Origin of the sequence: Microvirga arabica (assembly GCF_016811235.1) — a bacterium.
GTDB classification, from domain to species: domain Bacteria; phylum Pseudomonadota; class Alphaproteobacteria; order Rhizobiales; family Beijerinckiaceae; genus Microvirga; species Microvirga arabica.
In genome coordinates this window covers 1-43,363 of record NZ_JAFBID010000054.1, presented here as the reverse complement: position 1 = coordinate 43,363, position 43,363 = coordinate 1, and the positions used below count along the sequence as shown (strand labels likewise).

General features: G+C 64.0%; 43 protein-coding genes and 1 pseudogene. 20 read left to right on the top strand and 24 right to left on the bottom strand.

The features are described from left to right. Position 1: 1 nt before the first annotated feature. Positions 2–241: a NepR family anti-sigma factor gene (locus JQC81_RS33960; protein WP_312887568.1), complete on the bottom strand. Its 240-nt coding sequence runs from the start codon at positions 239–241 to the stop codon at positions 2–4. A 267-nt stretch (positions 242–508) separates the two neighbouring features. Between JQC81_RS33960 and JQC81_RS22150 the strand changes: the two genes are divergently transcribed. From JQC81_RS22150 to JQC81_RS22140, 3 genes are read left to right on the top strand one after another with little or no spacing between them, the layout of a single operon-like run. Beyond that, positions 509–859: a HigA family addiction module antitoxin gene (locus JQC81_RS22150; protein WP_203273982.1), complete on the top strand. Its 351-nt coding sequence runs from the start codon at positions 509–511 to the stop codon at positions 857–859. Further along, positions 849–2,351 (top strand): ATPase domain-containing protein, encoded by a 1,503-nt coding sequence (locus JQC81_RS22145; RefSeq protein WP_203273981.1) that lies wholly within the window; start codon positions 849–851, stop codon positions 2,349–2,351. Before JQC81_RS22150 ends, JQC81_RS22145 begins: the two co-directional genes overlap by 11 nt. Further along, positions 2,348–3,436 carry a sensor histidine kinase gene (locus JQC81_RS22140; RefSeq protein ID WP_203273979.1) on the top strand — a complete coding sequence of 363 codons (1,089 nt, stop codon included), beginning with the start codon at positions 2,348–2,350 and terminating at the stop codon, positions 3,434–3,436. The genes JQC81_RS22145 and JQC81_RS22140 overlap by 4 nt, the downstream gene beginning before the upstream one ends. Before the next feature lie 16 nt (positions 3,437–3,452). Here JQC81_RS22140 and JQC81_RS22135 read toward each other — a convergent pair whose 3' ends face one another. Beyond that, on the bottom strand, positions 3,453–3,680 hold the full coding sequence (locus JQC81_RS22135; RefSeq protein ID WP_203273977.1) for a DUF6894 family protein: 228 nt from the start codon (positions 3,678–3,680) through the stop codon (positions 3,453–3,455). Between the two features lie 203 nt (positions 3,681–3,883). Between JQC81_RS22135 and JQC81_RS22130 the strand changes: the two genes are divergently transcribed. Then, on the top strand, positions 3,884–4,117 hold the full coding sequence (locus JQC81_RS22130; RefSeq protein WP_203273975.1) for a hypothetical protein: 234 nt from the start codon (positions 3,884–3,886) through the stop codon (positions 4,115–4,117). Positions 4,118–4,128: 11 nt separating this feature from the next. Here the strand turns inward: JQC81_RS22130 and JQC81_RS22125 are convergent, their stop codons facing one another. Then, positions 4,129–4,419 (bottom strand): hypothetical protein, encoded by a 291-nt coding sequence (locus JQC81_RS22125; RefSeq protein ID WP_246520589.1) that lies wholly within the window; start codon positions 4,417–4,419, stop codon positions 4,129–4,131. Between the two features lie 319 nt (positions 4,420–4,738). Here JQC81_RS22125 and JQC81_RS22120 point away from each other — a divergent pair, with 319 nt between their 5' ends. The 4 genes from JQC81_RS22120 to JQC81_RS22105 all read left to right on the top strand — a co-directional run bounded on the left by JQC81_RS22120 (position 4,739) and on the right by JQC81_RS22105 (position 11,345). Beyond that, the gene (locus JQC81_RS22120) at positions 4,739–4,876 is read left to right on the top strand and encodes a hypothetical protein (protein ID WP_203273971.1); all 138 of its coding nucleotides are present in this window, start codon (positions 4,739–4,741) and stop codon (positions 4,874–4,876) included. Between the two features lie 127 nt (positions 4,877–5,003). Next, entirely contained in the window at positions 5,004–5,252 is a 249-nt protein-coding gene (locus tag JQC81_RS22115; protein ID WP_203273969.1) for a DUF6894 family protein, read from the top strand. Between the two features lie 267 nt (positions 5,253–5,519). Further along, entirely contained in the window at positions 5,520–8,906 is a 3,387-nt protein-coding gene (locus JQC81_RS22110; RefSeq protein WP_203273967.1) for an ATP-binding response regulator, read from the top strand. Between the two features lie 165 nt (positions 8,907–9,071). Then, positions 9,072–11,345 carry a bifunctional diguanylate cyclase/phosphodiesterase gene (locus JQC81_RS22105; protein WP_203273965.1) on the top strand — a complete coding sequence of 758 codons (2,274 nt, stop codon included), beginning with the start codon at positions 9,072–9,074 and terminating at the stop codon, positions 11,343–11,345. 13 nt (positions 11,346–11,358) lie between these two features. Here JQC81_RS22105 and JQC81_RS22100 read toward each other — a convergent pair whose 3' ends face one another. From JQC81_RS22100 to JQC81_RS22075, 6 genes are all read right to left on the bottom strand, one after another. Continuing rightward, on the bottom strand, positions 11,359–12,078 hold the full coding sequence (locus JQC81_RS22100; protein WP_203273963.1) for a lysophospholipid acyltransferase family protein: 720 nt from the start codon (positions 12,076–12,078) through the stop codon (positions 11,359–11,361). A gap of 142 nt (positions 12,079–12,220) precedes the next feature. Then, positions 12,221–12,520: a 30S ribosomal protein S21 gene (gene rpsU, locus JQC81_RS22095; protein ID WP_203273961.1), complete on the bottom strand. Its 300-nt coding sequence runs from the start codon at positions 12,518–12,520 to the stop codon at positions 12,221–12,223. 89 nt (positions 12,521–12,609) lie between these two features. Continuing rightward, complete coding sequence (locus JQC81_RS22090) at positions 12,610–12,804, bottom strand: hypothetical protein (protein WP_203273959.1); 195 nt, start codon at positions 12,802–12,804, stop codon at positions 12,610–12,612. Positions 12,805–12,820: 16 nt separating this feature from the next. Next, entirely contained in the window at positions 12,821–13,189 is a 369-nt protein-coding gene (locus JQC81_RS22085; RefSeq protein WP_312887567.1) for a DUF6481 family protein, read from the bottom strand. A gap of 45 nt (positions 13,190–13,234) precedes the next feature. After that, positions 13,235–13,435, bottom strand: a complete 201-nt coding sequence (locus tag JQC81_RS22080) for a hypothetical protein (protein WP_203273955.1) — start codon at positions 13,433–13,435, stop codon at positions 13,235–13,237. A gap of 107 nt (positions 13,436–13,542) precedes the next feature. Beyond that, a complete protein-coding gene (locus JQC81_RS22075) occupies positions 13,543–13,752 on the bottom strand; it encodes a cold-shock protein (RefSeq protein ID WP_036357668.1) in 210 nt (69 codons plus the stop codon). A gap of 563 nt (positions 13,753–14,315) precedes the next feature. Between JQC81_RS22075 and JQC81_RS22070 the strand changes: the two genes are divergently transcribed. The 3 genes from JQC81_RS22070 to JQC81_RS22060 all read left to right on the top strand — a co-directional run bounded on the left by JQC81_RS22070 (position 14,316) and on the right by JQC81_RS22060 (position 17,565). Beyond that, complete coding sequence (locus tag JQC81_RS22070) at positions 14,316–14,462, top strand: hypothetical protein (protein WP_203273953.1); 147 nt, start codon at positions 14,316–14,318, stop codon at positions 14,460–14,462. A gap of 220 nt (positions 14,463–14,682) precedes the next feature. After that, the gene (trkA, locus tag JQC81_RS22065; RefSeq protein WP_203273951.1) at positions 14,683–16,068 is read left to right on the top strand and encodes a Trk system potassium transporter TrkA; all 1,386 of its coding nucleotides are present in this window, start codon (positions 14,683–14,685) and stop codon (positions 16,066–16,068) included. Positions 16,069–16,074: 6 nt separating this feature from the next. Continuing rightward, entirely contained in the window at positions 16,075–17,565 is a 1,491-nt protein-coding gene (locus JQC81_RS22060; RefSeq protein ID WP_203273949.1) for a TrkH family potassium uptake protein, read from the top strand. 27 nt (positions 17,566–17,592) lie between these two features. Here the strand turns inward: JQC81_RS22060 and JQC81_RS22055 are convergent, their stop codons facing one another. Continuing rightward, positions 17,593–17,829, bottom strand: a complete 237-nt coding sequence (locus tag JQC81_RS22055) for a hypothetical protein (protein ID WP_203273947.1) — start codon at positions 17,827–17,829, stop codon at positions 17,593–17,595. Positions 17,830–17,996: 167 nt separating this feature from the next. Between JQC81_RS22055 and JQC81_RS22050 the strand changes: the two genes are divergently transcribed. Continuing rightward, on the top strand, positions 17,997–18,752 hold the full coding sequence (locus tag JQC81_RS22050; protein WP_203273945.1) for a sulfite exporter TauE/SafE family protein: 756 nt from the start codon (positions 17,997–17,999) through the stop codon (positions 18,750–18,752). Positions 18,753–18,762: 10 nt separating this feature from the next. Here JQC81_RS22050 and pepT read toward each other — a convergent pair whose 3' ends face one another. Continuing rightward, positions 18,763–19,998: a peptidase T gene (gene pepT / locus JQC81_RS22045; RefSeq protein ID WP_203273943.1), complete on the bottom strand. Its 1,236-nt coding sequence runs from the start codon at positions 19,996–19,998 to the stop codon at positions 18,763–18,765. 141 nt (positions 19,999–20,139) lie between these two features. Next, positions 20,140–21,822 carry a methyl-accepting chemotaxis protein gene (locus JQC81_RS22040; protein WP_312887566.1) on the bottom strand — a complete coding sequence of 561 codons (1,683 nt, stop codon included), beginning with the start codon at positions 21,820–21,822 and terminating at the stop codon, positions 20,140–20,142. 280 nt (positions 21,823–22,102) lie between these two features. On the opposite strand from JQC81_RS22040, the gene kce reads away from it, so the two are divergent. Further along, positions 22,103–23,035, top strand: coding sequence for a 3,5-dioxohexanoate:acetyl-CoA acetone transferase (gene kce / locus JQC81_RS22035; RefSeq protein WP_203273941.1), 933 nt, complete (start codon positions 22,103–22,105; stop codon positions 23,033–23,035). Positions 23,036–23,070: 35 nt separating this feature from the next. Here kce and JQC81_RS22030 read toward each other — a convergent pair whose 3' ends face one another. After that, positions 23,071–23,463, bottom strand: a complete 393-nt coding sequence (locus JQC81_RS22030; protein ID WP_203273939.1) for a GFA family protein — start codon at positions 23,461–23,463, stop codon at positions 23,071–23,073. 140 nt (positions 23,464–23,603) lie between these two features. On the opposite strand from JQC81_RS22030, the gene JQC81_RS22025 reads away from it, so the two are divergent. From JQC81_RS22025 to JQC81_RS22015, 3 genes are all read left to right on the top strand, one after another. Continuing rightward, positions 23,604–24,803, top strand: a complete 1,200-nt coding sequence (locus tag JQC81_RS22025) for an ABC transporter substrate-binding protein (RefSeq protein ID WP_203273937.1) — start codon at positions 23,604–23,606, stop codon at positions 24,801–24,803. Positions 24,804–24,878: 75 nt separating this feature from the next. Next, positions 24,879–25,655, top strand: coding sequence for an SDR family oxidoreductase (locus JQC81_RS22020; RefSeq protein WP_203273935.1), 777 nt, complete (start codon positions 24,879–24,881; stop codon positions 25,653–25,655). Positions 25,656–25,780: 125 nt separating this feature from the next. Beyond that, entirely contained in the window at positions 25,781–26,953 is a 1,173-nt protein-coding gene (locus tag JQC81_RS22015) for an ABC transporter substrate-binding protein (protein WP_203273933.1), read from the top strand. A 63-nt stretch (positions 26,954–27,016) separates the two neighbouring features. Here the strand turns inward: JQC81_RS22015 and JQC81_RS22010 are convergent, their stop codons facing one another. The 9 genes from JQC81_RS22010 to JQC81_RS21970 all read right to left on the bottom strand — a co-directional run bounded on the left by JQC81_RS22010 (position 27,017) and on the right by JQC81_RS21970 (position 37,843). Then, entirely contained in the window at positions 27,017–28,837 is a 1,821-nt protein-coding gene (locus JQC81_RS22010; RefSeq protein WP_203273931.1) for a PAS domain-containing HWE histidine kinase family protein, read from the bottom strand. A gap of 312 nt (positions 28,838–29,149) precedes the next feature. Then, positions 29,150–29,818: a helix-hairpin-helix domain-containing protein gene (locus JQC81_RS22005; RefSeq protein ID WP_203273929.1), complete on the bottom strand. Its 669-nt coding sequence runs from the start codon at positions 29,816–29,818 to the stop codon at positions 29,150–29,152. 366 nt (positions 29,819–30,184) lie between these two features. Then, positions 30,185–31,120, bottom strand: coding sequence for a DUF5996 family protein (locus tag JQC81_RS22000; protein WP_203273928.1), 936 nt, complete (start codon positions 31,118–31,120; stop codon positions 30,185–30,187). 88 nt (positions 31,121–31,208) lie between these two features. Next, positions 31,209–31,487 carry a cell division topological specificity factor MinE gene (minE, locus tag JQC81_RS21995; RefSeq protein ID WP_203273927.1) on the bottom strand — a complete coding sequence of 93 codons (279 nt, stop codon included), beginning with the start codon at positions 31,485–31,487 and terminating at the stop codon, positions 31,209–31,211. Continuing rightward, a complete protein-coding gene (gene minD, locus JQC81_RS21990) occupies positions 31,484–32,293 on the bottom strand; it encodes a septum site-determining protein MinD (RefSeq protein ID WP_203273926.1) in 810 nt (269 codons plus the stop codon). Before minD ends, minE begins: the two co-directional genes overlap by 4 nt. 308 nt (positions 32,294–32,601) lie before the next feature. Continuing rightward, a complete protein-coding gene (locus JQC81_RS21985; protein WP_203273925.1) occupies positions 32,602–34,779 on the bottom strand; it encodes a hypothetical protein in 2,178 nt (725 codons plus the stop codon). Beyond that, positions 34,770–34,979, bottom strand: coding sequence for a hypothetical protein (locus JQC81_RS21980; protein ID WP_203273924.1), 210 nt, complete (start codon positions 34,977–34,979; stop codon positions 34,770–34,772). The genes JQC81_RS21985 and JQC81_RS21980 overlap by 10 nt, the downstream gene beginning before the upstream one ends. A 441-nt stretch (positions 34,980–35,420) precedes the next feature. Beyond that, on the bottom strand, positions 35,421–36,470 hold the full coding sequence (locus tag JQC81_RS21975) for a hemerythrin domain-containing protein (RefSeq protein ID WP_203273923.1): 1,050 nt from the start codon (positions 36,468–36,470) through the stop codon (positions 35,421–35,423). A 161-nt stretch (positions 36,471–36,631) separates the two neighbouring features. Then, positions 36,632–37,843 (bottom strand): calcium-binding protein, encoded by a 1,212-nt coding sequence (locus JQC81_RS21970; protein WP_203273922.1) that lies wholly within the window; start codon positions 37,841–37,843, stop codon positions 36,632–36,634. 268 nt (positions 37,844–38,111) lie between these two features. On the opposite strand from JQC81_RS21970, the gene JQC81_RS21965 reads away from it, so the two are divergent. Continuing rightward, a complete protein-coding gene (locus tag JQC81_RS21965) occupies positions 38,112–39,092 on the top strand; it encodes a threo-3-hydroxy-L-aspartate ammonia-lyase (protein ID WP_203273921.1) in 981 nt (326 codons plus the stop codon). Between the two features lie 196 nt (positions 39,093–39,288). Here JQC81_RS21965 and JQC81_RS21960 read toward each other — a convergent pair whose 3' ends face one another. Then, complete coding sequence (locus JQC81_RS21960) at positions 39,289–39,960, bottom strand: hypothetical protein (protein ID WP_203273920.1); 672 nt, start codon at positions 39,958–39,960, stop codon at positions 39,289–39,291. A 68-nt stretch (positions 39,961–40,028) separates the two neighbouring features. Beyond that, positions 40,029–40,811, bottom strand: a complete 783-nt coding sequence (locus JQC81_RS21955; RefSeq protein ID WP_203273918.1) for a class I SAM-dependent methyltransferase — start codon at positions 40,809–40,811, stop codon at positions 40,029–40,031. A gap of 210 nt (positions 40,812–41,021) precedes the next feature. On the opposite strand from JQC81_RS21955, the gene JQC81_RS21950 reads away from it, so the two are divergent. The 3 genes and pseudogenes from JQC81_RS21950 to JQC81_RS33350 all read left to right on the top strand — a co-directional run. Next, positions 41,022–42,158: an ABC transporter substrate-binding protein gene (locus tag JQC81_RS21950; protein WP_203273917.1), complete on the top strand. Its 1,137-nt coding sequence runs from the start codon at positions 41,022–41,024 to the stop codon at positions 42,156–42,158. Between the two features lie 28 nt (positions 42,159–42,186). Continuing rightward, positions 42,187–43,227: a FecCD family ABC transporter permease gene (locus JQC81_RS21945; protein WP_376772434.1), complete on the top strand. Its 1,041-nt coding sequence runs from the start codon at positions 42,187–42,189 to the stop codon at positions 43,225–43,227. Then, positions 43,221–43,363 (top strand): annotated as a pseudogene (locus JQC81_RS33350) (ABC transporter ATP-binding protein); the annotation flags it as partial. The gene JQC81_RS21945 and the pseudogene JQC81_RS33350, both read left to right, overlap by 7 nt.

Sequence of the window (43,363 nt, the reverse complement as noted above, 5' to 3'; positions counted from 1 at the left end):
CTCACTCGCCATCTTGGCCGCCCTGTTTCCCGTCCAGTTGCGCGAGGAGCTGAACGAAGCGGTCGGGCACCGGCTCGCTCATCAGTTGGGCATAGTAGGCCTGGAGCTGCTCGCCCAGGAAGGTGGCCACATGGGGCGGCAGGCTTGGCTCCGGACCGGGATCGCCCGTGGGGTTCAGAAGGCTCTCAAGGGAGCTCGGCTCGTCCAGATCGGTGCCGTTGTCGTGTTTGTCTTTGGACACGCTTGCTTCTCCAGACAGGGCTAAAATGCTCTGCGCGCTGGTTGCGAGCGGAGGACACCTCCTTGCCTTACATGACCCAAGGAGGACTGCCATTAACCTAAGCTAACCCTATCTCTACAGGAGCGGCGGGAATACTCCCACCGCAACTTCAGGCTCCATCCAAGCCTAGCCGGGCGCCATTGGACTTGCGGCGGATATCGGCCAAGGTCCTTGTCTTTCGCCACCTGTCACCCATAACGCTACAGTCGACATAACAAAGGCAGGACCATGTCCCGCTCCCGAGACGCTCTTCCGGTGGCTCCGCCCCACCCGGGATGGATCCTGCGCGATCGGGTTCTGCCCGGCCTCGGCCTGTCCGTCAGCCAGGCCGCCCGGGAGTTGCGCATCGCCCGCCAGACGCTCCACCGGATCCTAGCCGGCAAGGCGGCAGTCAGCCCGGACATGGCCACCCGCCTCGCCCGCCTCTCGGGCACCACGCCCCGCTTCTGGCTCGATCGGCAGCAGCAGCACGATCTCTGGCACGCGGAGCAGGCCCTCACAGGAATTCTCGGGCTGATCCCGACCCACGCACTTCCGGCCGCCCTGCAGGCCGGGATCGGACTTTATCATGACCGTTGAACCTCAACCCGCTCCGAAAGCGCGGACCGGGGTCGAGGGCCTCGACGACATCCTCGTCGGAGGTTTGTCGCCCGGCCACGTCTACCTGCTGGAGGGCAGCCCCGGCACCGGCAAGACCACCATCGCGCTCCAATTCCTGCTCGACGGCGCCAAGGCCGGAGAGACCGGGCTCTACATCACCATGTCGGAAACCGAGTCGGAGTTGCGCGACGGGGCAGCGTCCCATGGCTGGAACCTCGGCGATCATGTTCATGTCTATGAACTCGTCCCGCCGGAGAGCCTGCTCGACGACGAGCACCAGCAGAGCCTGCTCTACTCGTCCGATCTCGAACTCGGCGAAACCACCAAGGCAGTGTTCGCGGCCATCGACCGGACGAAGCCGGTCCGAATCGTGATCGACAGCCTGTCGGAGATTCGCCTTCTGGCGCAGAGCTCCCTGCGCTACCGCCGTCAGGTCCTGGCCATGAAGCACTACTTCGCGCGCCAGGGCGCAACGGTTCTCCTGCTCGACGATCTCACCACGGACGCCAACGACAAGACCGTCCACAGCCTCGCCCATGGGGTGATCCGCCTGGAGGGGCTGACGCCCAATTACGGCGCCGAGCGCCGCCGCCTGCGGGTGATCAAATATCGCGGCCAGTCGTTCCGGGGCGGGTACCATGATTTCATCATCGCACCGGGAGGCGTTCAGGTGTTTCCGCGCCTCGTCTCCGGCGAGCACAAGACGGGCTTTGCCCGCAATGTGCTCACGAGCGGCATCGGCGAGCTCGACGCGCTCCTCGGCGGCGGGATCGAACAGGGCTCGAGCACACTCGTGATGGGACCGGCCGGCACGGGCAAGTCGCTTCTGACGGTGCAGTTCGCCGTTTCGGCGGCCCAGCGTGGCGAGAAGGCGGCCCTGTTCATCTTCGACGAGGAGCTCGGTCTGCTGATCGACCGGTGCAAGCTGATCGGCATCGACTTGGTGGCTTTGTGCGATTCCGGCAACCTGTTCATCGAGCAGGTCGATGCCGCCGAGCTCTCACCGGGCGAATTCACCGATCGGGTGCGCACCAAGATCCGCCGCCATGGCGTGAAGACGGTGGTGATCGACGGCCTCAACGGCTATCAGGCCGCCATGCCGGAAGAGGAGTTCCTGACCCTGCACATCCACGAGCTGCTGCAGTATCTAAATCGGCAGGGTGTCTCGACCTTCCTGACGGTGGCACAGCACGGCCTCGTGGGCGACATGAAGTCCCCCGTCGACGTCACGTACCTTGCCGACACCGTGGTCCTGCTGCGTTTCTTCGAAGCGTTCGGCCAGGTCAGGCGGGCGATCTCGATCATCAAGAAGCGGTTCGGCTCACACGAGAACACCATCCGCGAGATGCGGATTACCAGCAAGGGCATCGCCCTGGGCGAGCCCCTGAACGGCTTCCAGGGCATTCTGCGCGGCACCCCGGTCTTCACCGACGGCGACCGCGCGCAGCTGCTCAAAGATCCCGCAGTATGAACGACATCCTTCACGCGCATTCGGAACGCGCGATTATCCTGGCGCCCCTTGGACGGGATGCGGCAGTCGCGGCCGATCTTCTGCGCAGCGTCGGAATTACGTCACAGGCCTGCCCCGACATGTCGGCACTCGTGCGCGAGATCGCGCAGGGCGCGGGCTTTGCCATCGTCACCGAGGAGGCGCTGCGCAACGCGGACCTGAAGGATCTCTCCCGCTGGCTGCAGGATCAGCCGCCCTGGTCGGATTTCGCCTTCATTCTTCTGACCCTTCGCGGCGGAGGCATCGAGCGCAATCCGGCCCTGGCGCGTCTCTCCGAGGTTCTCGGCAACGTGGTGTTCCTGGAGCGTCCGTTCCACCCAGGCACCCTGGTAAGCGTCGCGCGATCAGCCCTGCGCGGGCGGCGCCGGCAATACGACGCCCGTGCGCGGCTCGAAGACCTGCATCAGGGCGAAGAGCGCCTGAGAGCCGGTCTCGACAAGGAGAAGCGTGCCGCCGAACATCAGCGACTGCTCATCGACGAGTTGAACCACCGGGTGAAGAACACGCTGGCGACGGTGCAATCCATCTCGACCCAGACCCTGCGCACGGCGGACACGAAAGAGGATGCGCGCGATGCGCTGGAGAGACGGCTTCTCGCCCTTTCCCGGGCGCACGACGTGCTCACCCGTGAGAGCTGGGACGGAGCCGACCTGTTCGAAGTCATCGAGAAGGCTCTCGAGCCTTATCAGATCTCGGGTGAAAAACGACTCTGCATCAAGGGGCCGCATGTGCGCGTGACGCCGCGCATGTCCCTCGCACTGGCCATGGCGATGCATGAGCTGGCAACCAATGCCGTGAAATACGGCGCCCTGGCGAACAAGACAGGCACCATCGAGGTGTCATGGAACGTGACGAACGGAACCGCACCGCCCCGGCTGACCCTGCGCTGGACGGAGGCCGGTGGGCCGCCCGTCATTCCCCCGCGCCGGCGAGGGTTCGGGTCCCGCCTCATCGAGCGCAGCCTGGCCAATGATCTCGATGGCCAGGTGGAGATCGCATTTGCCCCGACGGGTGTCGTCTGTACGGTCGACGCTCCGGTTGCCTAGACCTTCAAAGACTGGATCAGTGCAGGGTCGGGTCCAGCGGGATGGACAGCAGGACATTGCCGGATGGATCGACCACGTCGAGCCGCCAGCCCTGCCACGTTTCGCCGAACTGGATCGCCTCGGCGCGGATGTCCTCGATGGCCTGCAGGGCGAGCTCGTGCGCCTTTTCAAGGTCGAGGATCTCGACGCCTGAATCGTCCGCGATGATCTCGTGACCGTTCACCAGATGAAAGTAGCAGAGCATCAACCATCCATCGCTTGAGCCGGCGCATGCCCGCCCCGAGCCCCGTGCCTTCCGAAATCAGCGGATCGGGATCCGACCGGACAATGTAGCGGGGGCCGGACCTTCGGCCATAGAACGAGATGATGAGAGGCCCCGAGGGAATAAACACGCCGGCCGTCCGTTATTCCTCATTGCCCGTCACGGCAGGATCCGGGAGTGCCACCATGAGCGAGCAGGATCTCTACATCATCCGCCCGTCCGGGGAGGGCTGGACCCTTCACCTCGCGAAAGAGACCCTGGCCCGGTTCGACGAACGGTCGAAGGCCATCGAAGCGGCTGTTGTCGTGGCGGAAGCGTCGGCCCGCCAGGGCAAGGCCGCGGGCGTCATGATGGTGGAGGGTGACGAGCGGATCGTGGTCTGGGACGCCGGACGGGACGCTTATTCGCGGGTCTCGTGAGCGGCGCGGTCTCACGCCTGCGACCCCGTGTCGCCGCTCTCGACCGGCGGCGGCGTGCGGGCCCAGACATCGGCCGCCAGAGCGAGCATCATCGCGACAGCCTCCTGCACGGCTTTGTCGTTCGTGCCGACACGGGCGCTCTCAAGGACCAGGCCAAGGCGCCGCCGGCTCGGCCACGGCAACGCGGCCAAAGTCGTATCGAGATCCAGCCGGGCAACAGCCGACACACCGGCGCGCTGTGCGATCTCATCGACCTTTTCGGTCAAGGCAATCAGGTGGTCGGCAACATGACCGGAAGACAATTCTGACTCGAACAATGCCATGACTTGAAACAAAAACCTGAAGGACCTGCTCCCCAGCCGCCCCGTGAGATTGTCCAACCGCTCGGGCCAGCCTCCGTTCCCCTTGAGACCTGTCGGTCGGGAGGATTGGGGGTACGTTTGATGTCGCATGGTTAAGTGCTGGTGTAGCATTGCTGCCGTCTCGATCCTTGCGAGCTGACATAAGACGCTGCGGCCCGCTCCGTGCGCAGTATCCCGGCCACAACTGAGCAGTATTGTCGCCACAATCGACAACAAGGATCCGGTCATCTGATTCCAGCCGGACGATGGCGAGGGTTTCATGACCCGTAAGAATCGCGTTGTGCTCTATGGCCGTTTCGCCCTTATCCTGATGGCCTTTGCCATGATCGGCGGGGTTGTGGCCGAACCGCTTCTCCGGCCATTGTGGTCGTCGAGGCTGACAGTGGCCCAGAAATAGCCAATGTCTCACGCGCAGAAGCAACACCGGCAGGACGCCTTGCACCAATTGGCAATTCCGGAGACCGCACGGAACCGATCGCAAGCGTCCTGATTGGCCTCAGACCACTCAAGCTCCAGGGACACCCATGCCGCGCTACTTCTTCAACGTGCATATCGGTGGCGATGCGCTGGCCGATCCCGAGGGGCAGGATCTGCGCGATGCGGATCAGGCCTGGGAGGTGGCCCAGGCCATGGCCCGGAACCTGATGAGCACCGAGTTCGAGCAGCCGGTCAACTGGGCCACGGCGCATATCGAGGTGAAGGACGACCTGGACGAGATCGTGCTGGAATTCCCCTTTCTGGAGGCCATTCCGTTCACGCAGCAATCCCATTGAGGCGTGCTCAGTTCGAGATCTGCGCTCCCCTCAAGGGCTGCGACAGGCCTCCACCGGCGGGATCGTGAAAGGATCCGAGGTTAGCCCGGCTGCTGCTGCAAAGCAGCGCATTTGACACGCCCAATCGCAGCGATATGTGATGTGCTATCGATCGCTTTCAGGCAGCTTGCCTGCCGAGGCGTTCGACGAACTGCACCCCTGGCAACGGGAAGCCTGCCCCCTTCAGGTGTTCGGTTGCGCACCACCACACATGATAGCCGGGCTTGAATGAACACCACCTCCGATCAGGCCGCCTTGACCCTTTTCCAGGGGCCCGGCGAGGTTCGTGCCCTGGCCCGCGCGCTCGACTGGTCGCGCACGCCCCTTGGTCCGGTCTCGGGCTGGTCGCAGAGCCTGCGCTCGACCGTGCGCACCCTTTTGTCGTCGCAGTACCCCATGATCCTGACCTGGGGGCCTGAATTCACCCAGATCTACAACGATGCCTATTCGAAGCTCATCGGCGCCGGGCATCCGGCGGCGCTCGGCAACGACATCCGCATCACCCTGGCGGCGAGCTGGGATACCCTGGGGCCGATGATCGAGCGGGTCATGGCCACCGGCACGGCCAACTGGACGCCCGCGCTGCCCCTGCTCATGGAGCGGGCCGGCTACCGCGAAGAGGCCTGGTTCAGCGTCTCCCATGCCCCGGCCGAGGACGACGAGGGCCGCATCGTTGGCATGCTGGCCGTGTGCAGCGAGGTGACCGCCCAGGTGGTGGGCGAGCGCCGCCTGACCCTGCTGCGCGACGTGGGTACGCAGGCGGCGGACATCCGCAGCCTGGAGGCGACCTCCCAGGACATCGCGGCGGCGCTCTCGCGCGGCTCCCTCGAGGTGCCGTTCGCCCTGATCTACCTGCGCGGCAAGGGCGGGGCCCTGACCCTCCTGGGCTCCGCCGGCCTGGACGACCGCAATCCCGGCGCTCCGGCGATCCTTCCGGCCGATACCATGGAGCCCTGGCCCGTGGCGCAGGTCCTCACGGGCCGCACGGTCGAATGCCGGGTCGAGCCCGAGATATCGATCACGGGAGGGCTCTGGGCCGACCCCGTGACCACTGCGCTGGCGATGCCGATCTCCGGCGGAGCCGGCGAAGAGCTTGGTGTGCTGGTTGCGGGCGTCAGTCCCAGCCGTGCCCTCGACGAGGGCTATCGCTCGTTCTTCAGCCTCCTGAGCGGGCAGGTCTCCACTCTGGTCCGCAATGCCAGGGCGCACGAGGAGGAGCGGCGCCGCGCCGACGCGCTGGCGGAGCTCGACCGGGCCAAGACCCGGTTCTTCTCCAATGTTAGCCACGAGTTCCGCACGCCGCTCACCCTGATGCTCGGGCCGCTGGAGGACCTCCTGCGGCAGGCCGATCTGTCCGGTGACGCCCGCGCCGAAGTGCAGGTCGTTCATCGCAACGCCCTTCGCCTGCTCCGGCTGGTGAACACCCTGCTCGACTTCTCCCGGGCCGAGGCAGGCCGGATCGAGGCCGCGTTCCGCGCGACGGACCTGTCGCGCCTTACGGTCGATCTGGCGAGCACGTTCCGGTCCGCCGTCGAGCGGGCCGGGCTGGCGTTCAAGGTCGAATGCCCGCCCCTGTCCGCGCCGGCTTACGTGGATCATGACATGTGGGAGAAGGTTGTTCTCAACCTGCTCTCCAATGCCCTCAAATACACCTTCGAGGGGCAGATTTCGGTGCGGCTGGCGGAGGTCGATGGATCGATCAGGCTCTCCGTCAGCGATACCGGCGTGGGCATTCCACCGGACAGCCGGGAGCGCATCTTCGACCGCTTCCAGCGGGTGGACGGCGCCAGAAGCCGAACCCACGAGGGCTCCGGGATCGGCCTGGCGCTCGTGCGCGAGCTCGTGATGCTGCACGGCGGAACGGTTGGCGTCGACAGCACGGTGGACCAAGGCACAACCTTCACGGTCACGATCCCGCAAGGGTGCGCGCATCTTCCGCCCGAACAGGTCGACGCCGCAGGCGAGCCGGCCTCTACGCGGATCGGAGCCGATGCCTTCGTGGAGGAAGCCCTTCGCTGGCTGCCCGACCCCCCTGCCCCCTTGCCGGCCAACGTGGTCCGGCTGCCGCAGCGCAGCGCCGTCAGCCCAAGCAGCACGAAGGCGCGCGTGCTCGTTGCCGACGACAATGCGGACATGAGGGCCTACATCACGCGGCTTCTCGACGGGACGCACGATGTCGTGGCCGTGCCGGACGGCGCCGCGGCCCTGGACGAGCTTCTCGAAAACGGGGCCGATCTTCTCGTCACCGACGTGATGATGCCGGTCATGGACGGGTTCCAGCTCGTTCAGCGCATACGGGACGAGCCCAGGCTGCGCACGCTTCCGATCATCATGCTGTCCGCCCGGGCCGGAGAAGAGGCCAGCGTCGAGGGGCTTGAGGCCGGCGCCGACGACTACCTGGTCAAGCCGTTCGCGGCACGTGAATTGCAGGCGCGGGTGCGCACGAACCTGGAGCTGGCGCGCCTGCGGCGCGAGGCCGACGAGCAGGCGGCCCAAGCCCGCAAGATGGATGCCATCGGGCATCTGACCGGCGGGGTGGCGCACGATTTCAACAACCTGCTGGCAGCCGTCATCGGCTCCCTCGATCTGATGGAAAGACGCCTCGCCGGCGACGAACGGTCCCTGCGTCTCCTGCACAATGCCATGCAGGCCGCCCAGCGCGGGGCGCGGCTGACCGAGCAGCTTCTGGCCTTCTCCCGCAAGCAGCGCCTCGAGGTGCGTCCAACAGACGTGAACGGAGTTCTGTCCAACATGGCGGACCTCATGCACCGCACCCTGGGCGGCCGCATCGGCGTCAACACGCTGCTCGGGAAAGATCTATGGCCCGCCATGGCCGATCCCAACCAGATCGAGCTTGCCGTGCTCAATCTCGCGGTGAACGCACGCGATGCCATGCCGGACGGCGGCCAGATGGTTCTCCAGACGGAGAACATCGCGGCCGACGATCCGCAGCGGCCCAAGATGCTGACCCTGAACACGGATGCCGTGCGCATCCGGGTCCAGGATACGGGCCAGGGCATGAGCGCGGAGGTTCTGATGCGGGCGACCGAGCCGTTCTTCACCACCAAGGGACCGGGACAGGGAACAGGCCTCGGGCTGGCGCAGGTCTACGGCATGATCAAGCAGATCGGGGGCGACATGCACATCGCCAGCGAACCGGGCCAGGGCACGACGGTCGACCTGTACCTGCCGAAAGCCGCCGCCGGCGTGTTGCACGAGGACGCGCAGGAATCCGCGGAGCCGGCCATGCCCGCGGGCAAAGCCCGTGTTCTGGTCATCGACGACGATGCCCAGGTCCGGGTGGCGACGGCCGCCATGCTGGCGGAGCTTGGATACGACGTTGTCGAAGGCGACAGCGCCCGCTCCGGTCTCGACCGTCTGGAATCCGCCGACAAGCCGTTCGATCTCATTCTCGTCGACTACGCCATGCCGGGCATGACAGGCGGAGAGATGATCGCGCAGCTGCGCCGGATCACACCGACTTTAAGAAGCCTTCTGATCAGCGGCTATGCCGAGGGTGTGCCCGATGGATCGGGCCCTGTTCTGCGCAAGCCCTTCACGGTCAGCGAGCTCGGCACTGCAGTTGCGCGCGTGCTCCACCCAAAGGAGAGGTGACAGGCCTCCAGAGTCCGTTCCCGGTGCTTTCCGACGTGAAGCCGAGGATCAGCCTTTGATTTTTTTCTTCATGCGGGCGGCATTCGGGCAGAAGTTAACGGAATAACCACACCTGCGGGCGGAAGGTGGCGGGGATCGTCGCTCCCAGGCCTCATCGAAACCATTGTGCCCGCCTCACTGATCATAACCCTCAGCGTCGTGCTCGCGACGGCCGTGATTGTCGGCGCCGTGCTTCTGCTGGTGCGGGGCTACACCGACGATCTCGCGCGCGCCGAAGGCGATCTGGCAAACCTCGCGCTCACCCTTCAGGAGCGCACGGACGGCATCCTGCAATCCATCGAAGGCGTTCTGCGCGACCTGGTCGAGCGCATTCCGCAGGCGAGCCTCCGGGCAACGGAGTTCGACGGCTTCGCCGGCTCGCAGGCGACGAAGGCCGTTCTGGTCGGCGCCTCCTGCTCCCTGCCCCAGTTCGTGCGCATCGATCTCGTCAATGCCCGGGGCAAGCTCGTCGGCACCTCGAACCCGCGCCCGATGTCCGATCCCATTTATCTGACGGGCGCATCCTATTATCAGGCCTTCACGACGGATCCGTCGCTCACCTCTTACCTGAGCGAGCCGATGCGGATCCGCACCACGGGCAAGAAGGTTCTGTCGCTCGCGCGCCGGATCAACGACACCGAAGGCAATCTCCTCGGCATCGTGGTCTCCACCATCGATCTCAGTCACTTCGAGACGCTCTTCAAGAAGCATCTGCGCAAGCCCTCGTCGGCCGTCACGTTCTACCGGCGCGACGGCGTGGTTCTGGCGCACATTCCGAACTCGGAGCGCGCGCTCGGCCGCAAGATCTGGAAGCCCGACACGCCGCTGCAGCGGATGATCGCAAAGAACAGCCCGACGCTCATTCGCGACGTGAGCTGGATCGACCGGCAGGAGCGGCTGTTCGCCCTGCACCCGCTGGCCAATCAGCCCGGCGGCATCGCGGTGAGCCGCACCGTGGCAGAGCTCATGGCCGGGCAGCGCTTGGAGGCGCGCGTGATCGGGCTCATCGCCTATCTCATGGGCGTTGCGGTCGATACAGCGAGCCTCATGGGCTTGAGGCATGTGAGAACCGGTATCCTGAGGGCCGCGAGCGAGAGCTACCTGTCGCGTCACGATGTGCTGACGAGGCTTCCCAACAGGCCGTTCTTCATCGAGGAGCTGAAGCGCACCTATCTTGCCTCGCAACGCACCGGCACCGACTTTGCGCTGCACCTTCTCGATCTCAACCGCTTCAAGGACATCAACGACAATCATGGCCACAGCGCGGGCGACGAGATCATTCAGATCGTGGCGCGGCGCCTGCGCGAGCGTTCCCGCAAGAGCGATTTCATCGCGCGCATCGGCGGCGACGAGTTCGCCATCATTCAACGACCCGTCAGGGACCGGCAGCAGGTCAAGGACTTCGTCGCGGCCATCCAGGCCGCCATGAAGACGCCCTGCACGGCCGGCAGCACGGAGATCGACGTGGGGCTTTCCATCGGAGTTGCGATCGCCTCCTCCGACGGCAAGACCGCGACCGAGCTCATGCGGGCGGCCGACGTGGCGCTCTTTGCGGCCAAGTCCGACACCGACAGCAGCTACCGGTTCTACGACCCGAACATCCAGGATTCCCGCGCGGAACGCCGCGCGATCGAAGGAGCCCTGAAGAGCGCTCTCGACAACCGGGAGTTCGAGCTGTTCTACCAGCCGATCCTCGATCTCGCGACGAACCGGATGTGGGGCTGCGAGGCCCTGGTGCGCTGGAAGCACGCCACGAAGGGAATGATCCCGCCCCTGCAATTCATCCCGACCGCCGAGGAGTCGGGGCTCATCGCGCCCATCGGCGACTGGATCCTGGAAGAGGCCTGCGCGACGGCCATGACGTGGGGCCCTCTGTTGAAGGTTGCCGTCAATCTCTCGCCGGTGCAGTTCAAGCGCCGGGATGTTTTCGCGAGCGTGACGAAGGCTCTGAACCTCTCCGGCCTGCCGGCCCACCGCCTCGTCCTGGAGATCACGGAATCCGTCAAGCTCACCGAGGAAGCCACCGCCGCGCTCAGGCGGCTCAAGACGCTGGGCGTTGGAATCTCGCTCGACGATTTCGGCACCGGCTATGCGTCGATGAGCTATCTCAGGAGCTTCCCGTTCGACAAGATCAAGATCGACCAGTCCTTCGTGCGCAGCATGATCGAATCCTCGGGCAGCCGCGCGATTATCAAGGCCACGATCGGGCTCGCCAACGACCTGAAGATGAGCACGACGGCCGAAGGCGTCGAAACGCAGGACCAGCTCAACGCTCTGCGCGTCGCCGGCGCCTCGCAGGCTCAAGGCTACCTGATCGCCAAGCCCATGCCTCGCGAAGCCCTGGCGGCTTTCATGGCCGACATTCAAAACCCTCAGCAGACTGCCAGGGCCGTCGCCTGAAGCTGCACTCGATTTAGGCCGCCTGCGGCCAGGAATGCTGCCTCTCCGCCTCGAGCAACTGCTCGGCCCTTCGGGTGAACTCATTGCCGGGCAGGCCCGGCTCGATGGGATCGAGGTAGGAGACCGAGATGGTCCCTCCCCGCTTGACGGGCCGGTCCACACCCCAGAAGTGTCCCGAGTTCAAGGCCACGGGAAGAACCACCCGGTCGAGCTTCGCGTAGAGAAGCTCGACGCCGCGCTTGAACGCGATGGGCTCGGAGACGGATTTGCGCGTGCCCTCCGGAAAGATCAGCACGGAGCGCCCTTGAGCCAAGGCGGCGCGGCTCTCGTCCACCATCTTCCGAACGGCCTTCGAGCCGCTCTCGCGGTCGATCAAGATCATCGGAGAGTTGCGCAGGAACCACGAGAAGACCGGGATGGTCAAAAGCTCCTGTTTGGCGACGATGGCCACATCCGGAAAGAGCGCCAGGAACGCCAGGGTCTCCCAGGTCGACTGATGATTGGCGACGATCAGGCAGGGCTCGTCGGGAATGTTGTGAAGGCCGCGCTCCGCATAAGTCAGGCCGACGATACGCTTCAGGCCGGCCAGGATGCCCCGCGCCCACAGCCGCGAGGCGAGACGCACGCCGCGCTCAGGCGAGCCGCACAGCCACAGCACGGCGAGAACGGGCGCGAAGAGGCCGGTCCAGAGGGCCAGATAGACATCGAAGAGTTTGGAGCGGAGAAACTGCATGATGATGAAATGCTTTGGATGAATCAGCGTTCGAGGCGCATCACGCTCTGCCGCGATGCCGGTTCACAAGCAACAAAAAACGAAGCGGCGCATGATCACATGCGCCGCCTGCAAGACCGATAGAAAGCCCTGTTGTCAGGCCTTACTCTGCAGCCTCGGCGCGAGGCGCAGCGGTCGGAGCCGCAACCGGACGGCGGGCGCCGGCGGCGCCGGGACGGGGCTTCGGCTTGGGAGCTGCGATCAGCCCTTCCCGGATGGCCTGCTTGCGGGCGGCCTTGCGGTTGCGCCGCACGGCCTCGGCCTTCTCGCGGGTCTTTCGCTCGGAGGGTTTCTCATAGGCCTTCCGCGCCTTCATTTCGCGGAAGATGCCTTCGCGCTGCATCTTCTTCTTGAGAACCCTGAGGGCTTGATCGACATTGTTGTCGCGTACCAGAACCTGCAATGGATGTCCTCTCTATCAATTGGTGTGTTGCTTCGCTCAGGCCTGCACCTGGCGGATCGGATCGGCGAAGAGATTGAGACGCAGTGGCCTCAAGCGCTCCGGATTTCGCCCTCGCGGACGGCCTTCTCGGTCATGCCCGACTTGATGCGATATGACACTTCGCCGGTCTGGTCGGCCGGCATGAGCCGCACGACCTCATAGACGTTGCCGGAATTCATCCGGGTATCGGAAAACCCCGGCTGCGCCAGCCGAACCATCTGCCGAACTTTGAACTTGTGAGTCATCGCTTGGGTTCCTCTTTTACTTGCGGGCCTTGCGGGCCGCATAGCGGGCATCGCGCGCCGCCTTGCGCTCGACTTCGAGCCTTGCGTCATCGGCAGCCTTCTCGGCCGCCAGCCGCTCATTCTGCTCCGCCTGCAACTTGTCCTGCTCGGCCTGTTCGGCCGCGCGAGCTTCGCGCTCGGCCGCCATGCGGGCATCATCGGCAAGGCGCTTGGCCTCGCGCTCGGCGGCTCTCGCATCGCGCGCGGCGCTCACTGAGGCCCGGGCAGCCCGCCGCTCCGCAACCGCCGGGTCGTCATGTCCCGGACGTTGCCGAAACTTGTCCGCCATGGCCTGCTTCGCGTTCTTGGCCGCATTGAGCCGTTCGCCGAGATCCTGATGCTTCATTCCGCTCATTGTTCCTATGTGTTGCCTCGTCGACCTGAAGGCCGATTACCGGACGCGCCGGATGCTGGCGATGTCGCCGCCGGGAAGAGTGCCCTGCTCCTGCTGGGCGCGCGCGATGATCCCGACCGCACGGGGATCGCTCGCCTTTCCGGGATTGTCGACCCAGAGATACGCCCTGCGGGCGTCGGCGTAATCGACCACGAACATCACGGATTTCGCAACTGAGGCTTTTCGAAAGGTGTTCATCGCGTCCTCGCCGGTTTCGCCATCAAAGATGGCGTTGCAAAAAGCAGAAGCCGCCCCACGGGGGAGCGGCTTCGTCATTCAGGCGCTGTATGAGGCGCCCGTCATCATTAGGCCGTCTGGATGTTGTTGACGGCAACCTTGCCGGAACGGCGATCCTCGGCGGTGTCGAAGGAGACCTTCTGGCCTTCGCGAAGGCCGCGGATGCCGGCGCGCTCGAGAGCGGTGGCGTGAACGAACACGTCCTTCTCGCCGTTGTCCGGCTGGATGAAGCCGAAGCCTTTTTGATCGTTGTAGAACTTAACGGTGCCTGTCATCATGGCAGTATTCCTTGGAGTTTATGCATTAGTGCACGTGAGCTTGGAGGCGTGCGGAAGCGCGCCCTCAAGCTCGGGTTCGTCGAAGTTTGGAAGAGTGTCTGAACGTGCGCCTGGCATGCCAAGGCGTAACGGCCCGATTGTCCGGCCAAAGGTCGATGATCCTGATGTAGGGCTCTCCCACCCCAAATACAAGACGCCATTTTGAGAAAATGCCGATCCCGGGATGAGCATTGTTCTTCGAAGCGGGCCAGTTTTCTGGAAAAATCACGCAATAATCGCGGCTTGGCCCCTGGTTTTACTTTCCTCAAGCGAGCCGATTTATCCGCTTCCTGAAAGTTTTATCTTGCCATCAGGCGGGGAATGCCCCATGTATGTTGTATCCAACCGAGATGTTCGGCCTGCTCTCCCTAGCTCGTGATCGAGCCGCCGAGCCCGCTTACCGTTCCCATCGTTTGTTACAATCAGCCCTTTCGGGGCGATTTTTCCTGTCGGTGCGCTGCGCCGGCCGTTTCACTCCCACAAGAAGCCGTCCGGGCCATGCCCCATGCGGCCACAGGTTTATCATGTTGACTGCCATTCAAGCTCAGAATTCCAAGAAGTCCCACCAGCATCCCAAGGCTCCTTCGCAGGCGAAGTCCGCCCCGAAGCCGCAATCGTCCGGCCTCTCCCGGGAGGAGATCCGCCAGATCGTCCTCGAGATGATCGGCTGACGACCCGCTCTCGGGCGCAAACGGGCCGCCCGTAGCCCCTTAAAAGCCAGGTCCGTGCCTTCCACGGGCCTGTGCCCTACATTACCCCGAAACCAAGCGCATCGTGCGGCCCCTGGGGCCGCACGATGCGCTGCTTAAAAGATTGAGCATCGGATGCATCGCAAAAGTGGAATCCGCTTTTGGGTCCGAGGCTCTAGCGTATCCGGGGAGTGACGCTGCCGTGAGAGTAATCGTCTGTGGTGCCGGACAGGTCGGCTCGACCATCGCCCGCCACCTCGCCTCCGAGGGCATCGATGTGACGGTGGTGGATCTGTCACCCGAACAGGCCAGGCGGGCGGACGAGAGCTACGACGTTCGCGGGATGGTCGGTCACGCGGCTCACCCCGAGGTTCTCAAGCGGGCGGGCGCGCAGGATGCGGACATGCTCATCGCCGTGACCCGCTCCGACGAGGTCAACATGGTGGCCTGCCAGGTCGCCTATTCCCTGTTCAACGTCCGCCGGCGCATTGCCCGTGTCCGCCATCATGGCTACCTGGAGCCGATCTGGCAGGGTCTCTATGCGTCCGATCAGTTGCCCATCGACGTGATCATCTCGCCCGAGGTGGAGGTCGCCAACGGGATCGTCCGGCGTCTCAAGACACCCGGCGCCTTCGACACCGTGCCGCTGGCCGACGGCCGGGTTCACCTCCTCGGGGTCCATTGCAATACGGGCGGATGCTCCCTGGTTGGGCGGCGGATGAAGGAGCTCTCCATGTCGGGCGGCTCCGGCATCGTCGTCGGCGTCATCGTGCGCAACGGCCAAGCCTTCGTGCCGCGGGCCGAGGATCAGGTGCAGCAGGGCGACGACGTCTACGTCATCACCGAGACGGCGCGCGTGGATCAGGTCATGGCGTATCTCGGCCACGAGGAGCAGGTCGCCCGCCGCATCGTCATCGTCGGCGGCGGCAATGTCGGCCTCAACCTGGCGACCCGGATCGCCCGCCATGCCCCTTACGTCTCGCTCAAGATGGTCGAGCATTCGCGAGAGCGGGCCGAGTACATCTCCCGCGAGCTCCGCGATTCCGCCGTGGTGATCCAGGGCGATGCGCTCGACAAGGAGGTGCTGCTCGAGGCCAATGTCCAGAGCGCCGAGACGATCATCGCCGTGACCAACGATGACGAGACCAACATCTTCGCGTCGGTTCTCGCCAAGCGCGAGGGCTGCACCCGGGCCATCACCCTGGTGAACAAGACTTCCTACGAGCACGTGCTGCCGGCGCTCGGAATCGATGCGGTGGTGAGCCCGAGCGCCATCACCATCTCGACCATTCTGCGCCATGTGCGCCACCGCTCGATCTCGGCGCTTTACACCCTGCGGGAAGATTTCGGCGAGGTGATCCAGGCCACCGCCCAGGAGGGCTCGCGACTGGTGAAGGGCACCCTGCGGGATGTCGGCATGCCGGACGGCATGCTGATCGGAGCCATCGTCCGCAACGGCGAGGTGATCATTCCGACCAGCTCGACCCGGGTGCATGCCGGCGACAGCATCATCGCCGTGGTGTCCTATCGGGCCCTGCGCAAGGCCGAGGCGATCCTGGCCGGCCCATCCACCACAACGGGACACTAGCGCGTCATGCGTGAGAGATCGTACTCAGGCGTATGGGCTCCGCCCTATATCCGCCCGGTCTTCCACCTGACGGGCCGCATGCTCTTCGCGCTTGCGGCCGCCATGCTGCTGCCCGCAGGCGTGGACGCGTTCACGGGCGACCCGGACTGGAGAGCCTTTCTCATCGGCAGCGGCATCACCTTCATCTGCGCGGCCGCATTGACCTATGCGACCCGTTGCCGGCTGTCCGGCGGGCTGACCCTGCGCCAGGCCTTCCTCCTCACGCCCGTCGCATGGACGACCATCGCCCTGTTCGGAGCCATTCCCCTCTACATCTCCGATTACGCCCAGCTCAGGGACCACTTCACCAACGCGTTCTTCGAATCCGTCTCCGGCCTGACGACGACCGGCGCCACGGTGATCGTCGGCCTCGACGACGCTCCACGGGGCATTCTCCTGTGGCGGGCGCTTCTGCAATGGCTGGGCGGCATCGGCATCATCGGTGTGGCCATCTCGATCCTGCCTGCGCTCGGCGTCGGCGGCATGCAGCTGTTCCGCACGGAATCCTCCGACCGGTCCGAGAAGGTGATGCCGCGCGTACGCGAGATCGCAACGGGCATCGTGCTGATCTACGCGGCCCTCACGGTGGCCTGCGCGTTGGCCTATTGGCTGGTGGCGATGACGCCGTTCGATGCCGTCGCCCATGCGCTGACGACCGTCTCGACGGCCGGGTTCTCCACGTCCGACGTCTCGTTGGCGAACTGGAACAATGCCGCCCTGCACTGGATCGCGACCGTGTTCATGCTCTCGGGCGCCGTGCCGTTCGTGCTTTACCTGCGGTTGGTCCAGGGGCAGCGCGACGCCATGCGTGACAGCCAGGTCCGGTTCCTCGCCCTTCTCCTGGCAGCCCTAATCCTGGTGGTTGCCGCATGGCTGATCCTGGTGGCCGGGCACAGCCTCGCCGATGCCCTGCGCTTGGCCGCCTTCAACGTGGTGTCCGTGGTAACGACGACCGGCTATGCCACGGCCGATTATACGCTCTGGGGCAACCTGATGGTCGGCCTGTTCTTCGGCCTCATGTTCGTGGGCGGCTGCACGGGTTCGACCACCGGCGGGATGAAGATCTTCCGGTTCCAGGTGATGATCCGCATGCTCCAGAGCCAGTTCCTGCGCCTGCTCTACCCACGGGGCGTGTTTCCGCGCGTCTATGGGGGCCGGCTGCTGCCGGACGACGTGATCGGCTCGGTGGTGGTGTACTTCTCGCTCTACTTCATCTGCTACAGCGCGCTCACCGTGGCCATGATGGCGTTCGATCTGGATTTCCTGACGAGCGCCAGCGCCGCCGTGTCGGCCCTGTCGAATATCGGGCCGGGCCTCGGGCCGATCATCGGCCCGGCCGGCAACTTCGCCGCGCTGCCGGACGCATCCAAGTGGCTCCTGTGCTTCGGCATGCTCCTGGGCCGGCTTGAGCTGTTCACCGTGCTGATCCTGTTCTTTCCCCAGTTCTGGCGCGGCTAAGGCGGGCTCTTTGGGGGCGTCAGGCGATCAGCGCCGGGGAGCCTTCTTGGCCGCCTCTTCCATGCCGCGAGGGTTCTTCTTCACGCCCTCCCGGAGCACCTTCGCGGCAGCGTCCTGCTCCTGCTCGGGAGAGGCCGAAACGGGCGCGGTATCGCCGCGCGCTTTAAGACCTTGACCGTCAGGCTTCTGGCTGCCCGCCTTCGCGGCCGATTTCAGGGAGCGCAGAGCCTCGGGCTGTTGACCATCCTGCATGCTTTTGGGCATGGGGCGAACTCCTCCAGGGACGGCTTCTTGGCCGCCTCCCAAGGCAATTCCCGTCACGCCTGGGCGTTCCATCCGGGCAGGTTTTCCGCCTTTGACCCTATTCCCTCGCGAAGGCTTGCTCCGCCAGATACGCATTGCGCCTTCGTCCGGCTATGGGCCAATAAGGCATGCGCGATCCGTCCCTGTGGCTCATTCTCTCGGTCGGTCTGACCTTTTTCCTGGCCGGCATGGTCAAGGGCGTGACCGGCATGGGCCTGCCGACGGTGGCCATGGGGGTGCTGGGCACGCTCATGACGCCCGTGACGGCCGCCGCCTTGCTGATCGTGCCGTCCTTCGTCACCAATGTGTGGCAGTTGCTGTCAGGCCCGAGTTTCACGGCGCTGATCCGGCGGCTGTGGCCCATGATGCTGGGCATCGTGCTCGGCACGGTGGCCGGCTCGTTCGTTCTGGCCGACGGCAATACGCGATGGACCACGGCTGGCCTGGGGTTGGCCCTTGTGGTCTATGCCGGATTTACACTGGGGGCGCGGCAACTCTCCGTATCAGCCCACTGTGAGAAATGGCTGTCGCCCCTGGTCGGCCTGACGACGGGCATGGTCACGGGAGGCACGGGCGTCTTCGTCATTCCGGCCGTTCCTTATCTACAGGCCCTCGGGCTGCGCAAAGACGACCTCATCCAGGCCCTGGGGCTGTCCTTCACCGTATCGACCATCGCGCTTGCGGTTGGCCTTGGATGGCGCGGAGCGTTTCAGTTCGACGGCCTCGTCCTGTCGTCGCTCGCCATCGCGCCCGCACTCGCGGGCATGTGGCTGGGGCAGGTTGTCAGGCGCAAGGTCAGCCCCGAAACGTTCCGGCGATGGTTCCTCATCGGCCTGCTGCTTCTCGGGGCTGAACTCGTGCTGAAATCAGCGCTGCAGAGTTGAGAACAGCGCTTTAGGAGCGCTCCTCCCAGACTTTCGCCAGCTCGACGATGGTCTTGACCGCCTTCTCCATGTCCTGGCTCGAGACGAATTCCAGCGGCGAATGGAAGGCATGGCCGCCGGCGAAGATGTTGGCGCAGGGCAGGCCCATGAAGGACAGGCGCGAGCCGTCCGTGCCGCCGCGGATGCTGTCGCGCCGCGGCTCCATGCCGGCGCGCCTGACCGCCTCCACGGCATGTTCGATGATCTCCGGATGCCGGTCGAGCACCTCCTTCATGTTGCGGTACTGCTCCTTGACCGTGAAGGTGTAGCTGGAGCCCGGATAGCTCTTCATCACCTCGCGGGTGATGTTCTCCAGGAGGGCTTCCTTGCTCTTCAGCCCCTCTTCCGTGAAGTCGCGGATGATGAAGCTCAGATGCGCCTTTTCCATCACGCCCGAAGCACCGGTCGGATGGATGAAGCCGTCGCGGCCTTTCGTGGTCTCGGGCGCCATGTCCCTCGGCAGGCGCCCGATGATGTCGCCCGCGATCCTGATGGCGTTTTCCATGCGGCCGTAGGCCTGGCCCGGGTGGATCGCCACGCCCGTGATGGCGATCTCCACGGCATCGGCCGAGAAGGTCTCGTCCTCGATGCTGCCGGCGGCTCCGCCGTCCATGGTGTAGCCGAAATCGGCCCCGAGCTTCTTCAGGTCGACCTTGTCGACCCCGCGGCCGATCTCCTCGTCGGTGGTGAAGAGGATGCGGATCGTCCCGTGCTTGATGTCCGGGTTGTTGATCAGGAACTCGGCGGCCGCCACGATCTCGGCGACGCCCGCCTTGTCGTCGGCGCCGAGCAGCGTGGTGCCGTCCGACGTGACGATGTCGTGGCCGATCATGTCCTTCAGGACCGGATGGTCGGCGACGCGGATGACCCGGGTGGAATCGCCCGGCAGCCGGATGTCGCCGCCCTGGTAGTTGCGGACGATCTGCGGCTTGACGTTCGTGCCGGAGAAGTCCGGCGCCGTATCCATGTGCGCGCAGATGCAGATGACCGGAACGCTGTTCTTCGGCGTGTTCGACGGAATGGTCCCGTAGACATAGCCGTGCTCGTCGAGATGAGCGTCGGATACGCCAATGGACAGGAGCTCATCGACCAGCAGGCGGCCGAGATCCTTCTGCTTTTCGGTGGAGGGCTGGGATTTCGAGGAGGCGTCGGACTGGGTATCGATGACGACGTAACGGAGGAAACGGTCGGTAACGCTGGCGGCCATAGATTGAGATCCAATTCGCGAAGAGGCGATGGACTCTTAGCCGGGATTGGTTGCCGCGTGAATGGGCTGTCTGAAAATCAACAGGATGGCGGCCTCAGGTCGAAGGGATGCTTTCGACCTGAGGCTTCTTAACATTTACCTTTAGGCAGCTTTCACGTCCGTGAGGAAGCTCTGCACCTCGCGGCTGAGATCGCTGGAGTGGCGCGCCAGTTCCTGGGCTGCCCCAAGCACGCGGCTTGCGGCCGTGCCGGTCTGTTCGGCTCCCTGCCTCACGTCGAGGATGCTGCCGCTCACGGACGCGGTGCCGCGGGCGGCCTCCTGCACGTTGCGGGCGATCTCGCCGGTGGCAGCGCCCTGCTCCTCGATGGCTGCGGCAATCGCCACAGAGGTCTCGGACATCTGACTGATGGTGCTTCCGATGTTCTGGATCGCGCTCACCGCCTCGCGGGTGGCCTGCTGGATCTCGACGATTTGAGCCGAGATCTCCTCCGTGGCCTTGGTGGTCTGGTTCGCCAGTTCCTTCACCTCGGAGGCCACGACCGCGAAGCCCTTGCCGGCCTCCCCTGCCCTCGCCGCCTCGATGGTGGCATTGAGCGCGAGCAGGTTGGTCTGACCCGCGATGGTGTTGATGAGCGCGATGACGGCGCCGATCTTCTCCGCCGTGCTGGCCAGGGCCTGAACGGTGACGTCCGTGCGCCGGGTCTCCTCGACGGCCGCGCCTGCGACCTTCGCCGATTGGGAGATCTGGGCGGCGATCTCGCGGGTGGAGATCGACAGCTCCTCGGTGGCCGCAGCCACGGTCTGCACGTTCAAGGATGCCTGCTCGGCCGCCGTCGCAACGGTCTGGGACTGCACGTTGGTTTGATCGGCGGTGGACGCCATGGTCTGGGCCGTGCCCTCCATCTCGAACGCTGCGCTCGAGAGCGTCTGAGTAAGGGTTGCGACATTGGCCTCGAACTGGCGTGTCAGCTGGTCGAGACGCTGCGCCCGACGGGCCTGCGCATCGGCGTCAACCGCATAGATCTTGTCCGCCTCGTCCTTGGCGATCAGCGTGTCCCTGAACACCTCGACCGCATGGGCCATGGCGCCCAGTTCATCGCTGCGGTTGCGCGCCGGCACGTCGATCTGCCGCTCGCCTTCTGCAAGAGACCGCATGACCTGCCCGAGGGCCAGGATGGGTTTGGTGACGCTCCGGCCGATGAAGGTTGCAACCACGCCGATGATGAGGACGATGACGGCGACGCCTGACAGGAGCTTCAGGGCCGTGCTCCACACCTTGGCGGCGGTGTCGTCCGTATAGACGCCCGAGCCGATGATCCAACCCCAGGGCTTGAAGCCCTTCACGTAGGAGATCTTGCCGACGGGCTCCTGCGCACCGGGCTTGGGCCACAGATACGGCACGAACCCGGCGCCACTCTCCTTCACCGTATCGACGAAGGCGACGAACAGGCGGAGGCCAGTGGGATCCTTGTTCTCCGTCAGGTCGGCGCCGACGAGCTCCGGCTTGATCGGATGCATCACCATCTTGGGATGCATGTCGTTGATCCAGAAATATTCCTGAGTGTCGTAGCGCAGGACCCTGATCGCATCGGCGGCTGCCTTCTGGGCTGCCTCGCGGGTCAAGCGGCCGGCACGCTCCTCGGCCTCGTAATGCGCGAGAATGCCATAGGCCGACTCGACCACGTGCTGGGTCTTGACCATCTGCGCCTGGGTGATCTCCTCACGCAGATAAAACAGTGTAACGGCGATGATCGCCGCGATGCCGACCAGTGCCGTCAAGGTAATGGAGTGGATTTTCGTCCCGATGCCAAATTTCATGCGCATGCAGTCCCCCAGAATCTGCAAATCTTTTGTTTGTGGTGATGTTCTGCCCAATCCGACACGGAAGAACCTTCCGTCAGCTTCAGCTGAATTCTTGCGGGAGCAGAGAAAGCTATAAGTTGTCGTGTTTGGTTAAGAAGCGGTTCATGCGGTGCTGAACTGCAGGCATTTTCAACGAAAATCACGCGCTGAACCCGCTGCTCTATGGACCCGCGCCGGCCGTTTCGCCTAACCTGGGGATTGTTCCCTAGGAACGAGGCGGTCTAAGGCCCTGGAGGTTTCGATGAAGCGATCCGACAAAGTCATCATCAGCTGCGCAATCACCGGGTCTATCCACACGCCCAGCATGTCGCCCTACCTGCCGGTGACGCCGCAGCAGATCGCCGAGAGTGCCATCGGGGCAGCGGAGGCCGGGGCCGCGATCCTTCACCTGCATGCGCGGGACCCGCAGACCGGCCGCCCGACGCAGAACCCCGAGGTGTACAAACAGTTTTTGCCTATCATCAAGGATGGCAGCAACGCCATCGTGAACATCACCACCGGCGGCGGGCTCGGCATGAGCCTCGATGAGCGCCTTGCGGCGGCGAAATGGGCGCAGCCCGAAATCGCCTCCATGAACATGGGATCGTTCAACTTCAACATCTCCGGCGCGGGCGGGCGCATCGCGTCGTTCAGGAACGATTGGGAAAAGCCTTATCTCGACATGACCAAGGACTTCATCCTGTCCAACACCTTCGCGCAGATCGAGCGGGGCATGACCGAACTCGGTGCGTTCGGCACCCGTTTCGAGTTCGAGTGCTACGATGTCGGCCACCTCTACAACCTGGCCCATTTCGCCGATCGCGGGCTGGTGCAGCCGCCTTTCTTCGTGCAGGCCATCTTCGGCATCCTCGGCGGCATCGGGCCTGAGCCCGAGAACCTCATGCACATGAAGGCAACGGCCGACCGGCTGTTCGGGAACGACTATTATCTCTCGATCCTCGCCGCCGGCCGGCATCAGCTTCCGTTCGTCACCATGGGGGCCATCCTCGGCGGGCATGTGCGCGTGGGCCTGGAGGACAACCTCTATCTGGGCAGGGGCGAACTCGCGCCGTCGAATGCGGATCAGGTCCGCAAGATCCGCCGCATCCTGGAGGAACTCTCCCTCACCATCGCGACACCGGACGATGCGCGCCGCATGCTGCAGACGAAAGGGCCTGAGAACACAGCCTTCTGAAACCGCGCGAGAGGGCCGCACCGATTTCGTGCGTCCTACTCCTCGGAGCGGCTCGTGGACTCGCGGTCGCGCTCGTATCGTCTTTTGAGCGGAAACGGCGGCAACCAGGACTCGCGACGGATTGTCCAGAGTTCGTAAGTGGGCATCAACTGATCGGGAGCGTCGAGAGATCCCAGATTCACTTCGACTTCATCCGCGCTGCGCGAGAAAACGGACGAGCCGCACCGGGGACAGAAGAACCGCCCGGCGTAATCGCGGGTTTCGCCCTCAATTGACACCGCATCCTGAGGGAAGATCGCGGAAGCGTGGAAGAGAGCGCCATGATGCTTGCGGCAGTCGAGGCAGTGGCAGAGACCGACCCGGTACGGGCGCCCCGACGCCACCAGCCGGACATCGCCGCACAGGCAGCCCCCCGTGAACCGGTCCATGCTGCACCTCCTTCGAGACAAGCGGGCGAAATTTATCACAATTGACAGCGCTGTCATGGCAATTGCCCACTGCTTTCGCCCGGCTTTCCAATCCTGCGCAGACATGCCTAAGATGCATGTCCTAAAACAGGGAGGAAACAATGAAAACGCGTTATGTTCTCAGCGCTCTCGCCGCCTTGGCCATGACCGGAGCCGCGCAGGCGCAGACCTCGGTCAAGCTGGGTGTCCTGAACGACCGGTCCGGCGTTTACTCCGACCTCACCGGCGAAGGATCGGTGATTGCGGCCCGCATGGCCGTCGAGGATTTCAAGGCGGCCGAGAAGGGCATCAAGGTCGATGTGGTGGCGGCGGACCACCAGAACAAGCCGGATATCGGCGCCAGCATTGCCCGGCAATGGTACGACCAGGAAGGCGTCGACGTGATCCTCGACGTTCCCACCTCCTCGGTGGCGCTGGCCGTGAGCGGCATCGCCCGCGAGAAGAACAAGATCCTGATCAATTCAGGCGGCGGCACCTCGGACCTGACCGGATCACAATGCTCGCCCAACACGGTCCACTGGACCTACGACACCTGGGCGCTCGCGAACGGCACCGGCGCCGCTATGGTGAAGCGCGGTGGAAACACCTGGTTCTTCGTGACGGCGGATTACGCCTTCGGGCATGCTCTCGAGCGTGACACGTCGGCTCTCGTGACCAAGGCGGGAGGCAAGGTCGTCGGCACCGTGCGGCACCCCTTCCCGGGCCAGGACTTCGCATCCTTCCTGCTGCAGGCGCAATCCTCGGGCGCCAAGGTGATCGGCCTTGCCAATGCGGGCGGCGACTTCACCAACACCATGAAGCAGGCGGCGGAGTTCGGGATCGTCCAGGGCGGGCAGAGCCTCGCGGGGCTCCTCGTGTTCATCACGGACGTGCATTCCCTGGGCCTTCAGGTGGCGCAGGGCCTCGTCATGACCGAGGCCTTCTACTGGGACCAGAACGACCAGACCCGCGCCTGGTCGAAGCGCTTCGCCGACAGAAACGGCGGCAAGATGCCCACCATGGTGCATGCGGGCGTCTATGCCGGCGCGCTGCACTACCTCAAGGCCGTCGAGGCCCTGAAGGGCAAGGACACCGCGCAGGTGATGGCCAAGATGAAGGAAATGCCCACCGACGATCCGCTGTTCGGCAAGGGCATGATCCGTCAGGACGGTCGCAAGATCCACGACATGTATCTGTTCGAGGTCAAGAAGCCCGCCGAGTCCAAGGGCCCGTGGGATCTCTACAAGCAGCTCGCCACGATCCCGGCCGATCAGGCCTTCCGGCCTCTCAACGAAGGCGGCTGCCCCCTCGCGAAGGGCTGAGCGCAAGCGACAACGATAGGGCCGGGTTCACCCTGGCCCTATTTCTTTTCAGGCTCGGTGACGAAAGAGGCTGTGATGGATCTGGACATTCGAGGGTTGCGCGTTCTTGTGACGGCAGGCGCTGCCGGCATCGGTTTGGAAATTGCCAGAAGCTTCTTGCGCGAAGGCGCGAAGGTGCATGTCTGCGACGTCGACGACGCGGCGCTCGCCTCCTTAGCGACGAGCGATCCCGATGTCACCCGCTCCCGCGCCGACGTTGCGAACCGGCAGGATGTGAGCCGCCTCTTCGACGAGGCTCTACAAGTGCTCGGCGGCCTCGATGTTCTCGTGAACAATGCCGGGATCGCAGGCCCGACCGCGCGGGTCGACGAGGTCGATCCCGAAGATTGGGACCGGACGCTCAGCGTCAACATCACGGGACAGTTCAACTGCGCGCGGCTCGCCGTCCGGCATCTGCAGAAGAGCGATAACGCCTCGATCATCAACCTCTCGTCCGCGGCGGGCCGTTTCGGCTTTCCCCTGCGCTCGCCCTACTCCGCTGCCAAATGGGCCGCAGTGGGGTTCACGAAGACGCTCGCAATGGAGCTGGGCCCGCTCGGGATCCGGGTCAATGCCATCCTTCCGGGCGTGGTGGAAGGCGACCGAATCCGCCGCGTGATCGGCAGCAAGGCCGAGGCGCGCGGGATCAGCTACGAGGAGATGGAGAACGAGCTTCTCCGGCACGTCTCTTTGAGAACCGCCGTCAAGCCGCAGCAGATCGCCGACCAGATCGTGTTCCTGTGCTCGCCGCGCGGACGGACGATCTCGGGTCAGGCCATCGCCATCGATGGGGATACCCAGTCCCTCGCGTAATCGTGACCGCACCTTGAAATGCTCGGTTCGTCCAATCTCCTGCTTGCTTTATCCACCGGCCGCCCGAATATCCTTCGTCCAATCTGTGTCATAAGAGAGCACAGAAGAACCCGGGAGGAACAATCATGCACCGCAGAACCCTTATCCTCGCCGCAGGCGCCGCCGCGCTCATGGCGGCCGTCCCGGGCGCGCAGGCGCAGGAGACCATTAAGGTCGGCCTGATCCTGCCGCTGACCGGCCCCTTCACCGCCATTGGACGTCAGGTGGAAACGGGCGCCAGGCTCTACATGCAGCAGAAGGGCAATACGGTCGCGGGCAAGACCATAGAGCTGATCGTCAAGGATGACGGCGGCGTGGCCGACGCGACGAAGCGGACGGCCCAGGATCTCATCGTCAACGAGAAGGTGAACGTGCTGGCAGGCTTCGGCCTCACGCCGCTGGCGCTCGCCACCGCGCCTCTCGCCACGCAGGCCAAGGTGCCTCAGGTGGTGATGGCGGCGGGAACGGCAACGATCACGGAAGCCTCGCCCTTCATCGTGCGCACCAGCTTCACCCTCCCTCAGGCCACCGAGCCGATGGCCGACTGGGCCGCCAAGAACGGGGTCAAGAAGGTTGTGACGCTGGTGTCGGATTACGGTCCGGGCATCGACTCCGAGAAAGCCTTCTCAGGTGTGTTCACCAAGGCTGGCGGTCAGGTGGAGAATCTGCGGGTACCCTTGGCCAATCCCGACTTCTCGCCCTTCCTGCAGAAGGTGGCGGATGCCAAGCCCGATGCGCTCTTCGTGTTCGTGCCCGCAGGCCAGGGCGCGCAGTTCATGAAGCAGTTCGTGGAGCGCGGCTTCGACAAGAGCGGCATCAAGCTCATCGGTCCCGGCGACGTCACGGACGACGAGGTGCTCAACGGCATGGGCGATGCCGCTCTCGGGGCCATCACCACGCACCATTACTCGGTTGCGCATGACAGTCCCGAGAACAAGTCCTTCGTGGAAGCCTTCAAGAAGATCAGCAACGGAACGCGCCCGAACTTCATGGCGGTGGGCGGCTATGACGGCATGCACCTGATCTACGAGGGCCTGAAGAAGACGGGCGGCCAGGGCGGGCAGGCGCTGATCGACGCCATGAAGGGGATGAGCTGGACCAGCCCGCGCGGTCCGGTCTCCATCGATCCGCAGACCCGCGACATCGTGCAGAACATCTATGTGCGGAAAGTCGAGCGCCGGGACGGGGAGCTCTACAACGTGGAGTTTGCCACGATCCCGAACGTCAAGGATCCGGTGAAGGCCGCAAAGTCCAACTGAACGCAACACGGAGAAGCGCCACATATATGCGGCGCTTCTTACAATGTTTGATGAAAATTTGCTTCAGGTGAGCGGTGCATCCACAATGCACACGACACCGGTGGCCGGAAACAGGATCTGGGCCTTGCCGTCGAGATCCTGAGACAGGCTGCGTTCGATCAGCCGCGATCCGAAACCCCGCCGCGACGGCGCCTGAACCGCGGGGCCTCCGCTTTCCTCCCACTTGAGATGCAAGCGCGGTCCGGTATCGCCGGAATGCACGTTCCAGGCGATCCTGATCATCCCCGCCTCGTTGGACAGAGCCCCGTACTTGACCGCATTGGTGGCCAGTTCCTGCAGCGCCATGGCGATCGCCAGAGCCATGCGGGGCGGTACGCGAACCCTTGCGCCTTCGAGGTGCAGGCGATCCTCGCCACGGCTCGAATAGGGCGCCAAGGCCTCTTCGACGATGTCGTACAGGTCCGCGCCTTCCCAGTTCTCGCGGGTGAGAACGTCATGGGCACGGGATAGGGCGAACAGGCGGGCTTCGAGCGCCTCCTTGGCCTGCTGGGTCGAGGCAGCATTGCGCAATGTTTGCGATGCCACGGACTGCACGGTGGCCAGCGTATTCTTCACCCGGTGATTCAGCTCGTTGATGAGAAGCTGCTGATGCTCCTGGGCAAGCCGGCGGTCGTAGATATCGATGGAGACGCCGAACCAACGGACGATCTCGCCGGTCCGCCGATCGCGATAGGGCTCCGCTCGCACAAGGAACCAGCGATATTCGCCCTCCTTCGAGCGGATGCGATGCTCGACCTCGAAGATGCTACCTGTGCGCCGGGCTTTGTCGTATGCCTCCATGGTGACCGCTTCGTCATCCGGGTGCACGAAATCTGCAGCGACTTGGGCCGCGCTGAAAGGATCATTCTTCGAGCCGGTGTATTCAAACCATTGGCGATTGAAGAACTCGGACCTTCCGTCAGCATCGGTGACCCAGACGATTTGCGGCACGGCATCGGCCACAAGCCGCAGGCGCTCCTCGCTTTCCCGCAGGCGCTCCTCGGCCTCAATTTGCTCAGTGACATCGCCGTAGAACACCGCCAAGCCGTCTCCGACCGGATAGGCGTGCATCGAGATCCAACTCACCCGGCCATGGGGCCAGACATAGCGATGCTTCATTTCGACAGGCATCCTGGTCGCCATGGCCTGCCGGAACATCTCGCCGAGAGCCGGATCGGCATCGGGGTGAGCCTCCCAATGGGTCTTGCCGATGACCTCCTCGCGCGGCCGCCCCTCGAGGCGCAGGGCCTCCGCATTCATGTCGATGATGCGGAAGTCCCGATCCATGAGCGCCAGGCTTTCTCCCATGCCGTCGAGCACGCCGCGCAGGCGCGTCTCGCTCTCGCGCAAGGCCGCCTCCGTGGCGATCCGATCGGTGGTCTCCACCACGATGGCAAGCACGCCTGCGGGCTGCCCGCTCTCGTCAATCACGGGTGAATAGTCCAGGTTCATCCACACCTGCTCGGGAACGCCCTTGCGATGGAGGATCAGTTCCTGATCCCGGAACGACAGGGTGCCGCCGGCCCTACCGACCTTCATGACATGGGCGTTGAACGCGGCGACCTCCGGCCAGCCTTCCAGCACGTTCGATCCCAGAAGTCGCGGGTGGCGCCCTGCGGCGAACACCGAATAAGGATCGTTGTAGATCATGACCCCGTGCTCGCCCCACAGCAGCACCATCGGGATGGGCGAACGGAGCATCAGGCCGACGGTCGTCCTCAGGCTCTGCGGCCAGGCGGAGATCGCCCCGATGGGAGTGCTGGCCCAGTCATAGCCGCGGATGAGCGCCCCGGTCTCGCCGCCATCCTGGAGGAAATCCGGGTAAGCTGGGGTTCTAGTGTCCATCGCCCTGCCCGTCTCTCTGAGCAGCCCCGTCCTTGGGCGCAACTTGGCCGGGGCGGCGACGGGAGGCGGCGACGGGAGGCGGCTCCCGCTCTCACGGCGACAGGCGTTGCGGGCCCTAGCGCGAAGGACAGGTCCAGAACTGTTCGAAAAGGCATAGGCTCTGTCTATGGCTGGGAACGGCGAGGCTACGATCTTTTGTAGCGCCTTCCTGGCCCGCGGCAATGGCCCGGCGCCGCGTCATTGACGCAATGGTGCGGCTGCGGACCAGGCAGAACAGGATCCGCAGTCACGAGGGTTACGCGAAGGCGCGCCCTACTGCACCGTGACCTGATTCTTGATCTTCTCGAAAACCGTGCGGCGCAGGATCTTCTTCTTCACCAGGTCATCGACGGACCGATAGGGCCGCCCCCTGACGATGGCGCGCCCGAGGGTGCCTGCCCCTTTCAGGGTGTTCAGTTGCCCAATGGAAGCTCGGTTGAGGTCGACGAGCCCGGCGGCAGGGCTTTCAGGTTGCGCCGGCTCCGGGAGGCTTGCCTGCCTGGTCACGGCCCCGGTCATGTCGATGTCCACAGGAGGGGCCGGTATCGCCTGATCGGATCGAGCGGAGGCCTGCTCCACGGCGGGCGGCGGCGCAGCGACCGTGTACGCGGGAACGGTTTCCTGCGGGCCGGACGCTGGCACGTAAGCTTCTTTCAGGGATGCGCCCGAGCCTGGAAGGGCCCCGGCCGGATCCGCGTCGGCCACCTGCACGCGCTCGTCCCGCTGCGGCAGTTCCACAATCTGCGGTTCGCCGGCCAGGATCTGCGGCGGCGCCGCGGTGACCATGCTGCCCGAGCGAGCGCCGCTGCCTGCGGAGAGCCACAGGGCCAGCGATCCGCCGGTCATGAGACCGATCACCAGGAGCACGCGCAGCGCCTGGCGAGCTGCATTGTCATGCCGTTCGTGGGGATGGCGGGTTCGTGACAAGTTGCCGATCTGCATGGGGTCCTCGCACCTTTACTCGCGGTAGATGCTCCACTCTTGATGAGCGTGCATGCAGCAAACGGAGTTCATCTCGCCGCATGCAGCGCTAAAGCATCGGACCCAAAAGTGGATTTGCACTTTTGGGAGCAATCCGATGCTTCTTCCCTGGTTGAGAGCATCGTTCGGGCGGAAAACCGGGTCCACTTTTCACTGACGTGGCCCTCCGGGTCCGCACGATGCTCTAGGGCTAGAGACGGGATGTGGCAGGGGCGTGGCAATCTGCCGGGATCTGCTCGGATCAACGGCAATTCGGGATAGGTGCGCGGATTTTCTGCAGGATGACGCTCTTTTCGGTAACTTCATCACCTGTCGAAACGCCTCTCCTCAAATGCTGCGCACGCGTGCGGGCGTGCCGAAGTCGCATTCGAGAGCGGCCCGGTCCCAGCGTCCGGCATCGGCCGCCGCCGCGTAGGTGGTGGAGAGAAAATCGAGCAGCATCGCATCGGGATCGGGCGCCCGGCGCAGCACGTCGTAGCGCAGGATGAACTCACCGAGCGCCGGATCGAACTCTGCGCCCGCCGGCAGTGCCGCATCGCGAAATCCCGGTGGCTCGGGATAGGCGTAGGAATAGAAAGCGGCCTCGGGGTAGACATCGCTGCCAGGCCAGAAACCTGCGCTCGACACTTCATGCGAGTAGGCCTCGCGCGTCACCGCATCCGGCAGGCCGGGCACACCGCCGGGATGGTGCGGCGCCTCGCGGCCGGAGAAGCGCGTGACGGCAAGATCGAAGCTGCCCCAGAAGAAGTGCACCGGTGAGACCTTGCCGAGAAAGCCGCTGCGGAACAGCTTGAACACCCGGTCGGCCTGCACCAGCACGCGCCAGAAGCGATGAGCGGCATCGGCGTCGTAGGACGCGTGCTCATGGTCTTCTGAGAACCGGATGGGGTTCTGCACCTCGTTCGGCATCTCGTTGATCGAGACTCTGATGCCGATCTCGTTCAGAAGACTGAAAAGCTCCGCATGGAACGCCGCGACGCTCTGCGGCCGGAGCGCCAGCATGCGCTCGTCGCCGCGGCTGGTGCGCACGAGCAGGCGATGAGCGATGAAGTCGAACTCGATCTCCAGGACCTCGCGGCCGAAGGGCACGGGCGAGGTGGTCAGGCCGCGCGCGGAGACATAGAGCGGCACATGCCAGCCGTGATTAAGCCAGGGCGTGAGCGCGAGCCGGACCTTGCCGACGATCTGCGTCCAGAGCTGCAGAGTCGCAGCGGTCTCGCGCCAGGCAGGATAGGAGAGTTCAGGCCAGCCACCGTCGTCCATGAAGCACCTCCAGGCGGAGCGGGATCGCGGATGGGGAGCATAGCCGAACGATCGCAGGCTGGTCAGCACAGCCTGCGATCACGTTTTGTCATGCGGCCGGGCGCAGGCCCGTCAAGGCTGCAGGAATCTCGATGTCGACTTCGAGGGTCGACACGGAGGCGCCCCGGTCCATCTTGATCTGCACCTTGTCCTGCGGCACCGCCAGGTGCTTGGCGATCACGGCCATGATCTCCTCGCGCAGGATGGCCACGAGATCGGACTCGCCGCCGCCCACGATGGTGCGCTCATGCGCCAGCAGGACCTGAAGGCGCTCGCGCGCCACCGGAGCGGATGTCGTGTTTTTCTTGAAGAAGCTGAAGAGATTCATGCGGCCCTCCTGGCGAAGAGTTTGCTGAACAGGCCGCGCTGCTTCTGCACCTCGACCAGCGTCTCGCCCTGCAGCTTGCGCACGGCATCGAGATAGGCACGCGCCGGCGCGGAGTTCGGGCTGCCGAGCGTCACGGGAGCGCCGAGATTGGAGGAGCGCAGCACTTCGGTGCTCTCCGGAATGATCGCCAGAAGCGGGATCGACAGGATCTCGAGCACATCCTCGACCTTCAGGATCTCGCCGCGCTGCGCCCGGGCCGCGTCATAGCGGGTGAGCAGCAGATGCTTCTCCACCTGCTCGCCATTCTCCGCCTTCAGGGTCTTGGAATCGAGCATGCCGATGATGCGATCGGAATCGCGGATGGACGACACTTCCGGGTTGGTCACCACGACGGCAACATCCGCATGGCGCATGGCGAGCGTTGCGCCGCGCTCGATGCCGGCCGGGCTGTCGCAGATGATCCAGTCGAACTTTTCGCGCAGGCCCTCGATGACGCGGGCGACGCCTTCGTCGGTGAGGTTGTCCTTGTCGCGGGTCTGAGAGGCCGGCAGCAGGTGCAGGGTCTCGACGCGCTTGTCGCGGATCAGCGCCTGCTCGATCTTCGCATCGCCCTTGATCACGTTGATCAGGTCATAGACCACCCGCCGCTCGGCGCCCATGATCAGGTCGAGGTTGCGCAAGCCGACATCGAAGTCGATCATCGCCACCTTCTGCCCCGACTGGGCCAGGGCCGCACCCAGGGCGGCCGTGGAGGTGGTCTTGCCGACGCCTCCCTTGCCTGATGTCACCACAAGAACTTTCGCCATCCTTGGTTCTCCTACCCTTCAAGACTGTTGTTGCGACGGCATCACCAGCAGGTTCTCCGGGAAACCGCAGAACATGTTCGGAGAGCGGAGGCGGATCGAGCTGTCGCGATTTCTTACGCAACGGAATGAAATCTATTCGGCGCCCGTTATGGTTACCGGACGGTTAAGATTTCGGGCAAGAGGTGCGATTTTCGGCGGAAAACAAGGGTTTTTGCCAAGAACCTGCTCCTTCCGAACGGGCAGGAAGAACCTCTGATCAAGAAAAAGGGCGCCAGAGGCGCCCTTTTCGTTTGTGTTACACTCTGCTGTCAGTTTGCGGCGGCTCTCCATCGGGAGCTGAATTTCGAGCCCACCTGCCAACGCTTCACCTCGTCTTCGGAATCCTCGCACGGGAGTGTCATCGCGTCCCGCAAATACGAGAATTCCGCATCGACGACGGCCGCCAGCAGGAAGCAGACCTCGTCCCGCCGCCCCAAAGGCCTGTTCTGAAGCACGAACTCGGCTCGGACGATGACCGCCTCCACCTTGCGCCTGTTCCAGTCCGCATCGCCGAAATCTTCGACAGCGTAGGTTTTGGTCTCAAGCTCCCAGCGGTCGCGAATGGCCTGCTTGTACTCGCGAACGAAGCCCGGGAAGATTTCCGCAGCCTTGCCGGAGACTCCATCGCCACGTTTGTCGCCGCTGGCCTTCACCTCGGCGATGAAGGTGTCGACGATGCCGGAGATCCGATCCTGGGCGGCTCGCGCGAAGGACCGGTTGCGCGCTTGCATATCACGCTCGATATTTTCGCGCTTCGCAGCTTCGTCGAGCGCGCGCTGCTTGAGGATGGTGGCCTCCTGCTGGAGTGCTTTGCGGGCCTCTTCCTCCTTGGCCATGGTGTTGGCCATCTGATTGGCCTCCGCCTGCAGAACAGCCTTGATTTCCAGCGGATCGACCCACATCGGGGCAACGACATAGTCGAGACGCTCGCGCTTGAGAGCCTTGACGATCTCCGCAAGATCCGTGGCGGAAGCGTAGATCGCGTTGCACTTTCGGGTTTGGAAATCCGCGAAGGCGTCGTCGAGCGACGTCTTGGCGAAGGTGATGGCGTCGGTCGAGACGTTGAAGACAGTGCTTGTTTTGCCCAGCACGGCAATCCGGTGCGCCTCGGGATCGTCGAAAACGGTCTGGCAGATGCGCCCCTGGCTTGGATTGGTGAAGACCAGACCGAAGCCAGAACTCTTTCCGTTGAGGATCTGGGCCTCCAGGGCGGCCGAGCTCAGGACCTCGTTCTGCAGCGCCCTCACGACCTCCGGGCCTGGAATGGACGCTAGGCGACCGAAGGTCGTCTCTACCTTGCGGACGACAGACGTGACATAGCCCGGCGCCTGCGACAGAAGGCCGATGCGCTGGAAGACGATGACGTCGTAGCCCTCCATGCCGTTGATCGGGCACGCCTCCTGGGCGATGCGGACGCCCTGGACATCCAGTTCCTGCCGCTGGATCTGCGCCATGGTCAGGCGCTCCAGATCCTTGATCCGCTCGATGCTGCGATCCTGAGCGAAGCAGATCGACGGGTTCCGGTCCTTGAAGACCAGATCGCCCTTCAGGCTCTTCACGATGCGGCCGGAAGCCGTGTTGTAGAGGAAGATGAGTTCCTCGTTATCACCATCGATCAGGAAGCGCGTGCGCTCGGTGATGCCGAGCTGTCGGGCGAGCGCCGTCTGTGGATCCTCCGTGGTCTTCGGCGTGTTCTTCTCGGTCCACGCGACCATGACCGACTGATAATCGTCCTTCAGGTTCTTCGTGTCGATGAAGCGGGAGAACTCATTGTTGGCGCGGTTGAGGCCGTTGAGACTGCGCTCCTTCAGGGCCTTGGCAAACTGCTCGCCAAACTTGGTGAGATCAGCGGTGTGCGGAGACAGGATGTTGCCGGCTACATAGGACTCGATGAAGGTGACGTTCTTGCTTGCTTCCAGAGCTGCTTCGGAAATCCGGCGGTCGAGGGCCTGCTGACGCTCGTCGGCAAGGCTCTTCATGAACACGCCGAAAGTCGCGTCGTTCTTGAAGAAGGCTTCGAGCGCTTTCCTGCCCTTGCGCGCCTCTGCGAGATTCTGGGAATTGACTGCCGCCTTGGTGGAAACGGCGGCCTTTGCGATCTCCGCGAGATTTGGCGGGCTGCCGCCTGCGGCCGTCCTGTCCTTCAGATATTGCGAGATGTCGTTCAGGAAATCCGCGATCTCCTGCATCTCCTTGCTCTGGCCCGATGCCCCACCGGCCGCAGCTTCGGCTTCGGCCTGCTTGAATCGGTTATAGAATTCAACCGGAACCCGCTGCCAGTTCGCCGAGGCCGAAGTCTTGCAGTAATGATTTCCGTTATCGGCCTTCGCGCAGGTGCGGAAGCCGTCGAGCGAGAATTCCTGAGCGAGGGAGGGTGAGAGGAGGCCGTAGAGGCCTCCTCCGATCAGCACCGCCGTCGTCAGGCGACGCGGAAGGCTCAAGCGCATTCGGTGCGTTCCTCGGTCGAGGGCTTGCCCTGGAAGGTGATCGTCTCCTGGAAGGTTCGGCAGGTCTTGCCGTCAGGCATCTTGTCGACCTTGATCGAGCCGGTCGCATCTTTGCTCTTCCAGGTTGTGGTTGAGCCAGCGGGCTTCCTCACTGCCGTCGTGACAGCCTGCTGGCGCTGAGCCTTCGATTGGGCATCCATGTTCGCGAGGATCTGCCCGAGAACCGCCCCGACGAGGGCGCCGGCAATGATGCCGCCTGCCTTGCCTTTACCGACCGCCGCCCCAACGGCCGCACCGCCGGCGCCGCCTATGAGCGCGCCGAAAGGATTCTGCTAAGCATGAGCGGGAGCAACGGTCCCGAGCGCCAGCGAGAAAGCAATGAGAGATGTCGTGATGAATTTACGCATACAGGCCCCCTTATGTGTTTTTGTGCCTAAGTTCAGCCTACATCTTGCCACTTAGTCGACACAATAAGGAGAACCCGAGGTTGCACCTCTTTTCGTGCAAACCCATCGTGCCGCCATGCATAGTTGAGCAGGCAGCGCCATAAGATGTAACGGCTCAGACCGGAGGCGTGGTCAGCCATGCCCAGGCATAGGCATGAAAAAGGCCTCACGCCTTAACGTGAGGCCCAGCCGTTCTTACCGACCGTCGCGCTTCAACCCGCCTGAATCCGCGCCGCCTGTCTGGGCGCCTCCGGTGCCGATGGAGCCTGCGGAGGCTGCTGGTCCGCCAGCCGGCAGGGTTCCTCCCGGCTGCAGCGGAGTCGAGAGCCCTGAGGGGGCACGGGGCGGGTGGGCCGAGGAGAACCAGTTGTCGTCGGAGGGGCTGCCGCCGGGCGCCGGCGAGGTGCCGCTGCCCGCGCCGTGCAGAAGGGCATCGTCGGCCTGGGCCTGCCCCGCCTGACCGCTCATCCGGCCGGAGGAGCCTGAGGCCCCGGCTGCCGAAGCGGCGCCGGCGCCGGCATATGTCCGCACCCCGGAGGCGCCCTGCCCCATGCCGCTGCGACGGGAGCCTTCGAGGCTGCGGTCGATGACGCCGCTCTCGAGCGGGAATGGCGGCTGCGGACGGCGCGGTGCCGGACGGACGGAGCTGTTCTGCCGCGAACCCATGGACCCGGACCGGTTCATGCTCCACAGCAGGGCTCCGGCACCCACAGCCAGAACGCCGGCAAGCGCGCCGAACACGGTGCCGGTGGGCAGACCATAGCGGCTCGGCATCATGGCCTGCGGCATGTGCCAGCGGCTGGATTCGTAGGATGCGATGCGCTCGCGCTCGTAGTCCCGCTGAAGGCTCTTGAGTTCGCCGGGGGAGAAGACGCCGCGGGCGACGATCATCACGCCGTTCTCCTCGAGGGTGAAGGCATGGCGGATGGAGCCGGTCAGGTCCTTGAAATCCATAGCCCAGTCATGGCTGTTCTTGTCGGGCCGGGCGGCGAGTTCGTCGACCTGGCGCAGGATCTCGTCCTGCTTGCGCTCGAGATCGGCCACATAGCTGGCCGTGCGCTCATGATGGGACAGGGCGGGATAGAGCACGTTCTGCTGCGCCGCGATGTGCCGCTCCAGCTCGTCCTGGAGATCGTCGAACAGCTCAGAGCGGCTGTTCGGGCCCGTGCCCGTGGCCTTCAGAACCTCGCGGCAGAGCTCCTCGATATTCGCGTGATCCGACACCACCATTTGCCATAGGTCCATGGGAAGCCTCCTCTTGAGCCTTTATCTCGATCAGGAGGAACGGCTTGGGCGGGCGGCTGTTCCGGCGAGAGCGGGTGTTTGCGCAGGGCTCATCCGATGGGGCTAAGGGAGCGCAGCGGCCCGGGCGCTCGCGGGATTGCCCGGGCCGCACGCAGCTGCTCCTAGCCGGGAACCCCGAAGCCGAAATCGTCCGCCCGCAGCTTGGCGAGACGGATGTCCTCGATCGTGATCGTGGCCTCGAAGCCGTAGGTGATCACGACATCGTCTCCCGACTGCACCGCGTAGCCACCTTGGATCATCGCTTCGAAGGTTTCGAAACCGTCGGCCTCGATGATGATCGTGTCCTCGCCCGGCCTGAAGTCGGTCACGCGATCACGGCCGCCGCCCCTGAAAAACGAGAACGAGAACTCGTCGTCGCCCGGGCCGCCCTTCAGTACATCATTGCCCGCGCCGTCGAAGATCAGGTCGTTGCCGCTGCCGCCATCGACAGTGTCGTTGCCGAGCCCGCCACGGATGGTGTCTTGGCCGTCGTTGCCGGCGATCCTGTCGTTGCCGGCTTGACCGTGGAGATCGTCGTTGCCGCCGCCGCCCTTGACGGAATCGTTGCCGGTTCCGCCGAGAATCGTATCGCTTCCCTGCTCACCGCGCAGCTCATCCTTGCCGTCTCCGCCGCGGATCACGTCGTCGCCGCCGCGGCCGAGGATCTTGTCGTTGCCATAGCCGCCGAACAGGTAGTCGCCGAAGCTGCCGCCCTTGATGTAATCCTTGCCGTTGCCGCCCCAGATCCAGCCCTGCCCTGTCCTCAGGAACAGGTTATCGTCCCCGCCCGCACCGGAAAGAAGGTTGTACTGGGCCGTACCGCGCAGCGTGTTGTCGCCGCTTGTGCCGCTCAGCACCACCGGCTTCACATCTTCAGGCAGCCAAAGCCCATCGACGCGGGCAATGGCATCGTTGTCGTCGCTGATATCGGCACCGAGCGAGGTAATGGTGACGTTCGGCCCGTCGGCGCCATCGAAGACCCTGACCAGCAAGGACGGAAGAGGTTCTCCGGCCCCGCCGATCGTCAGCCTGATGCTGGAGAGAATTTCAGCCTCGGTATAGTCTCCAACCCGTGGCTGCTGAAAGAAGAAGTCGAGTCCGGGCGTGGTGCCGGACAGTTCGAATTGAGTGCCGCGCGGATAACTGTTGGCAATCGCGAGGGCTTCACCGGAAAGCGACAGGTAACCGGTGATGAGCTGACCTTCCTTGTAGCCGCCTACATTCGCTCCATAGATCGGATCCAGAAAAGAAAGATCGCTCAGATCCTGGTTCTGATAAGCGCCTTCGACGCCACCGTAAAAAACATAACGCAATGTCTGCGGTGAAGTGGACATGTGATCTCCGTTCAAAGGAGAGACATGGGCGCCCTGCGTTGATACGCGATTTACCTCAGCTGATGGTTCTTGTTGTGGCAGTCGGCACACCCGTGTTTCTCAGGAGCCCCATAACCTTGTCTCAGCCAAATGTAAGACTGTATAGGTACTCAAATGGATTAACCTCCTTTTTGGGCAATTCAGGTGCCTCTTTCGGGTTTGAGCTGAGATTTTAGAACGAACCCTGTAAAAGGCGGATCACATTCAGAGAAGAATCGGTGACACCAGCATGAGCCTTCCGCTCTCCCATCCTCAACTGCCCACCTATGACGACGTCAAAGCGGCCGCCGGGCGCATCGAGGGCGTGGCCCACCGCACGCCGGTTCTCACCTCCCGCACCGCCGACGAGCGGACGGGAGGAAGCCTGTTCTTCAAAGCGGAGAATCTTCAGCGCGGGGGCTCCTTCAAGTTCCGCGGCGCCTACAATGCCATCGCGCAGTTGTCTCCGGAGGCGAAGAAGCGCGGCGTCGTGGCCTTCTCGTCCGGCAACCATGCCCAGGCCATCGCCTATGCCGGGCAGCTTCAGGGCGTGCCCACCGTCATCATCATGCCGCAGGATGCGCCGGCCATGAAGGTGGCGGCCACGAAGGGCTATGGCGGTGAAGTGGTCATGTACGACCGCTACACGGAGGACCGCGAAGCCATCGGGCGCAGGCTCTCGGAAGAACGCGGGCTCACCCTCATTCCGCCCTACGATCATGAGGATGTGATCGCCGGCCAGGGCACGGCCGCCAAGGAGCTGTTCGAGGAGGTCGGCCCTCTCGACATGCTCTTCGTCTGCACCGGCGGCGGCGGTCTGCTGGCAGGCTCGGCGCTCGCCACCAGGGCGCTCTCGCCGGAGTGCCGCATCTACGGCGTCGAGCCGGAGGCTGGCAACGACGCGCAGCAATCGTTCCGCTCAGGCAGCATCGTGAAGATCCCCGTGCCGGCCACCATCGCCGATGGGGCGCAAACCACCTATGTGGGAGCCAAGACCTTCCCGATCATGCGCGCGCTCGTCGACGACATTCTCACCGTGTCGGACGCGCAGCTCGTCGAAACCATGCGTTTCTTCATCGAGCGCATGAAGATTGTGGTGGAGCCCACCGGCTGCCTGTCGGCGGCGGCAGCGCTGAACGGACTTGTGCAGTGCAAGGACAAACGCGTCGGCATCATCATCAGCGGCGGCAATGTGGACCCACGTGCGTTGGCGGGCTTCCTGGCGGGGTAGAGCCCACTACGCTTTTCCAGTGGTTTGACGGAGATAGATGAATCACTCCTCGTCATCCCCGGACTTGTTCCGGGGATCCACGTTTTCCGTCGCATCCCTTTCATAGACCTCCTCAGGATGAGGGTGGAGAAAGCCTGAACGGATGCAAAGACGTGGATGGCCGCAACAAGTGCGGCCATGACGGGATAGTGTCGGTTTATCTTTCCGACCGCACCAGAACCGCCATGCCGTCGTGATCCCCGGTGGTGAACTTGGGGTCGTCGATCAGCGCATTGCCGAGATTGACGAAGCCGCTCACCTTGTAGGCGGTGCTGCGATCAAGCCTCTGTGTGAAGTCGTCCCGCGCCCGGTTGAACGAGCCGTATTGATGCGGCGGGTCGCGGAAGGGATCGACCTCTTCGCGGCTGAAGGCGCCGGTGAACAGGTATGCCTGTCCGAGCACATGCGGCCCGAAGATGCGGCCGTGATCGTTGCTGACCTCGAAAAGATCGTTGGAGAAGGCGTCGTCCCTGCCTTGCGGCAGTTGAGGATACAGCGTCCCGCCGATGAAGCCCCGATAGCCTGCCGAATGACCGAAGCGCACGGGATAGCCCGCGCGAGCGGCGGCGGCGAGCAGTCTCGCCTTTGCGTCCTCCGCGCTCGCAGCGCCCTCATCGACGACAATGACGTTGATGGGCTCGCGAAGGTTCTTGCCGCGATAGACCTCGCCGAGCCAGTCGGACGGAAGGCCCTTGGCCGTCAGCATCCATTTGCCGATGGCAGGCAAGCCCTCGGGCGTTACCACATCGACGTCCTGCTGCGCCTTGACCCATGGTGCGGCCATCAGCACGGCGCAGAGAACAAGCGCTCGGAAGCGGCTGCGTCTCATTCGCTCCCCTGATGCCGATTTCCTCAAGGATCAGGAGAGCACGATTGCGATCAGCAGGCCAGGGCTTTTCAGGATGATGTTTTGACCGCAACCACAGCGTAACGATGCTGCGTCGCACGCTCAAAGCCTTTGAGCAGCGGCAGGTTCTTGGCCTGCGCGCGATGAATTGGCTTGAGGTTGCGATCGATGGTGACCTGCGCGAAACCGGCCTCGCGCAGCAGGCTCGCCACTTCGTGGGCGCGAGCGCCCTTCGAGAAATACACGCGCTTCAGGATGCGCTCATGGGTTTCGCGCATGCCATTGGGGGCATGCGGAGCGCCTGCGAGTCCGGGCACCAGCTTCTCGATGAGGCGGATCATGCGCTTGACCAGCGTGTCCGACACGAAGTCGCCGTCGACGACGAGGAGCCGACCGCCAGGCTTCAGCAGAGAATGCCACTCCCGGAAAGCCGCCTTCGGATCCACCAGCGTCCACACCAGATGCCGCGTGACGAGTACGTCGTAGCTTCCCGGCTGCTCCAGAGTGCGCTCGGCATCGCCCATGACGAAGCGGATATCCGCGCCGCGTCGCGCCGCCTTGGCGCGCGCCTGGTTCAGCATCGCCTCCGACCAGTCGAGGCCGGTGACATCGAAGCCGAGGCCATGCAGCAGGTGGGAGATCACGCCGGTGCCGCTGGCGAGATCGAGCGCCCGGCGCCCTTCGCCTGAACCTAGATGGCGCAGGAACAGGTCGCGCCACGCCTGCCGCTCGCCCTCCGAGAAAATCTCGTGCCCCACCTGCTCGTCGAAGGTTGCCGCGCGTGCCGACCAGTAGTCGCGGATCTCGTCCCGGAGCGTGTAGTTCGCATTCATGAGAAGCTCGTGATGAAGATGAATTCCGGCGCTCCTCTAGGAGCAAACTTTGACGTCGTCAAACTGGAATGATTGTAAACTGCAGAATAGAATGATTTCAAACTACTACTCTACTGATTTTAACTAGATTAATTCTAAAAGATAACGCTTGCATGACCTAATGATCAAACCTAGGAGAGGCCCGCTTTCTCAACGCTTTCGAGGCGCATCATGCAACTCTCCAAACTGGTCTTCGGTGCCGCCCTGGCGCTCGTCGGGCTGCTGCCCGTCCCCTCCTCTGCCGCCGACAAGATCACCGTGACGGACATCACCGGCCGCAAGGTCGAGGTGAAGGCACCGGTCGAGAAGGTCATCCTCGGTGAAGGCCGGCAGATGTATTTCGTCGCCACCCTCGACACGGACCAGCCGTTCAAGCGCGTCGTCGGCTGGCGCGACGACCTGCAGAAGGCCGATCTCGACGGCTACAAGGATTATCTCGCCAAATATCCGCAGATCGAGAAGATCCCGACCTTCGGCGGCTTCAAGGAAGGCACCTTCGACGTGGAGCAGGCCGTTGCGCTCAAGCCTGACGTGATCCTCCTCAACATCGAGGCGAAGACCGCCACCGACGACGCCAAGCTCATCGAGAAGCTCGCCAAGATCGACATCCCGGTGGTGTTCGTCGACTTCCGCGAAAAGCCGTTCGAGAACACCGATGCCAGCATGCGCCTCATCGGCAAGCTGTTCGGCAAGGAGGCGCGCGCTGAAGAGTTCATCGCTTTCCGCAAGCAGCAGATCGATCTCGTGACCGAGCGCCTGGCCAAGGCCGATCCTGCCAAGCCCCTGGTGATGGTGGAGCGTGCCGGCGGCTATTCGGACGATTGCTGCATGTCCTTCGGCAACGAGAACTTCGGCAAGTTCGTCGAGGTGGCCGGTGGCCAGAACATGGCTGCCAAGATCATTCCCGGCACCTTCGGCGTCGTGAACCCGGAGCAGATCATCGCGGCCAATCCCGACCACGTGATCGTCACGGGCTCGAACTGGGAGCTTTATGTACCGGGCGGCGCCTGGGTTGGCGTCGGCTCCGGCGCGGACAAGGCGAAGGCCCGCGCCAAGCTCGCAGGCCTGATGAAGCGCCCCGCCTATACCGGCGTGAAGGCCGTGAAGGACAGCAAGGTCCACGCGATCTGGCACCAGTTCTACAACAGCCCGTACCAGTTCGTCGCCATCCAGGCGATGGCCAAGTGGCTGCATCCGGACCTGTTCAAGGACGTGGATCCTGACGCCACCATGAGGACGCTCTACGAGCGCTTCCTGCCCGTGCCCTACAAGAGCGGCTACTGGGTTTCCCTCACCGACAAGGAATAGGCTCTTGGCCCACTCCCCTGCCGTCGCCATGCCCAAAGGACGCGGTGCCTACCGCGTCCTCGTGCAGCGCAAGAAGCTGGTGCTTCTTGCGCTTGCCTTCGTTCTCGTTCTCTCCGTCATTGCCGATCTGGGCTTAGGGCCCGCGCGCTACTCCATGCACGAGGTCGTGCAGGCGCTGATCGGTTCGGCGGAGGTCTCGGAGCAGATCAGCGTCGTCATCTGGGACATCCGCATGCCGGTAGCCCTGATGGCCGTGGTCGTCGGTGCGGCACTGTCCGCAGCCGGCGCGCAGATGCAGACGATCCTCAACAATCCGCTCGCCAGCCCGTTCACGCTCGGCATCTCGGCGGCCGCGAGTTTCGGCGCTTCCGTCGCTCTCGTGTTCGGCGTCGGCTTCCTGCCCTGGGCCATCGACTACATCGTGTCGATCAACGCGCTGATCATGGCCATGTTCGCTGCCCTGTTCATCCATTTCATGAGCCAGCGGCGCGGCGTCACCGTTGAGACCATCGTGCTGCTCGGCATCACGCTCGTTTTCACATTCAATGCGCTCCTCGCCCTGGTGCAGTATCTCGCATCGGAGCAGGCGCTCTCCGCCGTCGTGTTCTGGACCATGGGCAGCCTGACGCGCGCCACATGGCCCAAGCTCGCCATTACCACGGCAGTGGTTGCAGTCTCGCTTCCGCTTTTCATGCGTCGTGCCTGGGCGCTCACCGCACTGCGGCTCGGCGACGACAAGGCTGCGAGCTTCGGCGTCAACGTGCGCTGGGTCAGGCTCGAGACCATGATGGTGATCAGCCTGCTCGCCGCCGTGCCCGTGGCCTTCGTGGGCACCATCGGGTTCATCGGATTGGTCGGCCCGCACATCGCCCGCATGCTGGTGGGCGAGGATCAGCGCTATTTCCTGCCGGCCTCGGTGCTGTCGGGCGCCGCAATCCTGTCGCTCACCTCGGTCATCAGCAAGTCCATCGTGCCCGGCACGATCTTTCCCATCGGCATCATCACAGCGCTGGTGGGTGTGCCGTTCCTGTTCAGCCTGATCATGTCCACCCGGAGGCGCGCATGGTAGCGACCCTGCAACTCACTGATGTCGGCGTCCGCTATGGCAAGCAGGAGGTGCTCTCCGGCGTGACCACGCCGGTGCTGAAGGGCGGCGAGGTCACCGCCGTGATCGGCCCGAACGCCGCCGGCAAGTCGAGCCTGTT

Bases quoted from the DNA above. Each gene is read 5' to 3' on its own strand.
- JQC81_RS22145 (WP_203273981.1), top strand. From the start codon at position 849: ATGACCGTTGAACCTCAACCCGCTCCGAAAGCGCGGACCGGGGTCGAG.
- JQC81_RS22070 (WP_203273953.1), top strand. From the start codon at position 14,316: ATGTTGACTGCCATTCAAGCTCAGAATTCCAAGAAGTCCCACCAGCAT.
- JQC81_RS22110 (WP_203273967.1), top strand. From the start codon at position 5,520: ATGAACACCACCTCCGATCAGGCCGCCTTGACCCTTTTCCAGGGGCCC.
- JQC81_RS21945 (WP_376772434.1), top strand. From the start codon at position 42,187: ATGCCCAAAGGACGCGGTGCCTACCGCGTCCTCGTGCAGCGCAAGAAG.
- JQC81_RS22075 (WP_036357668.1), bottom strand. From the start codon at position 13,752: ATGATGACAGGCACCGTTAAGTTCTACAACGATCAAAAAGGCTTCGGC.
- JQC81_RS22090 (WP_203273959.1), bottom strand. From the start codon at position 12,804: ATGACTCACAAGTTCAAAGTTCGGCAGATGGTTCGGCTGGCGCAGCCG.
- JQC81_RS22030 (WP_203273939.1), bottom strand. From the start codon at position 23,463: ATGGACCGGTTCACGGGGGGCTGCCTGTGCGGCGATGTCCGGCTGGTG.
- JQC81_RS22135 (WP_203273977.1), bottom strand. From the start codon at position 3,680: ATGCTCTGCTACTTTCATCTGGTGAACGGTCACGAGATCATCGCGGAC.
- JQC81_RS22055 (WP_203273947.1), bottom strand. From the start codon at position 17,829: ATGCCCAAAAGCATGCAGGATGGTCAACAGCCCGAGGCTCTGCGCTCC.
- JQC81_RS22100 (WP_203273963.1), bottom strand. From the start codon at position 12,078: ATGCAGTTTCTCCGCTCCAAACTCTTCGATGTCTATCTGGCCCTCTGG.
- JQC81_RS21980 (WP_203273924.1), bottom strand. From the start codon at position 34,979: ATGGATGCCCAATCGAAGGCTCAGCGCCAGCAGGCTGTCACGACGGCA.
- JQC81_RS22025 (WP_203273937.1), top strand. From the start codon at position 23,604: ATGAAAACGCGTTATGTTCTCAGCGCTCTCGCCGCCTTGGCCATGACC.
- JQC81_RS22080 (WP_203273955.1), bottom strand. From the start codon at position 13,435: ATGAACACCTTTCGAAAAGCCTCAGTTGCGAAATCCGTGATGTTCGTG.
- JQC81_RS22005 (WP_203273929.1), bottom strand. From the start codon at position 29,818: ATGCAGATCGGCAACTTGTCACGAACCCGCCATCCCCACGAACGGCAT.
- JQC81_RS22085 (WP_312887567.1), bottom strand. From the start codon at position 13,189: ATGAAGCATCAGGATCTCGGCGAACGGCTCAATGCGGCCAAGAACGCG.
- pepT (WP_203273943.1), bottom strand. From the start codon at position 19,998: ATGGCCGCCAGCGTTACCGACCGTTTCCTCCGTTACGTCGTCATCGAT.
- minE (WP_203273927.1), bottom strand. From the start codon at position 31,487: ATGAATCTCTTCAGCTTCTTCAAGAAAAACACGACATCCGCTCCGGTG.
- JQC81_RS22000 (WP_203273928.1), bottom strand. From the start codon at position 31,120: ATGGACGACGGTGGCTGGCCTGAACTCTCCTATCCTGCCTGGCGCGAG.
- JQC81_RS21975 (WP_203273923.1), bottom strand. From the start codon at position 36,470: ATGGACCTATGGCAAATGGTGGTGTCGGATCACGCGAATATCGAGGAG.
- JQC81_RS22050 (WP_203273945.1), top strand. From the start codon at position 17,997: ATGCGCGATCCGTCCCTGTGGCTCATTCTCTCGGTCGGTCTGACCTTT.
- JQC81_RS22020 (WP_203273935.1), top strand. From the start codon at position 24,879: ATGGATCTGGACATTCGAGGGTTGCGCGTTCTTGTGACGGCAGGCGCT.
- JQC81_RS22150 (WP_203273982.1), top strand. From the start codon at position 509: ATGTCCCGCTCCCGAGACGCTCTTCCGGTGGCTCCGCCCCACCCGGGA.
- JQC81_RS22140 (WP_203273979.1), top strand. From the start codon at position 2,348: ATGAACGACATCCTTCACGCGCATTCGGAACGCGCGATTATCCTGGCG.
- JQC81_RS22060 (WP_203273949.1), top strand. From the start codon at position 16,075: ATGCGTGAGAGATCGTACTCAGGCGTATGGGCTCCGCCCTATATCCGC.
- JQC81_RS21985 (WP_203273925.1), bottom strand. From the start codon at position 34,779: ATGCGCTTGAGCCTTCCGCGTCGCCTGACGACGGCGGTGCTGATCGGA.
- JQC81_RS22120 (WP_203273971.1), top strand. From the start codon at position 4,739: ATGACCCGTAAGAATCGCGTTGTGCTCTATGGCCGTTTCGCCCTTATC.
- JQC81_RS22115 (WP_203273969.1), top strand. From the start codon at position 5,004: ATGCCGCGCTACTTCTTCAACGTGCATATCGGTGGCGATGCGCTGGCC.
- JQC81_RS21950 (WP_203273917.1), top strand. From the start codon at position 41,022: ATGCAACTCTCCAAACTGGTCTTCGGTGCCGCCCTGGCGCTCGTCGGG.
- JQC81_RS22040 (WP_312887566.1), bottom strand. From the start codon at position 21,822: ATGCGCATGAAATTTGGCATCGGGACGAAAATCCACTCCATTACCTTG.
- JQC81_RS21955 (WP_203273918.1), bottom strand. From the start codon at position 40,811: ATGAATGCGAACTACACGCTCCGGGACGAGATCCGCGACTACTGGTCG.
- kce (WP_203273941.1), top strand. From the start codon at position 22,103: ATGAAGCGATCCGACAAAGTCATCATCAGCTGCGCAATCACCGGGTCT.
- JQC81_RS22010 (WP_203273931.1), bottom strand. From the start codon at position 28,837: ATGGACACTAGAACCCCAGCTTACCCGGATTTCCTCCAGGATGGCGGC.
- JQC81_RS21960 (WP_203273920.1), bottom strand. From the start codon at position 39,960: ATGAGACGCAGCCGCTTCCGAGCGCTTGTTCTCTGCGCCGTGCTGATG.
- JQC81_RS21970 (WP_203273922.1), bottom strand. From the start codon at position 37,843: ATGTCCACTTCACCGCAGACATTGCGTTATGTTTTTTACGGTGGCGTC.
- JQC81_RS22015 (WP_203273933.1), top strand. From the start codon at position 25,781: ATGCACCGCAGAACCCTTATCCTCGCCGCAGGCGCCGCCGCGCTCATG.
- minD (WP_203273926.1), bottom strand. From the start codon at position 32,293: ATGGCGAAAGTTCTTGTGGTGACATCAGGCAAGGGAGGCGTCGGCAAG.
- JQC81_RS22130 (WP_203273975.1), top strand. From the start codon at position 3,884: ATGAGCGAGCAGGATCTCTACATCATCCGCCCGTCCGGGGAGGGCTGG.
- JQC81_RS21965 (WP_203273921.1), top strand. From the start codon at position 38,112: ATGAGCCTTCCGCTCTCCCATCCTCAACTGCCCACCTATGACGACGTC.